This is a genomic window from Mycoplasma sp. 4013, from assembly GCF_054353875.1.
Window position 1 is genome coordinate 1 of the sequence record NZ_JBTHHK010000004.1, and the last position, 57,671, is coordinate 57,671.

At 28.4% G+C, this 57,671-nt stretch carries 48 protein-coding genes (1 of these 48 running past the window's edge); 24 read left to right on the plus strand and 24 right to left on the minus strand.

Annotation, left to right across the window (positions count from 1 at the left end; genetic code table 4):
• Positions 1-76: 76 nt before the first annotated feature.
• Positions 77-1,468, plus strand: coding sequence for a DUF2179 domain-containing protein (locus tag ACXYRO_RS01890; RefSeq protein WP_458597357.1), 1,392 nt, complete (start codon positions 77-79; stop codon positions 1,466-1,468).
• 247 nt (positions 1,469-1,715) lie between these two features.
• On the opposite strand, the gene ACXYRO_RS01895 is transcribed toward ACXYRO_RS01890, so the two are convergent.
• From ACXYRO_RS01895 to ACXYRO_RS01910, 4 genes are read right to left on the minus strand one after another with little or no spacing between them, the layout of a single operon-like run.
• Positions 1,716-2,660 carry a hypothetical protein gene (locus ACXYRO_RS01895; RefSeq protein ID WP_458597356.1) on the minus strand — a complete coding sequence of 315 codons (945 nt, stop codon included), beginning with the start codon at positions 2,658-2,660 and terminating at the stop codon, positions 1,716-1,718.
• On the minus strand, positions 2,648-2,890 hold the full coding sequence (locus tag ACXYRO_RS01900; protein WP_458614141.1) for a hypothetical protein: 243 nt from the start codon (positions 2,888-2,890) through the stop codon (positions 2,648-2,650). Before ACXYRO_RS01900 ends, ACXYRO_RS01895 begins: the two co-directional genes overlap by 13 nt.
• Positions 2,891-2,893: 3 nt before the next feature.
• Positions 2,894-3,697, minus strand: coding sequence for a hypothetical protein (locus ACXYRO_RS01905; protein WP_458614142.1), 804 nt, complete (start codon positions 3,695-3,697; stop codon positions 2,894-2,896).
• Between the two features lie 30 nt (positions 3,698-3,727).
• A complete protein-coding gene (locus ACXYRO_RS01910; RefSeq protein WP_458614143.1) occupies positions 3,728-4,516 on the minus strand; it encodes a DNA-methyltransferase in 789 nt (262 codons plus the stop codon).
• Positions 4,517-4,667: 151 nt separating this feature from the next.
• Between ACXYRO_RS01910 and ACXYRO_RS01915 the strand changes: the two genes are divergently transcribed.
• The 16 genes from ACXYRO_RS01915 (at position 4,668) to ACXYRO_RS01990 (ending at position 23,226) form a co-directional block, all read left to right on the plus strand.
• Positions 4,668-5,888, plus strand: coding sequence for a class I tRNA ligase family protein (locus ACXYRO_RS01915; protein WP_458614144.1), 1,221 nt, complete (start codon positions 4,668-4,670; stop codon positions 5,886-5,888).
• A gap of 15 nt (positions 5,889-5,903) precedes the next feature.
• Positions 5,904-6,626: a 23S rRNA (guanosine(2251)-2'-O)-methyltransferase RlmB gene (gene rlmB / locus ACXYRO_RS01920; RefSeq protein ID WP_458614145.1), complete on the plus strand. Its 723-nt coding sequence runs from the start codon at positions 5,904-5,906 to the stop codon at positions 6,624-6,626.
• Entirely contained in the window at positions 6,616-7,209 is a 594-nt protein-coding gene (locus ACXYRO_RS01925) for a hypothetical protein (RefSeq protein WP_458614146.1), read from the plus strand. The genes rlmB and ACXYRO_RS01925 overlap by 11 nt, the downstream gene beginning before the upstream one ends.
• 65 nt (positions 7,210-7,274) lie before the next feature.
• A complete protein-coding gene (locus ACXYRO_RS01930; RefSeq protein ID WP_458614147.1) occupies positions 7,275-8,396 on the plus strand; it encodes a M42 family metallopeptidase in 1,122 nt (373 codons plus the stop codon).
• A gap of 16 nt (positions 8,397-8,412) precedes the next feature.
• Positions 8,413-8,649 (plus strand): YneF family protein, encoded by a 237-nt coding sequence (locus ACXYRO_RS01935; RefSeq protein WP_458597349.1) that lies wholly within the window; start codon positions 8,413-8,415, stop codon positions 8,647-8,649.
• A gap of 15 nt (positions 8,650-8,664) precedes the next feature.
• Positions 8,665-10,452, plus strand: a complete 1,788-nt coding sequence (locus tag ACXYRO_RS01940; RefSeq protein WP_458614148.1) for a potassium transporter TrkG — start codon at positions 8,665-8,667, stop codon at positions 10,450-10,452.
• A gap of 8 nt (positions 10,453-10,460) precedes the next feature.
• The gene (locus tag ACXYRO_RS01945; protein ID WP_435130478.1) at positions 10,461-11,135 is read left to right on the plus strand and encodes a potassium channel family protein; all 675 of its coding nucleotides are present in this window, start codon (positions 10,461-10,463) and stop codon (positions 11,133-11,135) included.
• Between the two features lie 209 nt (positions 11,136-11,344).
• A complete protein-coding gene (locus ACXYRO_RS01950) occupies positions 11,345-11,770 on the plus strand; it encodes a division/cell wall cluster transcriptional repressor MraZ (RefSeq protein WP_458597347.1) in 426 nt (141 codons plus the stop codon).
• Positions 11,770-12,672, plus strand: coding sequence for a 16S rRNA (cytosine(1402)-N(4))-methyltransferase RsmH (gene rsmH, locus ACXYRO_RS01955; protein WP_458614149.1), 903 nt, complete (start codon positions 11,770-11,772; stop codon positions 12,670-12,672). The genes ACXYRO_RS01950 and rsmH overlap by 1 nt, the downstream gene beginning before the upstream one ends.
• 11 nt (positions 12,673-12,683) lie before the next feature.
• Positions 12,684-13,838 (plus strand): MAG3720 family protein, encoded by a 1,155-nt coding sequence (locus tag ACXYRO_RS01960; RefSeq protein ID WP_458614150.1) that lies wholly within the window; start codon positions 12,684-12,686, stop codon positions 13,836-13,838.
• A complete protein-coding gene (locus ACXYRO_RS01965) occupies positions 13,838-14,887 on the plus strand; it encodes an FtsZ/tubulin family protein (protein ID WP_458614151.1) in 1,050 nt (349 codons plus the stop codon). Before ACXYRO_RS01960 ends, ACXYRO_RS01965 begins: the two co-directional genes overlap by 1 nt.
• A gap of 216 nt (positions 14,888-15,103) precedes the next feature.
• A complete protein-coding gene (locus ACXYRO_RS01970; protein ID WP_458607354.1) occupies positions 15,104-15,460 on the plus strand; it encodes a PTS glucose transporter subunit IIB in 357 nt (118 codons plus the stop codon).
• A 6-nt stretch (positions 15,461-15,466) separates the two neighbouring features.
• Complete coding sequence (locus tag ACXYRO_RS01975) at positions 15,467-19,231, plus strand: DEAD/DEAH box helicase (protein ID WP_458614152.1); 3,765 nt, start codon at positions 15,467-15,469, stop codon at positions 19,229-19,231.
• The gene (locus tag ACXYRO_RS01980; protein WP_458607356.1) at positions 19,231-19,551 is read left to right on the plus strand and encodes a hypothetical protein; all 321 of its coding nucleotides are present in this window, start codon (positions 19,231-19,233) and stop codon (positions 19,549-19,551) included. Before ACXYRO_RS01975 ends, ACXYRO_RS01980 begins: the two co-directional genes overlap by 1 nt.
• The gene (locus ACXYRO_RS01985) at positions 19,551-21,299 is read left to right on the plus strand and encodes an ABC transporter ATP-binding protein (RefSeq protein ID WP_458614153.1); all 1,749 of its coding nucleotides are present in this window, start codon (positions 19,551-19,553) and stop codon (positions 21,297-21,299) included. The genes ACXYRO_RS01980 and ACXYRO_RS01985 overlap by 1 nt, the downstream gene beginning before the upstream one ends.
• Positions 21,289-23,226, plus strand: a complete 1,938-nt coding sequence (locus tag ACXYRO_RS01990; RefSeq protein ID WP_458614154.1) for an ABC transporter ATP-binding protein — start codon at positions 21,289-21,291, stop codon at positions 23,224-23,226. Before ACXYRO_RS01985 ends, ACXYRO_RS01990 begins: the two co-directional genes overlap by 11 nt.
• A gap of 59 nt (positions 23,227-23,285) precedes the next feature.
• Here ACXYRO_RS01990 and ACXYRO_RS01995 read toward each other — a convergent pair whose 3' ends face one another.
• From ACXYRO_RS01995 to ACXYRO_RS02030, 8 genes are all read right to left on the minus strand, one after another.
• Entirely contained in the window at positions 23,286-28,340 is a 5,055-nt protein-coding gene (locus tag ACXYRO_RS01995; RefSeq protein ID WP_458614155.1) for a hypothetical protein, read from the minus strand.
• Entirely contained in the window at positions 28,331-29,539 is a 1,209-nt protein-coding gene (locus ACXYRO_RS02000; RefSeq protein WP_458614156.1) for a glycoside hydrolase family 20 zincin-like fold domain-containing protein, read from the minus strand. Before ACXYRO_RS02000 ends, ACXYRO_RS01995 begins: the two co-directional genes overlap by 10 nt.
• 11 nt (positions 29,540-29,550) lie before the next feature.
• A complete protein-coding gene (locus ACXYRO_RS02005) occupies positions 29,551-36,666 on the minus strand; it encodes a beta-N-acetylglucosaminidase domain-containing protein (protein WP_458614157.1) in 7,116 nt (2,371 codons plus the stop codon).
• A 364-nt stretch (positions 36,667-37,030) separates the two neighbouring features.
• Positions 37,031-37,909 (minus strand): GTPase Era, encoded by an 879-nt coding sequence (era, locus tag ACXYRO_RS02010; RefSeq protein ID WP_458614158.1) that lies wholly within the window; start codon positions 37,907-37,909, stop codon positions 37,031-37,033.
• Positions 37,909-38,307: a cytidine deaminase gene (gene cdd, locus ACXYRO_RS02015; RefSeq protein WP_458614159.1), complete on the minus strand. Its 399-nt coding sequence runs from the start codon at positions 38,305-38,307 to the stop codon at positions 37,909-37,911. The genes era and cdd overlap by 1 nt, the downstream gene beginning before the upstream one ends.
• 1 nt (position 38,308) lies before the next feature.
• A complete protein-coding gene (gene ybeY / locus ACXYRO_RS02020; RefSeq protein ID WP_458597334.1) occupies positions 38,309-38,779 on the minus strand; it encodes an rRNA maturation RNase YbeY in 471 nt (156 codons plus the stop codon).
• A 17-nt stretch (positions 38,780-38,796) separates the two neighbouring features.
• Positions 38,797-39,195 (minus strand): MAG1140 family protein, encoded by a 399-nt coding sequence (locus ACXYRO_RS02025; protein WP_458614160.1) that lies wholly within the window; start codon positions 39,193-39,195, stop codon positions 38,797-38,799.
• Positions 39,176-41,197: an Mbov_0121 family peptidase domain-containing ABC transporter gene (locus tag ACXYRO_RS02030; protein ID WP_458614161.1), complete on the minus strand. Its 2,022-nt coding sequence runs from the start codon at positions 41,195-41,197 to the stop codon at positions 39,176-39,178. Before ACXYRO_RS02030 ends, ACXYRO_RS02025 begins: the two co-directional genes overlap by 20 nt.
• A gap of 121 nt (positions 41,198-41,318) precedes the next feature.
• Here ACXYRO_RS02030 and ACXYRO_RS02035 point away from each other — a divergent pair, with 121 nt between their 5' ends.
• Positions 41,319-41,858 (plus strand): hypothetical protein, encoded by a 540-nt coding sequence (locus ACXYRO_RS02035; RefSeq protein WP_458614162.1) that lies wholly within the window; start codon positions 41,319-41,321, stop codon positions 41,856-41,858.
• An 18-nt stretch (positions 41,859-41,876) separates the two neighbouring features.
• On the opposite strand, the gene trmB is transcribed toward ACXYRO_RS02035, so the two are convergent.
• The 4 genes from trmB to ACXYRO_RS02055 are packed head-to-tail and all read right to left on the minus strand — an operon-like array spanning position 41,877 to position 44,721.
• Positions 41,877-42,485, minus strand: a complete 609-nt coding sequence (gene trmB, locus ACXYRO_RS02040; protein ID WP_458614163.1) for a tRNA (guanosine(46)-N7)-methyltransferase TrmB — start codon at positions 42,483-42,485, stop codon at positions 41,877-41,879.
• 7 nt (positions 42,486-42,492) lie between these two features.
• Positions 42,493-43,998 carry a phospholipase D-like domain-containing protein gene (locus ACXYRO_RS02045; RefSeq protein ID WP_458597329.1) on the minus strand — a complete coding sequence of 502 codons (1,506 nt, stop codon included), beginning with the start codon at positions 43,996-43,998 and terminating at the stop codon, positions 42,493-42,495.
• A 43-nt stretch (positions 43,999-44,041) separates the two neighbouring features.
• A complete protein-coding gene (locus tag ACXYRO_RS02050; protein ID WP_458597328.1) occupies positions 44,042-44,281 on the minus strand; it encodes a DUF2188 domain-containing protein in 240 nt (79 codons plus the stop codon).
• Positions 44,281-44,721 carry an RpiB/LacA/LacB family sugar-phosphate isomerase gene (locus ACXYRO_RS02055; protein WP_458614164.1) on the minus strand — a complete coding sequence of 147 codons (441 nt, stop codon included), beginning with the start codon at positions 44,719-44,721 and terminating at the stop codon, positions 44,281-44,283. The genes ACXYRO_RS02050 and ACXYRO_RS02055 overlap by 1 nt, the downstream gene beginning before the upstream one ends.
• Before the next feature lie 154 nt (positions 44,722-44,875).
• On the opposite strand from ACXYRO_RS02055, the gene rpmG reads away from it, so the two are divergent.
• From rpmG to nusG, 3 genes are read left to right on the plus strand one after another with little or no spacing between them, the layout of a single operon-like run.
• Positions 44,876-45,028: a 50S ribosomal protein L33 gene (gene rpmG, locus ACXYRO_RS02060; RefSeq protein ID WP_435130437.1), complete on the plus strand. Its 153-nt coding sequence runs from the start codon at positions 44,876-44,878 to the stop codon at positions 45,026-45,028.
• Positions 45,029-45,244, plus strand: coding sequence for a preprotein translocase subunit SecE (gene secE, locus ACXYRO_RS02065; RefSeq protein ID WP_458597325.1), 216 nt, complete (start codon positions 45,029-45,031; stop codon positions 45,242-45,244). It begins immediately after the preceding gene.
• A gap of 7 nt (positions 45,245-45,251) precedes the next feature.
• Positions 45,252-45,851 carry a transcription termination/antitermination protein NusG gene (nusG, locus tag ACXYRO_RS02070; RefSeq protein WP_435130435.1) on the plus strand — a complete coding sequence of 200 codons (600 nt, stop codon included), beginning with the start codon at positions 45,252-45,254 and terminating at the stop codon, positions 45,849-45,851.
• Between the two features lie 41 nt (positions 45,852-45,892).
• Here the strand turns inward: nusG and ACXYRO_RS02075 are convergent, their stop codons facing one another.
• The 8 genes from ACXYRO_RS02075 to efp form a co-directional block, all read right to left on the minus strand.
• Positions 45,893-46,819 (minus strand): NAD(P)/FAD-dependent oxidoreductase, encoded by a 927-nt coding sequence (locus ACXYRO_RS02075; protein WP_435130433.1) that lies wholly within the window; start codon positions 46,817-46,819, stop codon positions 45,893-45,895.
• A 23-nt stretch (positions 46,820-46,842) separates the two neighbouring features.
• Positions 46,843-47,826 (minus strand): prolipoprotein diacylglyceryl transferase, encoded by a 984-nt coding sequence (gene lgt / locus ACXYRO_RS02080; protein WP_458614165.1) that lies wholly within the window; start codon positions 47,824-47,826, stop codon positions 46,843-46,845.
• Entirely contained in the window at positions 47,819-48,751 is a 933-nt protein-coding gene (gene hprK, locus ACXYRO_RS02085; RefSeq protein WP_435130429.1) for an HPr(Ser) kinase/phosphatase, read from the minus strand. Before hprK ends, lgt begins: the two co-directional genes overlap by 8 nt.
• 20 nt (positions 48,752-48,771) lie before the next feature.
• Positions 48,772-51,615: an excinuclease ABC subunit UvrA gene (gene uvrA / locus ACXYRO_RS02090; protein WP_458614166.1), complete on the minus strand. Its 2,844-nt coding sequence runs from the start codon at positions 51,613-51,615 to the stop codon at positions 48,772-48,774.
• Positions 51,616-51,666: 51 nt separating this feature from the next.
• Positions 51,667-52,737, minus strand: coding sequence for a nicotinate phosphoribosyltransferase (locus tag ACXYRO_RS02095; RefSeq protein ID WP_458614186.1), 1,071 nt, complete (start codon positions 52,735-52,737; stop codon positions 51,667-51,669).
• 15 nt (positions 52,738-52,752) lie between these two features.
• Positions 52,753-53,715 carry an MAGa3780 family membrane protein gene (locus ACXYRO_RS02100; protein WP_458614167.1) on the minus strand — a complete coding sequence of 321 codons (963 nt, stop codon included), beginning with the start codon at positions 53,713-53,715 and terminating at the stop codon, positions 52,753-52,755.
• 62 nt (positions 53,716-53,777) lie between these two features.
• Positions 53,778-54,089 (minus strand): MMB_0454 family protein, encoded by a 312-nt coding sequence (locus ACXYRO_RS02105; protein ID WP_458597319.1) that lies wholly within the window; start codon positions 54,087-54,089, stop codon positions 53,778-53,780.
• Positions 54,090-54,091: 2 nt separating this feature from the next.
• Entirely contained in the window at positions 54,092-54,655 is a 564-nt protein-coding gene (efp, locus tag ACXYRO_RS02110; protein WP_458607375.1) for an elongation factor P, read from the minus strand.
• A 394-nt stretch (positions 54,656-55,049) separates the two neighbouring features.
• Between efp and ACXYRO_RS02115 the strand changes: the two genes are divergently transcribed.
• The 3 genes in view from ACXYRO_RS02115 to ACXYRO_RS02125 are tightly spaced (each overlapping or abutting the next) and all read left to right on the plus strand, a layout consistent with a single transcriptional unit that may run on beyond the window.
• Positions 55,050-56,486, plus strand: a complete 1,437-nt coding sequence (locus ACXYRO_RS02115; protein ID WP_435130417.1) for an ABC transporter ATP-binding protein — start codon at positions 55,050-55,052, stop codon at positions 56,484-56,486.
• On the plus strand, positions 56,470-57,312 hold the full coding sequence (locus tag ACXYRO_RS02120) for an ABC transporter permease (RefSeq protein ID WP_435130416.1): 843 nt from the start codon (positions 56,470-56,472) through the stop codon (positions 57,310-57,312). The genes ACXYRO_RS02115 and ACXYRO_RS02120 overlap by 17 nt, the downstream gene beginning before the upstream one ends.
• Positions 57,305-57,671, plus strand: the start of a protein-coding gene (locus tag ACXYRO_RS02125; RefSeq protein ID WP_458614168.1) for an ABC transporter permease. The gene runs 425 nt beyond the window's last position; the window shows 367 of its 792 coding nt (coding positions 1-367); the start codon lies at positions 57,305-57,307; its stop codon lies beyond the right edge, outside the window. Before ACXYRO_RS02120 ends, ACXYRO_RS02125 begins: the two co-directional genes overlap by 8 nt.

Below are 57,671 nucleotides of genomic sequence, written 5' to 3' on the forward strand. Positions count from 1 at the left end.
TTAAAAAGAATATAATTATTCTAATAAAAAACTTAACAAGAATTTGTTATTTTTTTACTATGTAAAAGGAGGTTTGATGCAAGAAAACAAAAATGATTCGTTAGAAACTCAAAAAGAAAATGTAACAAATGAAACCAGCATTTGTGATCCAATTTTTGAAGAAACCAAAAAAGCCGAAAATGATAATAGTTTAATTTCAAAAATATCACGAAAAACACTTACATTAGAAATTGGAGAAATTCTAGCAGGAACCAGCGAAAGAAAAACTCGTTTAGTTAAAAAAAATACCATTTATAAAAGAACCAAAATGGCAAATTTCGGATTGAAACTAAGTTTGCTTTATTCACAAAAACCTTTTTGAAAACTTGTTTTAATTACAATTGCTGCTGCTGTCTTTTTTGGCGTTATTTCGGTTTTTTTAGTTAAAAATGTCGGAATTTATAACTTTGGATTAGCAACTTTTGGACAAGCTTTATCAAAACTTTTAATTGTTTTGCTTCCAAAAGGAAGTGTTACACTAGGAATTCGCAACTTTTTAGATCAATTTGTCTTTTGATTAGCTTATATTATCCTAAGCATACCGATATTTATTTTTGGTTATAAAAAAATAGGTAAATTATTTACGAATTTAACGGTAATTTTTTTAGTTGTTTCTTCATTAGTTTCCTTCGGATTAGGATTTATTCATAATATTGGTTCAATCTACTTAATTGGTGATTTTTCAAATGCTGAAATTAAAAAATCACTTTCTGAATGACAGCAACCATTAAGCGGGATAATCCCACTAACCTGAAAAGATGGTGGAAATATTATTGCATTATTTGTTTTTGCTATTATATACGGATTTTTACTTGCATGAATTTTTGCAATTATTCAGATAATCGGTGGAACTGCTGGAGTTACAGGGATTATTGGTGAATGATATGCAAATACTAAGCAAAAATCATTTGGTTCTATTTCAGGTAATATTAACATTATAATTGTTTTAATTGGTGTGTTAATTGGTTCATGATTGCCTGGTTCACTACTTTTGGAAGCAGCATCAAAATCAGGTAATATTTCTGGTCATGAACTTGCTCAAATAAACTCCTTAAAGTGATCATTTCAATTATATTTATCTCCGAATTTTGTTGCAACAATCTTAACAAATATTGTCTATATCATTGTTTTAAATAAGTTGTATCCAAAATTTAAGTTAGTCCGTGTTGAAATTTACTCACTCAAAAAAGCAGTAGAAATCGCTCAAATCATTAAAGTTGACCGTAAAATTGTTACAGGTGTAAGTTTGTTTAAAGCACAAGGTGGTTATTCAAATGAATTATTAGATGTTGTTACATCAATTACATTGTTTAGACAAGTAAATCGAATTATAAAAGATGTCCGAAAAATAGATAGCGATGCATTTATAGCAATATCCGATGTTACCAGCATTGATGGACACATTTTCTTACCACAAAACAAATTTTAAAAAACCAAGTTTCCTTGGTTTTTTTGTATCATCATATTATTTGCTACTAGCAAAAGGACATAAATGAATAACTTTACACAATTTGAGAATTATTTTTTACCTTGGGGGTACAAGGCTAAATAATTATAATTAAAGTATTTGAAAATATTAAATATTTACAAATAAAATTAACTTTTTTATTCTATGAATAAAATTATTTCCACATTTGTTCCATTTTTTTAATTTAAAATACTTTTAAATGTATTTCTTACTCTTTCGTTTCTACATCATTTAAAATTTGATTAAAAATATCTATTATCAATGAATGAGGTATGGCAGAAGCGGGTCCTGCTTCACATATTTGTTCATTTACCATTTTATTTTTTTGAACAGGTGTTTTATATCTTTGCACAAAATCCATTGCACCCATACCACTTTTGACTTTACGAGCCTTAATCATCCGATTCAATGAAGCCAATCCTAACATCCTACTATCCAAATCGCGTCTAAGTTTAATGTTGTGATCATCTTTTAATACATAATACTTTTCACCATTAATTTCTTGTATCGTATAAGGTGGATCGATTCTTCCTTTTTTTAAAATTAATTTTAAATTGCTATAAAAATAAGTTGCTTTAGTTGTTAGAAAACCATATTTTCCATAGCTTGCTTCATTAAAGTAATGATTTTCATTGTGAAAATCTTTACGGTTAAATTGTATATATTTTCACATCATTGATTGTTTAGGATTTTCAATATAAAAATATTTTGGTTTATAAAACTTTATTAATTCAATTGTATTATTTAAACATTTTTCACCCAGACGTTTGATAAAAAGTTGCACATCTGCCTTTAAATTTTTAGTAAAACCACCCTTTAATCTTTCAAATTCTTCTACACTTCGTTCTAAAACATAATCCTTGGTTTCATTTAGCTTTCAAAAAGGAGTTCCTCCACCTTTCATTGCTAAAACACAACTGAAACTTTGACACAATGGACTAGCAACGATAATATCAGGTCTAGGATATTTTCAAAATAATTGCACTATATTATCTGATGCTAAATCTAATTTATAATGGTTGTTTCTAGTAGGTTCAGTAATATCTCATGTATATATTTCAAATTTGTCTTTTAAATATTTATCTTCATTTATTGCATTAAATACCGAGTTTTGACCACCACCAAATAAATCCCAGACAATTAATTTCTTCATAATTCATCCGTATAAATTTCAAATAATTTTTTTATTTCTTTGATATCAGTATTTTTGATAATAAAACTATCAAAATCACTTTGTATATTTTTATTAAATAAATTGTTATAAAGCGAATTAATTATTTTAAAGCTAAGTTCTTTTTTAATAGATTCTTTCGAAGAGCCTTTATGAATCCCTGTATGACAAGCAGCACACAATGGAATTAAATTTGTGCTACTATGAATCATATTTTAATCAATTATTTCACCTTTATCCTTAAAATACTTAATAAAATATCATTTTGGAACAATATGATGAATGTCTACATAAGATAAACCGTAATTATTTAATTTATCTATATCAATGTTTTCACCAAGTGGGCATTTATAGTCATAATTTGAGTTTATCAAGGCACATTTATAATTTCAAAAACTTCTAATTTTTAAGACTTCATTTTGGTTTATTTTTGGACCTTTGTTTATAAGTGAATTTTGAATTTTCATATTTTCAGAATATGGATTAAAATTCATCTTATTAACTGTTTCTTTAAAATTATCAAAAATTTCTTCATCAAAGTCATTCGATGTTACATAGTATAAATATTTTATTTTTGATTGCTTATTTTTCTTAATTCAATAAGGCAAAATTACATCCGAATTTAATGGTAGTATCTTATTTTTTAAATCACTATATTCCATTAAAATAAATGAATTTGATACAGATACTTGTTTGTTATAACCAAAAAATGATTTACTCATAAAAACTAAGTAAACATCTTTATTTTCACGGTATCCAGCTACTAAAATAGAATCTTTTTTATTTATCACATCATCTAAAAACGAATCATTTCTTAACCTTATTTTGTTAGGCTGATAAATATTACAAAAAGATGTAAAGTGTATATAATACAATGATTTTTGATTCATATTTTTGAATTTTGATAACTGGTATCCTAAATTAGATAAATAACTAAATAACCTTGTCTTTTTAAAATCTTCTAACGGTATTTGTGATTTAGATAAATGTTTATAAATCTCTTGATAATTCTTTTGCATAAAATCCTTATAAGTTATAAATTATAACAATTATTTTTGCTGCTGCTTGTTTATATCTAGTAATTTTATGTTTATTTTCATAACATATTCTGAATCTAACTCACATCCTATGAAATTTCTATTTAATTCTTTTGCTACAAATGATGTAACACCACTACCACTAAATAAATCTAAAACAAGATCTCCCGGATTAGAACTTGCTTTTATCATTCTTTCAATCATTGTTTTCGGTTTCGGTGTTGGATGATTAGTCTTCACAACCTTGCCGTTAACTTTATTCGTATGTCTAACCGACGGAATTTCTCAAATATCAGTACATAATTTACCATTCGGATTAGGTGTTCATCGTTTCCCTTTTTTAATTATCCCTTTGTTTTTAGCATTCAAAAGTCGCTTCTTCGAAAGATATTCAGTTCTTATATCATTATAATTGAATGTATATTTATTAGATTTTGTTAGGAATGTAATTGTCTCTTGATTATTAACATATTTTTTCTTACTTGGTGAAAAACCATCTTTTTTATATCAAATAATATTATTTTTAAATAACATCCCTTTGTTAATTAAATAAACTAAAATGAAAGCAGAATTATATGAATTATTGAACAAATATATGCTTGCTGTATCTTTTAATTTCTTAACTGCTAAATCTAATCAAGAATACATAAATTCAAAATATTCCTGATTAGATTCAAATTTATCTCAACTGCTTTTATTTAAATTATAAGGTGGATCTGCAATGATTAAATCAACTGAGTTATCTTTTAAATTCTTTAAAAACTCAATAACATCCATCTGATACACTTTATTAACTTCCATATTACTCCTATAACTTTTATATTATAAATCTTAATATATGAATATCTTCACAAAACGTTTTATATATTGTTATTTTTGATGTTTTTGTTGAATAAATTCCATATTTTTTGTTCTTTAATTCTCTTCTTTTGAAAAACTATATAATAATCATATGCTAAAAATTTATGTTTGTGGGCCTACTGTATATAATGATGTGCATATCGGGAACCTTAGACCAATATTAACTATGGATCTTATTTTAAAAGCTGCCAGAGCATTAAATATCGACTTTAAATTTATACATAATATAACAGATATCGATGATAAAATCATTAATAGAGCTTTACAAGAAAATGTCAGCGAATCAGAAATAGCTACAAAGTATGCAACTTATTATTTAGATATTTTAAAAAAGTTAAAAGTTGACACAGTTTATCAATATGAATATGTTACAAAAAATTTGGATATTATTGAAGATTTTATAAAAAAAATGACAGTAAAAAATCATACATATACGTCACAAAATTCATTATATTTTAGTGTAAAAAATAACTTATCACACTATGGCGTAGTATCAAAACAAAAAATAGAGCATATGATTTTTGATGAAAATCTTAGTGAACATAAAAGATTTTATGCTGATTTTGTTTTATGAAAAACAACCGATAAAGGGATAAAATATCATTCATCTTTTGGAATTGGTAGGCCAGGTTGACATACTGAGTGTGCAGCTTTAGTTTATAAACATTTTAATAATGATGGACTCGATATCCATGGAGGCGGTATGGATTTGACATTTCCACATCATGAAAATGAAAATATCCAATATTTTGCAGTAACAGATAATGATATTACCAAGAAATGATTGCGAACTGGACAAATTAATTTAAAAGGACAAAAGATGTCTAAATCATTACAAAATTTTATTTTAGCAAAAGACTTTTTGAATAAATATACAGGTGATCACCTAAAATTATTATTTTTACTAAATTCTTTTACAGCAAATATTAACATCGATGATAATGCAATAAACAATATCGAAATTTTATTAAAGAAAATTAAGAAAATCTTCTTTTTAAAATACCTAAAAAATATTAAAAGCAACTATGATAAAGATAAATACAAAAATATTATGCGACTTTTATATCAACAAAAATTTTCTGATTTTAATAAAAAGATTAATGATTTAATTAAAAACATTAATATCAATAAAAAAAGTAATGATATTAGTTTACTTACTGAAATTTTTAGTACCTTAAGATTTGATATCTGTGATTTTGATTATCTACCTTATGTCAAAATATATCATCAATGACAAGAACATCTGCAAAATAAAGACTACCAAAATGCAGATTTACTCAGAAATACCTTAATAGAACAAAAATTGGTCTAAATATGGACAAATGTTATGAAAAATTTTAAAGAAAATATGAAAGAATTATTAGTGTGTGGGAAAAACACCTTGCTCGATGCAATTGCTGCTAAATATAAATTTAAAAAAATATATTTAGCTAAAGCAGAATACACTAAATTTTTAAAGAACACTAACAATGCAGAAATAAAGGATAATGCTTTTTTAAATAATATAACCAAGGAAAACCACCAAGGCTTTATTGGTATATTAGATGGTTTTAATTATAAAGATATAAATCTTATAATTAAAACCAAACCACAATGTATTTTAATTTTAGATCATTTACAAGATCCACATAATTTTGGTGCAATCATTAGAACTGCTAATGCAGCCGGAATCAAAGACATTATTATTCCAAAAGAAAAAAGTGTTTTAATTAATTCTACCGTGTTAAAAGTTGCATCTGGTGGTTTTGTAAATATCAATTTTTACAAAGTATCTAGTCTTTCGGCAACAATTTTAAAACTACAAAAATTTGGTTATTGATCTTATGCTACTACCTTAGATGCTAAGGCAATTCCACACACACAAATAAAATATAATAAACCAACTATTTTAGTTGTAGGAAATGAAGGAGATGGAGTTTCAAAAAGTGTTTTGTCAGTCTGCGATCAAAGTGTTTATATCAAACAATACGGAAGCATACAATCTTTAAATGTTTCGGTTGCAACTGGTATTATCCTTTTTGATTATATCAGTAAATTAAATGAGGACTAAGTTCCAGATCAAAAATCTTGATTCAGAAGTTATTGAGTTTTTAAACTTGGATGAAAACAAAAAACACATCACAAATAATCAGATTATTCAATCATTTATAAAGCAATACCAGCAAATTTTATTCGCTGTATGTCATAAAATCCAAAATGTATATTTTGATCATGTATTTAGTTTTGATGAGATATTAAATGCAGCATATTATGAATTACTGCAGATGTTAAAATCAAAACGTAATCAGCAGGACATCCCTTTTGCTAACTATTTTTGAAGTATGCTAAAGTATCGCATTATCAATTTTTTTAATGCTCATTATGGAAGTCAAAGTCGTTTTGAAAACAAGATCGGTAGACACAATATAAATTTCAATCGTTTGCAAAACAAACTTTCATGATATAAAAACTTTCAAGAAAGAAACAATAAAAACGAAGCATATGTAAAATTAATTTCAATTATGCATCTGTTAAATGAACAAGAAAGAAATTATTTGCAAAACTTATTAAATAATAATAAAATGCATTATACAAATTCAAAACAAAAAGAAATTACAACAAACATCCGAGCAAAAATTACTGATTTCTTCTAAAAAAATAGTCCAATAATTATGGGCTATTTTTTAAAATTTGGTAGAATATATTACAAAAGGAAATTATGTCAAATCAAAGCAATAAACCATCTTATAATGTTACAGAACCAAGACAAAATGAATTTAAAAATAAATTAATTTCTTATATGCAAACTGATGCAATGTCGCGTTACGAAGAACCTGTTGCAAGTTTGCTTCGTAAAAATATTAGTAATAATTTTGAAGTATCTAGAGATAAATTTGGTTCAATTATTTTTTATAAAAAAGCAAAGAATCCTAATGCTCCAAAAGTTATGATTGCTGCTCATATGGACGAAGTAGGATATTTAGTTCGTGATTTTACCAAAACTGGACAACTTCTTTTAACTCCAGTAGGCGGAATTTGAGCCTCTGTTGTTATTGGAACTAAAGCAAAATTAATCACTTCATCAAAACAAGAGTATATAGGTGTTTTCGGGCATACCAGCATCCATATTATGGAAGCATCAAAAATTTCACAAGCTCTTACAAATAATGATTTATATGCAGATTTTGGTTTTTATTCAAAAGAACAAGCAATTGCTGCAGGAGTTCAAATAGGGGATAGAGTTTATTTATCAGGTGAAACAATTTTGTTCAATGATACAAATTTAATTGGTGGAAAAGCAATGGATAATCGTGCAGGTGTAGCAGTTTTAGATGAAATTGCCTCACAGATAGCCAATTGTGATTTAGATGTAAATTTATATTTAGTAGGAACTGTACAAGAAGAAGTTGGAACCCGTGGTGCTCGAACATCAGTTTCAATTATTAACCCAGATATTGCAATTGCTCTTGATACTACATCTTCACATGATACATATGCAACTATACCAGGTAGCACCAAATTAAATGCAGGTGCTGCAATCCGTGTAAAAGATGGTGGAACTTTGATGGACCCAAAACTAATTGATGCATTTATAAAAATATCAAATAAATATCAAATTCCTACTTATAAATTTGTTGCTGCTGGTGGAGGAACTGACGCTAAGGAATTACAATTTGCTCCAGGTGGGGCATCTGTGTTAACAATTTCACTACCACAAAGATACTTACATAGTCCCATCGGGGTTTGTGCAATTTCTGATTTATTAGCTGCTAGTGATTTGATAGTTAATTTTCTTAAGGATTTTAATGATTCAGAATATCAAAAAATTAAGTATAATTAATTATTAAGGAGTAACAATGGTTGAAATGTCAACAGGAGCATTTGTTGGTATGATGATAGGTGTTATCATTTTTGTTATTTTTGCCGCTGCAGTTGTAACATTTATTGTTGCAAAAAAAATGTTTCAAAAACAACTTAAAGAAAATCCACCTATTACAGAAAAACAAATTCGAATAATGTTTAAACAAATGGGACGCACTGCTAGTGAATCACAAATTAGACAAATTATGCGTTCTATGCAATCTGATAAATAATCTCTAAGGAGTTACATGAGTTTTTGGTTTAAGGTTCGTAAATTCCTTAAGTCTTTAAAATTAGTCCAGTTATTTATAAAATTTTTAAACTGACGCAGAAATATTTCGCAATTAAAATATCTTTTAATTGTTTATTTTTTTGTAGTTTTGATTTTTAGTTTACTGCTTTGAAGTCCAATTACTCAAAAGACATATAATCATAACTGAACTTCATTTGATAATTATATCAATGCTTTATTTACAACAGCGAGTGCTTTTTCAGATACCGGATTAGTTGTCTATGATACTTTTTCACATTGAAATTATTTTGGTCAAGCGATTATTGCTATTTTAATTTTACTTGGTGGAATCGGGATATTTGCCTTAAAATTCTTTATTTTCAATTATTTATTAGGTAGACAAATCACATCAATTGGAAATGTGCAACTGCTCCAGCATGAACGCGGTAGTTCGGATGTTAATGTAACTATAAAATTAATTATATCTTCTTTGAAATTTTTATTAATTGTCATACTTATTTCAAGTATTTTAATGTCGATTTATTTTTATTACACTCCACCACAACAAACATTAGGAATTAAATCATATTTACAAACACAAGGCGAATATATAAATCCTTATAAAAACTGAGCACACTCATTTAGATTTGGTTTCTTTCACACTATTTCAGCTATCAATAATGCTGGTTTTGACATTATTTCTGGTAATTCAATCATGCCTTATTATCTTAATTTTGGATTACAAATATGATTTATCATCCTTTTTGTGATAGGTGGCTTAGGTTATCCAACAATATATGATATCCATCGCTATTTAAAACATAAAATCCGTAGATACCAAGGAAAACATCGCTTTAGTTTATTTACCAAAGTTTCAATTATTTCCTATATTTTAGTATTTTTAGTAGGTTTTATTTTAACAATTTCCTTTGAAGCAACATCTAAATCACAAAATACTATCTGAAATAAAGTTTATATCCCAGGAGCATATTATCAAGAATACAATACTTGATTATCTGCAGTTAATAATAACCAAAAACTTCCACATCTTTTAAATATCACAAATTCAAATAATCTTAGCGATTCAGAATTAAAAATATACAAATTATTAAACACAAGTAAGGATAATCTTGAAAATTTAAAACATTATATTAATCAAGGTTATATGTACGGAAACAATTTTGATAAAACTTTTGCGATAATATTCACAACTTTTTCAACACGTTCTGCTGGTTTTTCAAGTGTGAATTTACGAGATTTTAGTGCAAGTTCAATTTTAATATGAACAGCTATGATGTTTATTGGTGCTGCACCATCATCAACAGGTGGTGGAATACGAACAACTACTTTTGCTGTCTTGCTAATGACTACCATCTCTGTTTTAATGGGTCGCAAACGGGTAAGAATGTTTAAACGTGCTATTGAACAAAAAACCGTCTTTATGGCTACACAAACTTTTATTTTAGCTTTTGTCTTAGTCTTTTTTGTCACTTTAATCACATTTACTTCCTTTGATGTTTCAGGTGGACACATCAGTACATCAAATATGATGCAAACTGGTTCAAATTTATCAAAACCTTATTATGATCCAATGCATATCATTTTTGAAGTTTCTAGTGCTTTCGGAACTACCGGATTAAGCACTGGAATAACTAAAGATCTCAATGTTGCTTCAAAACTTGCATTAATATTAACAATGTTTATCGGTCAATTCGGTGTTTCATCAACCTTGTTGGTATGAAAACGTAAGAAATCAAAAGATCGCAGTTATGAATACATCGATGCTGATCTAGCAATCGGTTAGGAGAAAATATGAAATTTAAACAAAGCGATGACATCGCTGTTATCGGGTTAGGTCGCTTCGGACAGGCCGTTGTTGAAGAGTTAATTAAATTAGGTAAGCAAATTACAATTATCGATACCGACTCAGAACGGTTAAAACTTTATGAAGATGATGCACAAAGACTTATAGTAGGTGATGCTGCGGAAACAAAATTACTAAAAGCAATTGGAGTAGAAAAAATCGGAACAATCGTTGTTGCTGTCCCTGATAACATTGAAATCATTGCAGCCTTATTAGAATTAAAAGTTAAAAACATTATCGCTCGCGCTGTAAGTCGTCGTCATGCAAGGGTGCTAAGACAAATTGGTGTTAGTGCAATTTTGCGGCCTGAACAAGAAGCTGGAATCCGTGCTGCATTAATTGCATCAAATGAAAAATTTATTTTATATAGCAAGAATCTACAAGAACTCGGTGATGGTTTTGTGTTAGGAAACTCTGTAATTAAAAACAAAAGTATTTGTAATATACCAATTCGAGATCTAAATTTAAACAAATGAGAAATAACAATCGTGTTAATTAAAACCCAACAAAAGAAAATTAGACCAACTGCTGATACTGTCTTACATGAAAATGATACAGTTACTGTTATCGGTGAAATAGAAAATGTTACTGCTGCCTTTGAATGATTTAATAACCAAAACTAAAATTATTTTCCACATAGATAAAATGTGGAAAATTTTTTCACAAATTTTTTAACACCTATTTTTAAATATACATAAAAATAGGTGTTTTCTTTTGTTTTAGTCAAAACAAAATTGATTAAGAAACTAAAAAGATAAAAAATATTAAAATTTTATTTATAAGTGGTGGTAAATAGTGGTAGAATTTTATTAGATAGTGGGAGGACGTGGTAATGGTTGGACAACATACAAGAAACCTAGATGACAAAAACCGTGTTATCTTACCTCCAGTCTTTCAAGAACAGTTGGGTAATCAATTTATGGTTAGCATCGGTTTTGATGGTAATGCCGAACTACGCAGTATTGAAGAATTTGATAAATACCGTCAAAATATTGAATCAAAAAGCTTCTTTAATAAGGATGTGAGAAAGGTAACTAGATTTATTCTTGGTAATTCCTTTTTAGCCACACTAGATTCAGTGGGTCGTTTTAGCATCCCGAAAAAAATTACTACTGATCTTGCTATCAAAAAAGAAATAACATTTGTGGGTATGGGTTCGCTTGTTGAAATTTGAGCTAAGGAAAAATTTGATGCAGAAAATGCTGAAATATCACTTTCAGATATGTCGGCATTAGCAGAAAAAATTTCGCTGCTATAATGACAAACTTACATTATTCTGTACTCCTTAATGAAAGCATCGAATCCTTGCACATAGATAAAAATGGAATATATATCGATTTAACCCTTGGAATGGGTGGTCACTCAGAAGCGATATTAAAGCAACTTGAAAACGGACACTTGTATGCTTTTGATAAAGATGACTATGCTATTAAGATAGCATCTGAACGTCTTAAAAAAGTATCGAATAACTTCACGATAATCAAAAGTGATTTCAAAGATATAAAATCAAGATTATCGGATTTAGGTGTTTATTCAGTTGATGGAATTATTGCTGATTTAGGTGTTTCATCTCCACAAATCGATCAAGGTCACCGTGGATTTAGCTACAACAAAGATGCAATTTTAGATATGCGTATGAATCAAGATCAACAATTAACTGCTTATAAGGTAGTTAACGAATATAGTGAAAGTGATTTAGTACGGTTGCTATATAAATACGCTGATGTAAAACTTGCTAGTCGGGTTGCGAAAGCCATTATAGCATCGCGTCCTATTGAAACAACACTAAAATTAGTTGATGTGATAAAAAGAGCATATCCTGCTGCATTATTACGTGCTAAAAATCCTGCAAAACCTGTATTTCAAGCAATTCGCATCGAAGTAAACGATGAAATCAACTCTTTAAAAACAATGCTAAAAGATGCCATTAATTTGTTAAAAATCAATACTTCCTTAGTAATTATCACCTTTCATTCAATTGAAGATAAGGTAGTAAAAGAGCATTTTAATCAGCTTTGTAAGTCAAAACTACCAAGCAAATTACCGATTCAAGAACCAAAAGCATTTATTCAAAAGCAAATTTTGCCTACTCAAGCAGAAATTCAAATTAATCGACGCTCAAAAAGTGCAAAATTACGTAAATTAACTAAATTAATATAGAAGGAGTTAAAATGAAAATATTTTTAAATTTCAATATTCATCAAAATCATTTTTACTTTTCTTCTATTAAAAATTCAAATAACAACTTTAGCAAAATCGCCGAAGATGTTAAAATCTATTATCAAAAATCCATAATTATTTTAGATTTTATTAAAGATAAAATCAACACTTATACCAAAAAATACAAAAAAGATGATATTTTTATTAATATCAATTTAAAAGATGACTTATTTTTAGAAACTAAATACATCCTTAGTCAAAAGCAAGTTAATACAGATGTTTTAAATGAAAAACCTGAGCAAATTGAAGATTTTATTCATTTGAATACCTTTAACTACCAATATCAAACTTTTTATAATGGTGTTTATAAATACTATGATACTTTTCCAAAAGACAAAGATTATCAAAGTTTGCATCAATTTCAAAGTCAATTATTTGTTAAAACAAATAATTTACAATTAAATTCCTTTCTTGTAAAGACATATAAATACTTGACAAATTTAAACAAAAAAAATATTACATACACACTTGCAACCTTTCAACAAATTCTTGCAAGCTCACTTAATCAAGAAAATAACAACCTTTTAGTTAACATATGTGATAGTAATATTTATGTAAGTTTTATAAAAAATGGCTATATTCTCAATACTATTAACATCGCAATGGGTACAGATGTTATAGTAAATAAGTTTTTAGATCAAAATTTAAGTAAAAAAGTTATTTTTGCAAGAATCAATGAAATTTTATCTTGTGATTCTGGTCAAATTCTCGATGAAATCAACAATGATATATATTCACTTTTGATAAACTTTGTAAATATATTATGTTCAAAAATCAACCAAATTTTAAAATATAATAACAAAGAATTAAAAGTTTGAATTAATAGCAGCAATGACTTATTAACAGACTTCATAACTAAAAAACTTACAGAGCAAATAAACATTGATTCAAAACTACTGAAAGGTTTTTATCAATTAAATTCCATTACCCAAAGTGGTTTTAATTTGATACATAAACTTGATCCAATTATTAAACAGTCAATTATTTTTGCTAATTCATTTAACTATGATGATAGCGGACACTTACAAACCGTTACACGTGAAATTGATTTAACATATATTAAAAACAAAAGTTTTTGACAAAGAATCTTTGCTTTTAAACATTAATGAAAAGTATTAAAATTTTAGATATATGTGGTAGTTTTTGTGAAAACCCAATTTCTTTTCAGCAAAATGATGAAATTGAATATATTGCAATTTTTGCAAATAAACAAGAATTTAGTAAAAGTTCTTGTGAAAGCAAAATATTAATAAATGAGAATCTAAAAGATAATACCGATGACTTTAGCAGTCATATTGATGCATTAATGTTAAAAAATATACTAGCAGATGCTGAAATTGTGTTAATCAGCAGTTATATAGACAATGTGGGAACTTGGTTAACTCCTACAATAACAAAATTAGCAAAAATGCTAAACAAATTAGTTGTTTCAGTTATCAAAATACCTTTACAAAATTCATATTTACCTAATATAAAGCAATATTTAGATAAAATCATTGAATGTTCTGATGCATACACTTTTGTATCAACGCAAAAAATACATCATATGTATCCAGACTTTCCAGATCAAGAAATTAATAAAATCGCAAACTTACAATTAAGTTATTTAATTAACTTCTTAAATGAAAATGCGAATAATTCAATAAATCTTGCAAATTTAAAGAAGACGTTAGAGAATTCAGGATTAACTTATATTACTGCTGCAAAAGCATCCGGAAGCAATTTAAGTAGTAAAATAATTAAGAAGTTTTCTACATATAATTTAAATGATTCCCAAATCCAAAATGCTGCAAAAGTTTTTGTAAACATTAAAACAGATGTCAACACAAATAAAGAAATTAGCCGAATAATTTCTGAAATTGTTAAATATTTTAATTTATCTAATGATGTACAAATTATAAAAAATATAGTTTATCAACAAAAATCATTTAGTTTTATAGATGTAAATGTATTTATAAGTGGAATAAATCAAAATTTAGTAAATCGAAATAATTCTCTTGATAATAATATAAAAAATTTACATATAAATGATGTTGAATCTACTGATGCAAAATATTCGCAAGGATTGAAGCAAATAAACTCAGAAAACACAAAAATTATTTCGAATCAAAAAAACTATAATTCAATGTATGATTCATGATTCTCGAAGTCTTAGAAGATAATTATTAATCAGAATTATAGATTGCAAACTAGTAATATTTACTAGTTTTTTTATATAAATAAGCATAATAATATTTATTATATAAAAATAATTAATTATTTAAATTTTTAGTTAAATTGAATTAAAAACAACTAAAAAAAATAAGTAAATTTTGACTAAATTCATATATTCTATTTTATATTATGGTAAATGTTGTAAAATTAATAATATATGAAAAAAAGAACCTGAATTATTATTTTTTATACCATTATAACCTTTGGATTCATTTGATTAAAATGAAAAAATAAAAGTAAAAATCATCAAAAAAATACTATTTACCAAGAAAACAATTTACCATTTAAAATTCAAACATTAATTAATGCATTAAAACATGAAAATATTATCGAAATAACCAATACACACTACAGAGTTAATATCACTTTAAAAGATACTAAAATAATTGATATACAGTCAATAAAGGCTTTAAAAGGTGTTCGTGGGTTGTTTTTAAAATCTAATTCTATTTCTATCACTTTTGAACAATATACAGCAGCAGTAGCAGATGCTTTAGCAAAATATATCAAGTAGGTACTTATGCAAGAAAACAAATACCAAGTAATTTTAGATAATTTGCTCGATATCTCACAAAATGATGCATCAATTTTTACTAAACTTAGTGAAAATAATTGTGTAGATATTTATAATCTTTTACGTCTTGAAGATTTTAAAGAAGTTTTGAATAAGGAAAAATTTGAGATCAGTTTATTAGATGGAAACTTGATCGATTTTATCGATCAAGTTAAAAATACTTACGATTTTAATTCTTTAAAATCTCTTTTAGAATCAAAAGCAAACAAATATATAAGAACATCTAAGGTAGATTTTAAGGTTAATTTTGAATATGAACAAAAAAATGTGATTAATTTTTTAGAACATATACAACAAAAAGCGATTCGCAAATGAAAAATTTTAGATAATAAAGTAACATCCATTTTGGATGAAACCAATACATGACCGTTACACATCGGATTTTTGTTTGTTTCACTGCGCAAAGATGACAAAGTTATTTATGCGCCAATGTTTTTTAAAGAAGTTCAAATTAAATTTAAAAATACTATTCCTTATTTATTTTCAGATGGAGATATTAAAGTTAATGAAAAACTCATTTTCTTTTTAAACAACTCAGGATTTAACCTTAACATCGATTCTAACTTTGAGAACTTTGAAATTAATGCAATTTTTGAAAAACTAAAAACCGATTGAAACAATTTATTTACCTTACCTAATGATTTATATGATAAATTTACTCCACTTCGCAGTGATTTGATTATTAATGAAAACTTAATGTTTCATAAGGGTATGTTATTAGGGATTTTTCAACCTTGAGGTGGATATTCACGCAATCGGATGAAAGAAATTATTAATAACGATGAAATTAATGATATTTTTAAGGTTGAATTTGATAAAAACAAATATAAAAACAAAGTGATACAACTTCTTAAAAATGAAAATATTTCATTATTTAATGTTGCTAAATCCAATCTTTCACAAGATAAAGCAGTTTTATCTGCATTACAGCAAAATACCATTATCTGAGGGCCTCCTGGAACTGGAAAATCACAGACAATCGTTAATTTAATAACAAATATTTTAATTTATGGTAAAAAAGTTATTGTTGCTTCACAAAAGAAAGCTGCCTTAGATGTTATTAATGAACGTCTTGGAATTTTAAGTAAATTTTGTTTATTTTTACTTAATTATAAAGATGTTAAAAAGAAAAAGTTTTATCAACCTATTCAAGAATACCTTGATATGCTGGAAAATTTTGATTCAAAGCAACAACTACAAAAATATCCAGTAATAAGCCAACAAGAAAGCAGACATATTGTTAATGTAAATAATATCCTGAATCAAGATGGGATAAACCAACTATTTCAAGCATATTACTATTTATACAAATACAAAATGGATGTCGATTTAGAAAATGATCCACAGTTTATTAATGATTTACCAAAAGATATTATTTACCCTTCATCAACCTTACAAGAAGGAAAAGTTGCAAAAAGCATTTTAAAAGAAAATAATAGTTATTTCTTATTTTTTATGAAAAAATATTGAAAGATTCGCGATGTTGCTAAGCAGATCGAAAACAAATTAAGCAACTTTTCAGGAAGTTTATACCGATTAATAAACAATTTTCATTCTATTAAAAATGTTAGTAACTCGGTAAAATACCTAAATCGCATTATCAACGAATCTAAAAATATCAATTTCGATCAGCAAACATTAAGTGCTGAGATAGTTAAAAACATTACCTTAGAGCGCTATGTAAAGCAAATCAAAGAATTTAACCCACAATTGCAACGATTATATCGTGAATTTTCACAAAGTGTTCGCATCCAAAATCTTGAACCATATCGTTTTGTTAAAAAATATGCTGAAATGATTAAATTAATCTTCCCTGTAATTGTAGTAACACCAGATACAGATTTATCTGCTTGAAATAAAGAAGAATTTGATTATGCAATCTTAGATGAATCTAGTCAAATATTCATTGAAAAAGGTTTACCGATTTTATATTTAGCTAAAACTAAGATATTAGCAGGAGATAAACAACAAATGCGTCCAAGCAACTGATTTGGTTCACGAAACACTGATGATACCATTTTTGGTAAAGTGGATTCACTACTTGATTATGCTTTATCATTAGGAGTATATCAAATTATTTTAGATAAAAATTATCGTGCTAAAAATGCTGCATTAATGACTTTTTCATCTAAACACTTTTACCAATCATCACTTGATGTAGTTGATAATGCATCTGCTAGTGATGAAAATTCAGTTGAAGTATATCAAGTTGATGGAAACTGAGAAGATAATCACAACAAAGTTGAAGCACAAAAGGCATTACAGTTACTTAATTTAAATTTAGATAAATATAATAAAATCATTTTATTAGCATTCAACTCACGACAAAGTGATTATTTAACTAACCTAATTTATTCATACCATCCAAATTTAGAAGCAGCAATTAATCAAAAAAAACTATTAATCCGCAACATCGAAAATATCCAAGGAGATGAAGCAGACTTAGTAATTGCTACTATTTCATATGATAAATCCACTAAGTTAAATTCTACATATGTTTCACGAAGTGGTGGTTCAAATGCTTTGAATGTTGCTATATCGCGTGCTAAAGAGAAAATGATAGTGATCAAAACTATTAAAGCAGATGATATACAAATTCTGCCAAATTCATCGGATGATTTAATTATTTTTAAAAAATGATTACAGTTTTTAGAAAGGGATGCTGATTCAAAAAGAGAGCTTCTAAAAGAAACATTTGCATCTAAAAAACTTGATTCATCGGTAGAAAACCAAAGTAAAGTAACTTGATTTAAAGAACTTGTGAAGACTGAATTTGAAGATATTATTAAAGGTAAACACAATTATGAATTATTTACCAAATATAACATCGGATCTTTAGACATCGATTTAGTTATTACTAAGAATGAAAAACCTTATAAATGTGTGCTTTTTGACACTTTTGAATACGGAGAAAATGCTATAAATGGATATTTAGCCATCCGCGATAAATATCGCTTCTTAAAGGCTAAAAAATACGATGTTATTGTAATTAATCCAATCAATTGAATTACTATGCAAAATCAAATTAGTTTATGATTTGATTTTGATGAAGTAGTTTCAGAAAACCAACCAACCAATACCTACATTTTAAATAAAACTAATATTTTTGTTGCTACTGATGCTGATATTAAACTTACAAGTTCTCAAAATACCTTGCAGCAAGAGCAAAATACAGAAGTTAAAAAGGTTACCCAACAAATTAATTATCATTCAATTGAAGAAGATAAAAATGATGCTATGATTCTTACATCACTTATCCAAAATGATGATCATTTAGATGCAGAATTACATAAAATTTTTAGTCAGAGTATCCAAACTAATGAAGATATTAAAGAAGAAACAGGAAATCAAACCCTTGATGTCAAAACCGAAGATATTTCAATCCCAGATGATTCAGATGCATCAGTTGCTGTGATTGGTAAAGATGAAGAAGTTACAGCACCGGTATATTTAAACGTCAGCAAAGAAGTAGAATTTACTGAAAATGAAAGTGATTATTGAGATTCAATTGGGATAAAAGTTGATAATAAATCAACTTTTGATAATTTGACAACAGATTATTTATACGAAGATCCAAAAGATTGAATTATGAGTAATACCGATGAAATATCTGATGAGCAAACTAAAACCGTGGTAAATGATGACTTTTTAAAAGATGTTGATGAATTTACCAAAACTGTTGAAATGAAAATAGAACGAAAGGATAAATAATGAACCTTTCTGATGTTTTATCAATACTTTCAAAAAATATTAAACGAAAAATTATTTTGCACTTATTTACCTGTCACGAACAAGAATGCGATGTTTTAACACTTGCTCAAACCTTAAAAAGCAAACAAGCCAATATTTCAAAACACCTTAGCGACCTAAAGAAAAAAAACATCATTGATGCTAACAAAAAAGGTTTATTCACTTATTACTTTTTAAATAAAAAATTTAAAAAGAAATATTTTGATCTTCTTAACACTACACATACATTAAATACTGAAAATGTGGATTGCAAATGCATTAACGATGGACACATTAAATAATGAATCATAAAATTTCTTTATTTTCTATTACCTATGGAACCAGAATTTTATTTCTGGTTACTATTTTGCTAGGTGTTTCTAGCATCATTTTAGAAACATATATGCCTTTATTTGTTAAAGACATCACTGATACAGTTTCTGATGCATTCAAAAACTATGATGATAAATATCACATTGTGCTTAAAAATGCTGCATTATTAGTTTCTTTTGGTATCTTAATCGGTGGTTTCACTATGCTTAGTGCTTATTTAAATGTTATTGCTCGGTATCGTTTTGCAAAGAATTTACGTTTAAAACTTTTTTCCAAAATACAAACTTTTTCATTTGAAGATATGGATAAATTTTCAACAGGTGTGATTGTAAACCGACTTAATACCGATATTGATAACATTGTAAAGTTGTATGGTATTATGGGCCGACCATTATTTAGACTACCAATTATGTTTATCAGTTCTTTGGTTTTCGCTATTACACAATCAGGTGTGCTATCAATTATTTTTGCAGTCAGTTTACCATTATTATTTGGTTTCTTTTTAATTATGTGAAAATACGGTATCCCGATTTTTTATAAAACATTTAAAAAATCTGATCAATATAATACAAAGTTGCAAGAAAACCTTAATTCTATGAGGCTGATTAAATCATATGTAACAGAAAACCAAGAAGCACAAAACCACGATGCTGTAAACAATCAAATGCGAGATATTAACATCAAAGGTGAAAAGGTTTTTACTTGATATCATATTGTGATTATGAATACCATTTTTATGTCAGTGATTACTTTAGTTGTTATTGGAGTAAATCAAGTGCTTGCACAAAAAATAAAAATCGGTACTATTACAGCTTTTTCAACTTACATATGAATGATAACTGGTTCTTTTCTAGGGATTTTAAACATCTCAGGTGAACTGTTTCGCTCTATACCAAGTGCTAAAAGATATAATGAGCTAATTAAGCATCAAGTTTCGATTATTGAAAAAGAAACTTGCATTAATAAAGAAATTTTAGGTGAAGTTGAATTTAAAAATGTGTACTTAAAATATCATGGTAACTCTTTCAACTCATTAGAAAACATTAATTTAAAAATTAAGGTAGGTCAAAGTATCGGGATAATTGGTGCTACATCATCAGGAAAAAGCAGCATACTTTCGCTGATACCAAGGTTTTATGATGCAACCGATGGATGTGTTTTAATAGATGGAATTGATGTAAAAGATTATTCTTTTTCTTCGCTTCGCTCTGGTATTTCAGCAGTTTTTCAAGATACATCACTTTTTTCAGGAAGCATTCGTGATAACATCAAATGAGGTAATCCTGATGCCAGCGATGAGCAAATTATCGATGTGCTAAAACAAGTTTGCATCTGAGATTTTGTAGCAAGTCAAAAAGAACAATTGGATTATCAAATTTTACAGGGTGGTAAAAATTTATCAGGTGGACAAAAGCAAAGGTTATATTTAGCAAGAGCATTGATTAAAAATCCTAAAATACTACTTTTAGATGATGCAACATCAGCATTAGATGCTAAAACTGAAAAAAGTATTTTATCAGTTTTAAATAACATTAAAACTACCAAAATTATTGTTTCACAAAAAATTGCTTCACTTGCTATTTGTGATCAAATTGTTGTGATTGAAAATGGAATGATAACAAATGTAGGTACTCACAATGAACTTATAAAAACTAATTCATATTATCAGAAACTAAATATGTTGCAAGGTGCTTTAGGAGGTCTTGATGCGAAATAATTTTCATACCTCTTTTGCTAAGCAAGTTCCAAAACTAACAAATAAACAAAAAATTTCTACCTTTAAAAATATTTTAAAACTACTATGAAAAGATAATAAAATAGTTTTAATTATTTCTTTGTTTTTAATCATTATTGGCTCAGGTGGTCTGTTATATAATCAAGTTTTTATCGGAAAAATTATTATTGATGGATTTTTAAATAATTTTTCTGCTAATGCACAAAATTATGCAAAAACATTTAACTATAAATGGTTTTATATTGTTGTTGCTTTATCAGCTGTATGATTTTTTATAACAGTTTTCGCTGGTTTTATCTGAAAAAGATTATTAATTAAAGTTTCGAATCATACATTAACTAAGTTACGTAGCAACTTATATAAGCATATTCAAAGTCTACCCATTGCATTCTTTGATGCTAATTCTAAAGGCGACTTAATGGCTCGCTTTACATCCGATATTGATACATTAAGGGATTTTTTATCTAACTCGCTTCCTAAGGTTATTGATACATTTATCACTTTAAGTGTTTCAGTAGTAGTTATGTTTTCGCTGAATTGAAAACTTGCCTTAATTATGCTTGCAGTGATGTTACTGATTTTAATGTTTTCATATTTTATCGGGATGCAATCTAAAAAAGGATTTATCAAGCGTCAAAGAAGCAATGGTGCTTTATCAGGATTTACTGAAGAAGTAGTATCAAATTTAAAGACATTAAAAATCTTTGGTCAAGAGCAAAATGTTTTAAATGATTATCAAAAATATTCAAATTCTTTATACCAAGACGAACTAAAAGCCCGTGGTTATGCTGATTTGTTGTTTCCGTTTGCAATGTGGACAGGTAACATAGGATATATTATTGTAGCTGTTTTTGGAGCAATTTTATTGATCAACGGACAAAGCGAGGGTTTCGGATTAAGTGTTGGGGTATTAATAGCATTTACTCAGTTTGCTAAAAGTTTTTCTGGTCCTGTTTCTTCTATTTTAGAAATAGCCAATTCGATAATCATCGCATTAGCAGGTGGTAAACGTGTGTTTGATATTCTTAAGCAATCCCCAGAAATCAATCACGGTAACATCCAAACTGTTAAAGTTGTTTTAAAAAACAACCAATACATCGAATCTGAATCAGATGCAGCATTTTGAGCATATAAATTTACTGATGCATATGGATATTTAACAGGTTATCAAAAAGTTCAAGGAGAGATTGTTTTTGATAATGTGTCTTTTGGATATGATCAAAATATTGCTATAAAAAACATCTCATTTAAAGCAAAAGCAGGAAGTAAAATCGCACTAGTTGGGCCAACTGGCGCTGGTAAAACCACCATCACTTCCTTATTAATACGCTTTTATGAGCAAAATAGCGGGGATATTTATATCGACGGGATTAATATCAAAGAGATTGATAAAAACTCACTACGCAAGGTGATAGGTATGATTTTACAGGATGCATCATTATTTTCTGACACAGTAGCCAACAACATAACTTACGGATTCGATGCAATTGACCAGCAACAGTTACATAAATCCATTCTTGTTTCAAATTTAACAGAGCATATAAATAAATTGGATGCTAAAGAACACACCTACCTCAAAGATCGTGGTAGCAAACTCTCGCAAGGACAAAAACAACTTATTACAATTGCAAGGGTTACTTATAAAAATCCACCTATTTTAATCTTTGATGAAGCAACATCAAATATAGATACCTTAACTGAATCTCAAATACAAACATCGATGGATAAATTAATGCAAAATCGAACTACTTTTATTATCGCGCATCGATTAAGCACCATTAAAAATGCTGATTTGATATTAGTAATTAATGCTGGACAAATTATCGTGCAAGGTAGTCACCAGCAACTGCTACAAAATCAAGGTAAATACTTTCAGTTATGAAATAATTCACAAAAACAAAATATCTAACACTGCTTTGCAGTGTTTTTGAATCAAAAAAAACATCGCAGATGCGATGTTTTTAAAAATTATTGATTTGATTTTTTCTTCTTGTTTTTAAATCAAGTATATCCAAAGGTTGCAATACCTAGAACAAATGCTAATACAGCGATTACAATACCAGCAATTGCTCCACCAGTTGGTCCAGTAGATTTTTCAACAGTTTTTGATGTTTGTGCATTTTTATTATCTTGTGGATTTTGGTCTTTTGGTTTGTTTTCAGAAGTAGGTGGAGTGGTTGTTGATCCACTATTGCCTCCTTCTTGTGGTTTTGAACCATCAGTATTTGATGGGTTATTAGTGCTTCCGCCTTGCTCTGGTTTTTGAGTATCTTTATCACCATTTTCTGGTGTATCTGGCTGAGTAGGTAAGGTCGGTTTTGGACTTAATAGTTGTAACACTTTTGATTTAAAGTTTGCTAATTCATTTTCGGTTTTAGCTTCCTTAACTTCTTGCTCTAAGTCTGCTTTCAGTTTTTCGTTTGTTAGTTTATCTAATAAACGTTTGATGCTATTAGATAAAACTTCTTTATTTTTCTTGCTTTGTTGCACTTTATCATTAATTGCATTAATGATTTTAACTAATGCAGCAGTATCTTTTGCTTTTGCAAGTTGATCTTTAAATTCTTGTTGAAGATCTGAATCTAGGCCTTCGGTCAATGTGACAGCTTGTTTTTTAGCAGTTTCAAGTTTAGTTGGTGAAATTGCTAACATACTTTGTGCATCTTGAATTTGTTTTACATATTTTTGGATATCTGATGCAGTTAACATCGATGGATCATGATTGATTGTTTTAATTTGATTGATTGTATCAAGATATGCTTGGTATGAATCATTGGTATAGATTTCATCAGTATTAGCAAGTGGTGTTAATAAATTATCTAATGAAGCAACTAATTCATCTTTTTGAGTTTGTGCATCTTCATTAGCACGATTCATCCGATCTAAAGCTTTTTGTAAATCCTCTAATTTAGCATCTTTGTTGTTTAAAGTTGCCAATCATTGATCAATTTGTTTTTGTAATTGTTGTGATTGTTGTGGGAATTTTAGAGCGTTTTCAGCAATAAATGCTTTTGCTTTAGTAATTGCATCTGCAAGGTTTGTATATGTAGTTCCTAAATCATTTGGTTTTAAACTATCGATTGATTGTTTTACTAATTGGTTAACTTGATAGTAATCAGCAGGGGTTGCTGTTCCAGATTTAATTTTTGAATCAAGTTGTTTCTTTGCTTGCTGTAATTTTGCAAAAGTTTGTGGATCATAGTGACTTGCATCTAATGAATCGATTTTAGTTAAATTATAATCAGAAACTTGTTGATCGAAGCTGGTGTATTTTAAAGTAGGTTGCACTTGATCGAATCTATCCTTTAGAGCTTGATAATCAGCTTGTGAATAAAGATTTTGATTCTTTGGATCAATCATTTGTTTTGCACTAGTTAATAATAACTGATATAACGCATAGTTAGCATCTTGCACATATGAGGTATTAGGAAGTGTAGCATTAATAATATCATTTAATGTTTTAACATTATCTGCTGTTATTTTAAGATCACCTTTTTGTGCATTATCAATACTTTCTTTGATGTTATTTAAAGTATTAATAGGTAATTTTGCATTATCTGCAACTAATGCACTAACTTGTTCTTTTAATTTATTTCAACGATCTTGTGCTTCTTTAGTTCAAGCATCAAAGTTTTCTGGTGTCTTATCAACTTGTGTTTTTAATGCTGCTAAGGTTATTTGCTCGTGGCTATCATCGCTAGAAGTGGTAGGACGCCTTGATGGAGCAAGTTCATAAATAACTGGTTTTTTATCACTTCAATCTATTTGAAAGCCGATGATTTTCTTATTGCTATCTGATTGAGTTAAATCAAAGGTCATATTTGAAAATGCTAATAATCCAAGTTTTTGTGTTTCTTGTTTTTTAGTATTTTTATCATAAAGCATCACTGAAATGGTTGCGTTGGTTGCTGATCCATCAGAATATACTAATAAATCCTTATCATCATATGTATTAGGATCAACATAGAATTTTAAACTTCCATTTTGTGTATCTGGACTTCAGTAAGTGTTGTAATTTCCATCTAAGAATTTAACTGGGTAGTTGTTCTTGTTAGCAGGTAAATAATTAGTTCCATCAAATCTTGGGTCTTTTGGAACATTATCTCAATTATCATTTACTACAATTTCATTGATTTGTACTCCACGAGATAAATTATGATTATTATTATCTAAAAGTATATTAAGTGTCTTGGTAAATACTATTTTTACATATCTAACATTCTTGTTAGTTAGTTCAGAAATTTTATCAGCATCAAAATATCTATAATTTGGTCGCTGTGGATCTACTTTTACAATATTTTTAAATTGTGGATATGATAAGTTGTTAGTTTGAATATATTGTGGATCTTTAACTTCTGATAACGAAGTAGGATTAGTGCTACTTTCACCTGCTGGTGTACTGTTATAGATTTCATGTCAATCCGAATCAGTATTAGTATTTTTATCAGAAACTAAGATTTTAAAGAATCTTGGATAGTTATAAGTATCTTTATCTACATACATCTTTAATGAATTTAAGGTTACTGTATTTCCTAAATCATAAATGATGTAATCATTTTGAAGTGGATACCCATTATAAATATCATATGTTGATACATTACCATCTATAGCATTACCTGAATAACGAGTATCTTCACCTCAACCGTTAATTGTTTGCACATTTGAACCAATCATTCTTCCGTATGTTTTACTATCTACAACTTTTACATCTAAGCTAGAAAGGGTTGGTTCCTGATTATTTTCACCTGTTGTGGTTGTAGCCTTTTTAATTCTAATGTATCTTGCAAACTTGTTGTTATCATCAAAGGTTCCTGTATATGGATATCATTCGATTCCGTTTCTTGATGTTTCTAATGATACATTATTGGGAATGCTATCTTGTCCGTTTAACTTAATAGTATTAAGTTGATACATTTGCTTTAAGTCTAAGCCAACATATTTATCTGTTGTTAAGTTTACTGGTGTAGTTGATGAAGCACCATCGGAACCAGTTGTTTTACCAACAAATAATCCAAATTCATCCTTATCAACAATTTGTGTAAACAAATTAGTTGTATCACTTGATTCTTTATCAGTATATAAATATTGATTTCCAGGTCCAAATAAATGGATCGAAACTAATGATAATGGTCCAGAAAATGAAGTATCAGTAGAACGTAATCTGAAAAATTGTGCAAATGCCTTACCACGAATGATTTGGTATCTTTGTGATGGAACTAAGTTACCGAATTTAACTCAAGCACCAGTAGCAGATTCAGAACCAGATGCTTTAGCATTAGCATCTCAATATTCAATTACACCATTATTTAAATAACTAACTGATGGGTCATTTTTTCCTTGGTCGATAACTACTGATGAAACCTCTGCTGCATTAGCTAATTTAAATTGAATAAATTTATTATTAGTAAAATTATTGATTGAAACATTGTTATCAAAAATAGATTTATTTATATTTAAAACATTAACATCTGTAAAATTTAGTTTATTAGCAGAATCACTTCCGTGGATTTGGTCATCATGTTGCAAGACTAATGCAGTTGTTCCAGCCCTTGGAGCTGTATCAGTATTAACAACAAATTCATAAATACGGAATCATTTATTTCTACCTATTCCAGTTTCGGTATCAATCATACGAATGGCACGAACATTTTTTTGGTTTACTGAAATTTTAAAGGGATTTGAAGTTGAAAAACTAGATGTGATTAAAGTATAAGAGTTATCTGTTGTTGTCGAACCATCAGACGAACTATTTGATTGAGTATCAGCTTTCTTAGGCAAATCATTTCATACATCTTTGTTATCTGTATCAAGATGATATTGAATTTTAAATTTAGTGAAATACTCTTCTCCATTAGATGTATTGGTTCCAAATTTAATTTGTAAATCTTTAACATCGATTGGTTTATCAAATTTAACCCCAAAGTAGTTGTTAGGTAAGATACGATTATTATTTGTTCGATTCGCATCCAATGTATAGACGAATTGTCTTTGGTTGTTTAAAGTAAATATTGAACCAGGAATATTTTGTTGAGTATTTGGACTAGTTAAATCGGTAATAATACTCATTCCATTATTTTGTGGGTCTGCAGCAGTTGGAAGTAGTTTTTCTACCTTTGCCAATAGCTGTGGTGTTAATAACGAAGTAAGATTACGAGTAAAGTGTGATCCGATACCAATATCCCTAAATGAAGTTGAATAATAGTTACGACTTTGATATGATTGGAAATAATTTTGTGCTTTTATATAATAATCAACAATTTCTTCATCATCTGGATTAGATTTATTTGCTTCAATATAAGTTAACACAAAGTATTTTTGTGCCTGAAAATAATCTGAAGCAGCTAAAACAAATTCATGAATGGTATCGATAAATTTAGAATGTGATTTATTTTCTAATAAAATCTGTATTTGTGGAAATAAATAATTTAATTGTGTTAAATAAGTCTGCGCTTCTTTTTCATGATAAGTGCTAGTTCCCTTGCTATTATCACTATTTAAAACATCATAAAAATTAGATGCTGCAGGAGTTAATCCATCTCCGGCAAAAAGTGCTTCTGAATAAGTATCTTGAGCAATGTATGCTCCTAGTCTTCTTAAAGCAATTGATTCAGGTGTTTCAATTGCTGTATTATTAGCAATAGCACGAAACGAAGCTTGATATATAAGATCCTTTTCAATTTGTCTACCATCACCTGCTGGTAATATTTTTCAAGTAATGTTAGCTAAATCAAAGAAACCAAATTTTGAAAACTCTGCTTTTTTATTTCCGGTAGATAAAATAAATCCGATAAATTTACTTGGATCAACATTAACAGATGTATATTCTCCGTTATATCCATCTTGAGCATTTGGCCGAAGCAATTCTTCAGCAGTTCTTAAATATAATTTATTTGCATCACGAGCAAAATCATCTGGATATTCTTTAAAGAAGATCGGTTTAATTTGTTGTCCATCTTGGGTATATTTGTCTACATCGTATTCATTAATGTATTGGTGATCATTAAATTCATCATCTAAAATCAACGGTTGCACTTCTGATGGAAGCGATGCATAATATGAAATAAATCCTGGTGTTTTAGTAGAAGCACTTTTTGTAAGCGTGGAGTAATCGCAGATGAGCGACCAAAATATCCTTGGAAGATAATATTAGTATCTAAATCAGGATAGGTGCTTTTTAAACTCTTGATTCAAGCAACTAAATCAGTGAATAATTGCACCGTTTTAGGTGATTGCTCACCCATAGACATTAATCCGATTTTACGAACACCAGCCTTAATTGCTTGTAAGTATTTAGCTTTTAAAAGTGTTAAATTAGCATCATAATTTTCATTGGTAAAATCTGATAAAGCATCTAAGGCAAAAACAAATTTAACATGAGTTTCTTTTGAAACTTTGGCTAATTCTGTAAGTTCATCCAGTTGTGCTTGATTGAGTGGAACCATTCAAACTTTTTGTGTTTGTTTATCTGTATCTGAATCACCATCTTTAGTAGTTATTTGATTTTGATTATTAGCATAAGCTCCAGCTAGTGTTTTATCAGGTTCAAAGATATAAGTATTGATTTTATAGTAGCTTGAAAAGCGCATAATATCAATCATTTCATCTTTAGTCTGATTATGTTCAGCACCATCAAAAACACGGTGTGAGTCCATGAATCCACGGATTTTAACATCAGCATAATCCTTAATAGTAAAGTCTTCTATTTTATATCCATCAAGTTGTTGGAAAATATGTCATAAAGTAGTTGCACCAAAGAAAGCTGCATCTGAATCTTTTGCTAATAATGAAATGTAATTATCTTGAGTTTTAATTACATATGCATCATTTTTAGCAAAATTACTTGCTGCAAAATCATCGCTTGAATCTATTTTTTTAATATCATTATCAACTAAATTGTCACTATCTCCTTGGATACCAACAAGGATGTTGGTTTTTCCACTCACAACACTTCTTGATTCACTTGAAGTAATATGTCTAAAAGCAAGCGCTTCTTGGATACGGTTTTTAGTTGCTGAATCGATTCCGTTTTCATATACTAAGTTAACATCTTGACTAATCAAAGAAGTTTTGTTTTGATACAAAATATTATGAACCATTGGAAAAATAGCATATTCTTGGTGTGAAGCAACTTGTTCACTTTGGTTGCTGGTAGCAGCAGCTACACAAGCAGTTGCTACGGTAGAAGCGCCAAAAAATAATGCTTTAAGTTTAGTTTTATTCATTATATACTCCTTTAATTATCCATTTTCTTAGATTTTTTCTTAAATACAAATACTGATGCTGCAACTAATGCTGCTGCTAGGACTAATAACACAACGATTGCTGCAATAGCACCTTTGTTATTTGAAGTTGTAACAACTTTTGGATTTTCATCTTTAGGTTTTTGTGGAGTTGTAGGTTGCTCTGGTTTGCTTTCAGGAGCAGGTTTTTGAGCTTCTTTATCAGCTTGTTCTTGGGCATCAGTAATTTTTTTGCGTATTTGCAATAACTGTGCTTTTGTAGTTGCATCTTTTAACTCGTTCTTAAAACTTTCTTTTGATGCAGCATCTTTGATTTGATCAGCTTGCTGTGAAACTAAATTTAAAAGATAATTGAAACTTAGCTTTTGTGCAATTGTTAATTCTTTAGCTAATAAATCATTATTAGTTGCATTATTAACATCATCTAAAATACTTTGTTTAATATCTGGTGTTAAATCTTTAATTTCTTCAGAAATTGCTTTTGAAGTTTGGTTTGCATCATTTACCTTAACTTTTAGCACAGCTAAAGCATCTAAAGTAGGTTGTGCTAAGCTATCAAGCTTATCTATGCTTTGTAAACCATTTACCATCGCATCGTATTGTGCATTTAGTGCTGTCAGTGAGTTAGAATAAGTGTTTTTCAAGGCCTGTGAAGCTAATCCAGCAATTAAAGCATTGATGTCTTGGTTTAATGTGGTTACTTGGTTTTGTTTGTCTAATAATGCTGTAAGTTGGCTTGCAACTTTGTCTACATCGGTTTTGGTAAATGCTTTTGCTAAAAGATTTTCAAGAGCTGCTTTTTTAGGTTCTTGCAATAATTTTGGTAAATCTTTGTTTACTGCATTTACAGCATCGGTGTATTTACTTCATTCTTGGAATGAATATTCTTCTTGAAGATGTTCGATGATTCGAGTAAGTTCAGATGAGTTATTAGTTGCATCAACACGAGCTAAGTAGTTGGATTTATCATCTAATTTAGCAATTAATGCTTTTGCTAATGTTTTTGCATCATCTAAGTTGGTAGAATTTACAACTAATGCTTTAGCTGTTTCTTTAAGATTGGCTTCATCTTGGTTAATTTGCGCTTGTGATAATAAATCAATTTTAGAACCAGAAACATTAGAAGCAATGCGATCTAAAACAGCTTGATATTCACGATATGATGCATCGGTTCAGACATTATTATCATTAGAAATCGGATCTAATAATAATAACTTGTATTTTGCAATTGCTAAATTACGTTCATTAATAACTGATTCAGTAACAGCTTTTAATGAATCTAAGGCTTCTTGCACTTTATCAGCTGTAATATATTGTGAATATACTATATTATCATCATTTTGCACCTCAGTTAACAACTGATTTGATAAAGCAGGGAACTTTAATTGGTATTTATCATTAAATGGATATGAATGAGCATCACGATATGCTTCGTATTCTTTAATTTTTGCACCGACAGTAGATTCTTCTAATGCAGCATATTTAGTATCAAATTGTTCATTTAGTTGTTTGTAATTATCTTCAGTTGTAGAATCACTAGAAGTATTAACTTTTGAACGAATTGATTCCACATGAGTTTTAAGATCATTGAAACTTGGATATTGATATTCGATTGGATTTAATAAATCAAATTTTGCAACATTTAACTGAGCAATTTGCTTGTTAAATGTTGGTAGTTTAACTAATGCTTCTTTAGTTTTCATAAGTTGATTGATCATCGCATTTGTAACTGATGTGGTTAAATTATTTGGATTTGCTAATGCTAATTTAGCTTCATTAACAGCATCTTGATATGGCTGATATGAAGTTTTTGTATATAAAGCAGGATTTACGTAACCATTTAATAAATATTGCAGATAAGTAGCTGAGGAAACTTTAGCATATGTTGGAAAAGGAACAGGTATTTTTATAGTATATTTTTCTGCATCCACATTAGCAGTTGCTTTAATGGTTGGAAAGTATAAAGCGTCTACATATTTATCAACATAACGCTGAAGAGCTTGTCTTGTAACTCTTTGGATGTTTTCCTCTGCTTTTGCATCTTTTTGAGTATCTGTCGTATCAGTTGTGGCTGCTGCACGTTTAGCTCTTGTATTTTTTGCTGGTTCAGTAGCTTTATCCTTAGAATCAATTAATTGCTTAAGAGCATGTTCAGCGTTTACATATGCATCCTTTGATTCTTTGGTTCGATTATTAGTATCATTTTGAATTTCATAAGATGATTTTAACTTATTAATTGCTGTTTTATCTGCAACTTCCCCAGTAATTACATAAGGGTTAAATTGCACAATTTTTGGTTTTTTACCACTTCATTTAATTTTAAATCCAACTAAGTTTGCACTGTTTATACCCTGTAAATAGGCATCAGGTTTATATAAAGAAAATGTTACGATGTTGTTAAATAAGGTTCCAAGTCTTTTGTATTCATATTTACCATCTAATATATTATATGTAATTTGATAGACAACAGCATCTGATGGTTGTCCAGTCGAAACTACCATTAAGTTTTTATCTTTTCAGTTGGTATCAGCAACATTGTAATATAACTCACCAGTTTCTTCTTTTGGTTCTCAATAGGTAGTATAATCAGCATCCAGCATTGCAGCAGGTTCATGTTCTACCGAAGCAGCTTGATAATTAGTTCCAGAGAATCTAGGATCAGTTTTTGAATAATATTTTCCACCATTAACTTGGATTTCGTTGATTTCTAATAAGCGATTGACCGGATAATCTTTTTTAATTAATAATTTTACATATCTAGCTTTAGTATCAGTTAAATTATCAACACCTCATCATTTAAATCGTGGATGTTCAGTATCAATAGTTCCACTATTGGTGCGAGCTAAAATATCTTCTAAGTTATTTGGATCATTTCCGATTTCAAATAATGATTTTCATTCGGTATTTTTATCATTTGTTTGAGCTACTAATACTTCTAAGTCTCTTGGATAATTATATGAGTTGTTATTTGCATAGATTTTTAATGATGTTAAATCAATATCAGAACCTAAATCATAAACAACTTCGTTATTTGCTTTTGGAGTTGAGATAAATTTAGTTGATGTATCGAAATCACCATCAAAACCACCATAGTTATTTTCAATGTTAGAAGCTTCTAAATCACTATCTACAATGCGACCAAAACGATCAAAGTCTTTAACTGTTACTGTCATACCACTAAAGTAAATATCTTTTGATGTTGTATCAGTTTTAGTTTCGCCTAAACCAAAATCACTATTATCATATAAGTCTTTTGAGTATTGTAATCGAATGTATCTAACCGGCTTATCAGTTAGTTGTGTGCTATTATATAAATTAAATCAAATTACACCATCAGTTGATGCTTGACTAATAAGGTATTCTGGAAGCGCACTTGCAAATTTGACATCTTTTAAAGTATAAATCTTTTGTAAATCTAATCCGAAACCACTTTTATCTTTTACTTTAACTGATACTGTGTTTCCTTCTTTGGCAAATAATTTAAAGGTATCATTATTATATGATGATAATAATTTATCAGTGTTAACATTATAAGAATGATATATATAAGCAGTTGTTACCGGATTTTCAAGTGGGGTAATAAATAAATGTTTAATATCTCATGATGGTTTTGCTGTAAATCCAGTTGTAGGTTTAATACGGATACCATTATATTTTTTAGTATCAGTAATTTTAATTACATCATCACCTGTAGAATTTTGAATAGTCGATAAAGTGGTAAAAGTATCATTAACATACCCTTGCACGATATATTTATCTAAAAAGTTATCCCCTTGCACAAAGTGGATTGAACTAATCGCACTGTGACGATCAAAGTTTACATCAACATAGTCTCCAGAATAATCTACATTATTGCTATTATTATTATTAGAAACATTATTTGTTCCTGAACCACCAGATGCTGTAACTGATGTAGTAAGTTTAGTAACAGTATCTGAATCTGGATTAACAATATCATTGATTGATTGATCGGAAGTATATTTCATTACTGTAAAAGGATAATAATGCACTCCTTCAACAGCTTCATTAGGTCCATATATTTGTAAACCTGCTAGTTTTAATGGATTATCTCCTTGTGTATTGTTTGTTGCTCTAGAAACAAGTGAGATATATTGAGTTTTTGCATATCCATATGTTTCATAGTATTCTGCTTTTGCATCTTCAGAACTTTGTGCTTTAATATAACTATTATCATAACCTTTACCAAAATTCTTTCAAGTAGATGTAGCAGAATCATAATATTGAACTTGGATTAGCGGGAAACCTTTGTTAATATTGTTTATATCTTGTTGGAAAGCAACAGCAGAAACTTCTGATAATTTATCTAATTTAAAGATAATTTGATCTAAATTTTTTGCATTTTTAGTTCCAAAAGTTTCTGTGGTAGAAAAATTGTCATCAGTTAATTTTTCTAATTCAGTTTTAGTTGTATTAGTAGGATTTTTCAACTTCGAAGTATCTACCCCACTAAGATTATCGGTTGAATTATTATAAAAATTATAATTTAGTTTTTGTAAATCATTTATATCTGTTTGTGGATTTACTAAGAATTCTAAAAGTCTAAATTCATCATTATTAGTAGTGTTGCTATCATTTTTAATTCTTACCCCAATTACATCATCGATCGGTTTAGTAAGTTTAATCACCTTACGAACTGATGATTGGATGCCAGTTACAGTGGCAACGGATGCATTTTGACCATCAATACTATGTCACGAAGATTCTTTGATTGTTTTTTTTGTTAAATCAATTATATTTGTTTTTTGTCTTTTCTCTGCAGTATATGTAGTAACATCCAAATCTGATGCATAATCTACATCATCTGCATAGAGTACTTGAATTTTAGCATTATCAAAGTGATCCTTGACATTACTATTTTTATATCCTGCATATCTTAATCAAAGTTCTCTGAATTGAATTGGTTTATCAAATAATGTTCCAAAGTATTTATTTTTGTTATCGGGTGGTACTGAACCTGTTTGATTTCCATAAATTAAAACTCTTTGGTTATTTTTTTGTAAAACTCATTTTACATCAGATTTAGAATCTTTGTTTTGTAAGTTTGTGATCACTTCTTGATTTCTCGGAACATCTCCAAGACTCTTGTGTAATTCATGATTTACAACTGGGATAAGTCATTGAATAAAGGGTTTAAGAACCTTGTTTCCAGCATTTACTTCAACTGCTACACCATCGTAGTTATACTGATGTGATTCAATGGCACTCTTATATAAATTTACTCCTAATGTGAATGCATTAAGTGCATCATCATATTTATTTGCTTTAATATCAACAGCTGCATCAATTAGATGATTTGCTGCTGTTGATAAATCTTTAAGCATATTTGCTCAAGGTTTAATTTCTGAAAAGAATGCTTTGGTTTTTGTTGCTGTTGAAATTTTTAATAAATCCACTGCATCAGTTAAATTAGTTAACTCATCTTGTAATGTATATACATCATATAAATTAAATGCTTTAGTATTATATGTTTGTTTAAACTTATTAGCATGACTTTCTAAAGCAACTGAATCGGTATTAGCAACAGTGTTTGTTGCTGAATAAGGATTATCAAATAATCTTAATGCAATGGTACGTAATGCTTGTGCGTCTTTGCTCTCTAAATCTGAATCATTTAAAAGATAATTAAATGATTGTACTCAGGCATCGTTAGATGATTGTCATACCTTTCATCCATAATTTGCTGTTTCAAATAATGCGATGCGAGAAGCAAGTTTGGCTTGCATTGGTTTTACAATAATTCCATCTAATCCTTTAGTTAAAGATTGATTATTTGTAATAGATGGTAGATATGTTGATAAACCACCTAAAACCATATTTCCTTGATCTTCATATTTTTGAGTTGTCGGTCAATTTAATAATAAACTAACTCCACGATTTGCTTTATTTACAAAGTCACTTACATTTGATGCAACTTCTGCTGCCTTAGATTTAGGTAATTTTACAATCTCAATTTCTTTTGGTAATAAATTGTAATAATCTTGGTAATCAGTATTAGATACTAAAAATAAAGTTGATGCATCAAAATCTGAAAAAGCAGTAACGACTTTTTCTTTAATTCAAGATGTTAAATCATTTAAGATTTTAGTATTTAAATTCGCATCATTGCTTGCATAGAGTGCAACACGTTTAACACCAGCTGTTGCAAGTTGTCAAATTTTACTTTCTAAACTGGCTAAATCTGAATTATATGTATTTGCTGTAAAGTCACCTTGGTTAAATGGATTAATTGTATATACAAATCTTACTTTAGTAGATTCTCCAGTTGTTGCTAATTCTTTGATATTAGCAAGCTCTCCTGGTGTATATAATAATTTTCATTGACTACTATTTTTTAAATCATCGCTAGCAGCATATAAATATGTATTTAATTTATATTTAGATGCTCACGCAAAATAATCAAGACGATCTTGTTGTGATCACTGTGATTCTTTGAAATCATCTAATGTTCCACGCATTTTTATATCTGCATAGTCTTTAATGGTAAATTTTTCAATTTCATAACCATTAAGTTGTTTAAAGACTTCTGCTAAGGTAGTTGCAGCATAAAAAGCAGCATTAGTATTTTTTGCTAAAACAGAAACATATCCATCTTTTAAAGTTGAAATTCAATATGCATCAGTTTGAAGTCATAAATTATCTCCATAAGGTAGATTATTTGATAAATCTGATAATTTATTATCAACTAAAACATCTGAATCTCCATGAATCCCTACTAAAATATTTGTTTTACCTTTAACAAACCTTCTAGAAACAGAATATTTTAATCCTTTATCTTTAAAAATTGTTTCATATTTTGCTCTAGTAACAGAATCAATTCCGTTTTCAAATACTAAATTGACTTCTCTAGTAACTAAAAAAGTTCGTTTTGCACTGTTAGTTGTATCTGTTGAATATGAAATAGAATGCACATATGGAGTAATTTTATATGTGGTTGTCTGTCCTTGTTGGTCAGAAACACTTGATGTTGTTGAAGCAGTCTGACTTTGTCCTTGTGTAGGTGTTCCTGCTGAAGCAGCAGCAACACCAGCAAGTAGTCCTAAACTACCACTAGCACCAAGAAATAATTTTAATTTTCTTTTGATTTTCATTTCACCTCAATAAAGTAATAATTAGGTATAACTTTAAACTTTTATTAACATACAAATGTATGTTTTTATCTTTTTAAAGATATACAAAGAAATTATAAATGTTTTTTTTTTTTTTTTTGCTTACATAATGCTATTAATTCGTTACTACTTTTAAAATCATTGAAATATGTAAGTTAAATATTTTATGCCTATAAATAAGATAAAAAAGTTTAATACTATTTATATTTTTACTTATTTAAGTTTTAAATATACACATTATTATTAAATTTTTTGTATGTATATAAAATAAAAACCAATAAAAAACTAAAATTTATTAAAATTTTGAACAAAAAATGTTTAACACTTTTATCAAAGTGTTAAACAACTATTTATAGCCAAATTTACCTAAGAAATTTAAATCATCATTTCACTTTTTAGCAACTTTAACTTTCAATGATAAGGTTGTGGGTAATCCAAATTGATGTGCAATTTTGGTACGCGCTGATTTTCCTATTGCTTTAATTTTTTCGGCATTTTTTCCTATTAACATTCCTTTTTGTGAATCTTTTTTAACATAAATAACTGCATCAATCATTATTTTTTGAGAATTAGATTCATCAAATTCCAAGATTTCAACAGCAATTGAATGTGGTAATTCTTCATATAATAAATTAATTGCTGATTCACGAATAATTTCCTTTGCGATAAATCGCATCGATTTATCTGTGATATATTCACTATCATATTGTGGTTGTCCATCATAAGTATATGTTTTAATTAAATCTATTAATGCATTAATAGATTTATCATTATTGATGTTTGTTGAAATAATATGTTCAAAATTATACGCAAGTAATTGCTGCATTTTTTGTTGTAAAAGTTCAGGTTTACCTTGAATTTTATCAATTTTAGAAATTACAGCAATTTTGTGTTTTACATTCTGTATTTTTTCTAAAATCATTTTATCACCATTACCGAGATTCTCATCAGATGGACTTAAAAACAACAATACATCAACATCGTTAGTTGCTTCATAAGCATTTTTATTTAATGTTTGACCTAACTTATTTTCAGGTCTATGGATTCCGGGTGTATCAGTAAAAATAATTTGGTAATTATCATCGTTATATATACCTGTAATTTGATCTCGAGTAGTTTGAGCAGTATCTGTAACAATTGCAACATTGTAACCGATAATAGCATTTAATAAACTGCTTTTTCCAACATTGGGTCTTCCAATAATGCTTGCAAAACAAATTTTCATTATTTAATATTCTCCGAATGAATGGGATATGGACAAAGCTCGATCAATTTATTAATACGAACTTTGCTAGCATCATTGCTATATTGATAAATCAATGCATCATCAGGCATAAATTCTGTCATTACTTGCCTACATCCTGCACACGGGCTTACTTCTGATGTTCCTGAAGAAATAATATGTATTTCCTTGAATTTTCCAACTCTTCCACCATAAGCTACCGAACCAAACAATGCACTTCTTTCGGCACATAAACCAGATGGATATGCAGCGTTTTCAACATTAACACCTTTGTATTGATTTCCATTTTCATCGATTGCAATTGCTGCAACTGCAAATTTTGAATATGGACAATATGAATATTTTAATAATTCTTTTAATTCTTCAACATTTATTTTCATTTTATCCCCTTGTGATTTTTAATGGATTAAAAATTATATCTACAATACTATCCATTTGTTGTTTTTGACTTTCATTTGAATGATCATAACCTTGCAAATGTACCAATCCATGTGTAAATAAATAACAAAATTCACGTTTAAGTGAATGATTAAACTCTTTTGCTTGCATCTTCATTTTATGTCAACATATTACTAGCTCACCTAAAAAATAAATCGGTAGTTTGTCATATAAATTATTTTCTTGAAAACTAAATGAAAGAATATCGGTTACATAATCTTTATTACGATACTCTGAATTAAGTTGTTTAATTTTATTTTTTGAAACAAAGCTTACATCTAAAATAATTTGCTTATTTTTATCAATTTTAAAATAATTAGCAAAATTATTTAAAATATCATACATTTGATTGATAAAAATATCAGTATTTTTAGGTTGATTTGAAAGGTTAATTTGCAGGTTATATTTAAACATAACATAATTATATAAAATTAGTTAAATAAATGTATAAATCAGTTATAAATATATTTATAAATTAATTCTTTTGATTCAATTAAACGAACTGGGATAAATTCAAGGTTTTTTTGTTTTAAAAACATTGATAAATCTGAATTTTTGATAATAATTTCTTCATTTTCATTTATTGCATCAATATTAATTTGATATTGATGCAATTTATCTTCAAAATTAAAGTCAATTTGATAGTTTTTTAATGCTAATTTATCATAAGCTATATTTTTTAAAATCAACTCATTATTATTTTGTCTAATTATCACCTGCTGATATTTATTAATCGACTGATACATAATCAAATAAATAAACATCGCAAACAATGCTAATAATGAAAAAAGTAGTAAATATTCTAAAAAACTAATTTTGTACTTTTTCAAGATTAATTACTTGCGAATCAGCAAAAAGATATTTATTATTATGTGAAATTTCTACTACTTTTTTGTTTTTTAAAATATATCCAAGTGGTTTTTGAAGCATCAAGAAAATCTCTTGTGAAATTGATTCAAATGCTTCATCAAGTAAAACTACATCGTAATCTAAAATAAAAATTCTTAACAACTTAATTATTTGCATTTGTCCACTTGATAAAGAATTGATATTTATATTTTCTATATCATCCAAATTTGCTTTTTTTAAAATAGGATATAACTTAAATCTATTAATGGTATCATTGAAACCAAAAGAATCAGATATCATTAAATATTCAGATATAGACATATCTAATTTTTGATTTTTATCCCCTACATAATAAATTTTTTCACGTATTTGGTTATTGTGTAAATTCATTTTTTGATCATTTATTAAGATTTCACCATAATCAATTTGATATTTACCACTAATGATGTTGCATAATGTAGTTTTGCCACTACCATTATCGCCTTTGATGATATGTTTTTGATCAATTATGAGCCTTGGAATATTAACAACTTTGTAATTAGGATTGCTATTATATGAAAAGGATACATATGATAGATGTATTTTATCAATCGAATTGATATTCTCTAAAAGATTTGAATTTACAGGTTTACCAGTTCTAAAAATATTAAGCATAGTTTTGCTAATCTTATAATCTTTTGACATCTGAAGTGCTTGTGGAATAAATTTTAGAGGTCTGATAAACAAATTTGATGCTGTGATAAAAAATAACAGTTCATATACTTTCAAATTCTGCGATCATATTTGAAATGTTCCATAAATTAGGATGCAAAATGGATAAAAAACATCTAAAAACAATTCAAAATGATTAAAATTTTGCATCTGTAAATTAAAATTAGAATTTTCTTGTATATATGCTGCATAATCATTCAATAAATTCTTTTGATATAAATTTGCAAATGTATAATCAAAATTATCTTTTAAAATATTAATATAATTATTGATTTGTTTATCGGTTAGAATACTTTGAGCAACAATTTGATTTTTGTTTTTAAAATACCAAAACATATAAATGCTAGCAAAAACACTTGTAATTATTCCAAAAGCACCTACAATAAATAACAATTTTTTATTTATAGCAAAAATAATAATCAATGAGATGATAAAACTGATTATGTTTACAAAAACCTTAGACAAAAAAGTCTTTTTATGAATTAAGTAATTCATTAAAGAACTGATGCGATTTTTTATCTCTATTTCACCTAATTGATTAATAATTTTAATATTTTGATGACTTCAAGATTTCAATAAATTATTGAATTCTTTTGAATAACTAGTCAATACTTTATTTTCAAAGATTCTCGTGATCATTATTTGAATTAAACTAATAATTACAAATAAAATAATAAAAAATCCACTCATTAATCATAATTCCTTTTTAAGATGAAATGGAATTATATTTTCAAAAATATATTTTGTTGTTAATGGTGTAATAAGTGAAATAATTATTTGCAGCAAATACATAAAAATCAACTTTATGGAAATACTTAAACCACCGAAATAAGTATTTCTATACTTTTTTGTTATTTGTTTTTGTGCTGCTTTATCTTTACTTATTTTGACCAATATTCCTCGATATAAGTTTAAAAAAATGTTTTTATCTTGTTTTATTCTTCCTTGTTTTGGATCATAGATTAACAATTTATTTCCTTGCACTTCTTCAATTAGCACCATATGCTGCATATTTTGATTTAAGATAATTGCAGCAAGTGGATATTCATCAACATCAAGTTTTTCAAAATCTTTTGCACTACATTTAAAACTTTGTAACTGATATTGGTATTGTGATAAAGTTTGTTGAAAATGAAATAGACTAATACCTTCTTCTTCATAACTAACATTTAACTTTAATTGGTTTATATCATATTGTTCGTTATAGTATTTATTTGCTAGATGTATAAATACATATAAAGAACAATCTCTTGGATCAATTTGTTTATACATAATTTTTATATTATTTTTCAAAAAAAAGTTACTAATAAGGAACAAAAAATGTGAATATTATGTAAATAATTTAAAAATATGATAAAAATTAGTATAATTATAAAATAAACAAAGGGGTAAAATGGAAGCAAAAACTAAAAGAAAGTTATTTTGATTTTCTGCTCTTGCAACAACTGTAACTGCTGGTGCTTTTGGTTTATCAATTGCAGTTTTAAACACAGGAGCAAGTGATAGAAAGTATTATGAATATAAATATTCAACGCTTGATTCATATATAAATTCTGTTAAATTACCTGGTTTAGCAGATCAACAAGTAAAAAATTTATTACAAAAAGCAGATGTTAATTATCATAATCCTAAGCAATTTGATGATTTAGATTTTTTATATCAACAATTTCGCGAAATTTTAAAACAAGCATTAAAGCCTCGATTAGATAAATTTACTAATTATAATATTTCACTAATTGTCCAAACACAAAACACTAAACAATTAGTGGATGCTTGAAATAGCATTGATAATATTGAAGAATTTTATCAAATCTTGCCTAAAATCAAGGATATTAATAAACAAAACCAATTAGAAACAGAATTTAGAGCAAGCATTACACCAGATAATACATCGGCTGTTTTAGCAAAAGCACAAATGGAAATACAAAAATAAAATCGTCTTTTGACGATTTTATTTTGGTTTTGCTATTAAAAAATTTATATTCTTTCCTTTTTGACTTCATTTAATTTCATAACCTGTTTTAATATTTTGATTATTATATTCTGATTTATGTAAATCATCGGTTTGATAAATTATTTTTCAGTTATTTTGTATTAACGAATCAAGTGAAAATTCAAAAAGTTTGTCATTATCTGTCTTAAATCATAACTTTCCACCTTGTCCTAATAATTGCTTATATGTATCTAAAAATGTTTTATATGTTAGTCGTCTTTTAAAATGTGCATTCTTAGGTCATGGATCACTGAAGGTAAGTCAAATTTTATCACAAGTTCCTTTGAATATTTCATTTATTTTAATCGCATCAGCAGTTATAATAAATAAGTTAGTCAAATTAAGTTCTTCAATTTTTTTGAGAATTTTAACTGCAACAGTTGCATATTTTTCAAGGGCATAATATTTGATATCTGGATTTTGCTTTGCAAGGGATGTTATCATCTCTCCCTTACCTGCACCTATTTCAATAACATTAGTGTGATTTAATTGTATCGGAAATTCTTTTAGATAATAAATAGATTCATTTAATTTACCTTGTGCATTTTTATCAAATCTTAATCTCATATACTCCTTATATTAATAATTTCATTCAAGAAAAAAAGAATTTTTCAAAGATATTGTAGTCTTTATTTAACTTTGGATTATCTGTTAAATCACTGCAATATTTATCATATTCATCAAAAATATCATTAACTTGCGCAACTGCATCTCCATAAATAATATCCATTGTTTCATACTGCGAATTCATACTACGACTATCTAAATTAGCACTACCTGCTCAAGCAATTTGTGAATCAATGATACCGATTTTAGAATGCATAAAATGGTCATTATATATTTTTACCTTTAACCCGTGTTTAATAAGTTTTTTAAGTTGTCATAATCCAATTTGATGCACTATTTTCTTATCTGGTAAGCCTGGAAAGTACACAGTTATTTCTACCCCACTTTTTAAACATAATAAAAATTGTCGATACAGAGCATCGGATGCTGAAAAATATGGTGATGCAATTTTAATACTTTCTTTAGCATTAGCAAATAACTTTAATCAAGTAAATTCGGAAACAGAATGTGGAAAACTTGGTGATTCAGCAACTAAAACAGAATGATTGCGATGGTCATCATCGCAAATTGATGACAAATATTGAGTAGGTTTTAGTTCTTCTTTAGCAAAAATATGTCAAAGTTTTAAAAAAAGTAAGATATAAACATTAACATATTCACCTGTTATTTTATAATTAACATCAATTCAGTGCCCATATTTTTTTGATAATGAAGCATATTCATCAGAAATATTATTTCCGCCAGAAAACACTATTTGTGAATCTATAATAATAAATTTTTGATGGTTGCGGTTAAAACTTGCAGCATTAATAAATGGATAATAAATTTTACCAATATAAATAATTTTAATACCTAACTTAATTAATTTCTTTATTTGTTTTTTTTGAGAATGATATGCACCAAAAAAATCAATTAATCATCTTATTTCGATACCTTGTGAGTGTTTTTGTTTAATAAGATCTAAAAACTCTTTTGAAATTTCGCTTTTTTTGATTATATATGAAATAATAAATACTGATTTTTGAGCATTTTTTATTGCTTCAAATAATGTTTTATAAAACCGATAACCTTCGTTATAAAAATGGTATTGGGAACTTTTGGTCTTGGTATCATTAATGCGAGCAACAGCCTTTAAATTTGCATCATAACATTCATGTGTGCTAGTTAATCCGAGCGATTCGTATGTATTAATTTTATATCTAGGATCATTTTTTAGTTTGATTTCACTTCTGTTTCGTGAAATTCAACCAAAACCAAAGAAAAGAGCATGTCCTACAACCGGGAATAAAATTAAGATATATAATCAACCTAATTTTGCTTCAAAATTGCGACGTTGTAAACCAATAAAAAACACAAAAAGAGTATTAACAAAATAAGCTATTGTTAAAAATAAGTAAATATAGTTAGTATTAATCAAAAATAACAGACTTGCTATCCCTGCTAATAAAGCAAAAAGAAAAATAAATTGAGCTATAAAGATAAAAAATCTTTTACTAAAAATCCCTGTTTTCATAATTTAATGAAATACGCAATATTGGTTGATATTGCGTATATTTTTATTCTGGTTTATAACCTTTTCCAGCACGGATTTTTCCGTTTTCTCCGTGTATATAGTATGTTCCGTTATGTTTTTTAGCTAAATTACGAGCATATGGAATCGCTTCTTTTTGAGTATCAAATGTAATAGTTGCGCGTTCTGAACCTTCACGCGATACTCTTCATTTACCTTTTTCTTTATCTAATGTGATATGTCAGGTAGGTTTTAAGTCTTTTTTCTCAACTAACTTGTCTGCCATTATTTATCTAACTCCTCTATTCTTGATTGGTGTCTACCACCTTCATAATTTGTTTTTAAATACTCATCAACCATTTTTTTAGCATTTTCTGGAGCAATTTGACGTCCTCCGAATGCTAAAACATTGGCATTATTGTGTAATTTTGCTAAATGAACATCTTCTAACGAAGTAACTCTAGCAGCTCGAATGTGTTTATGACGATTTAGTGCATATGAAATTCCTAAACCTGTACCACATACCCCGATACCAAATGCAGGATCTTCTTTATCTATATATTCAGCTAATTTATGTCCTTGAGTCGCATATGAACTTGGAACTGCATCAGTGTTTGGTCCTAAATCAACTACTTGATAACCTAAAGATTCAACATAATTTTTAAGTTCTTCCTTAAGTTTATAACCGGCATGATCGCTTGCAAAAGCAACAATTTTTTTATCCATTTTATTCCTTTTTTGTGTATTTTTTTGTATTATACTAAATTCTTATAGTATTATAAAGAAAAATGAAATTTTACATAAGAATTATAAAAATCTTAAATTGTTTTGTTTGCTTGATTTATAGCAAATTTTAAATAATATGGTAGAATTAATAAATATGAAGACTAATCATAAAGTAGCAATGTCTTGTAGTGAATGTCGTCGTAAAAATTACACAACTAATAAGAGTTTAGGTAAAACTGAACGCTTAACTGTTAAAAAACATTGTATCCATTGTCACAAACATACAATACATAAAGAAGAGGTTTAAATGTCACAAGAAAACGAACATATCGTTAAATCGAAGCGAAAAAAACGTTTTTGGATGCGCAAGCTAGTTAAAGAGGTTAGACGTGTTAGATGACCCGATGCAAAAACAAATTCAATTAACTTTGTAAAAATTTTAATTTTTACTGTAATATTCACTATTTTTGTAACAGCCTTATCATTTGGCTTTACACATTTATTCAAATTATGAAACATTTAGGAGGCTTATGAGTAATTTGAAATGATATATGATTTCTACCGTTAGAGGTAAAGAACAACAAGTTATCGAATCATTAAATAACCGAATAGTTGCTGAAGATTTATTACATGATTTTGATTTAACCGCAACACCACAAGGAGCATTTAAAATCTTTCAACGTCCAACACTAACTTCTAAAGAACATCAAAAGAAATTAGAAGGTAATGAATTTAAGGTTAAATATGTAAATTTATATCCAGGTTATATTTTTGCTCATATGCATATGTCTGATAAAGCTTGATTCTTGGTGCGTAACACTCAATATGTTACTGGATTGGTTGGTTCTTCTGGTAAGGGAGCAAAACCTACTCCAGTATCTAATCTTGAAATTACTAAAATGCATAAAAAAGAAAAAGAAGCACAACAGCGTTTTGATTCAGGTGAATACAATTTCGGTTTAGAAGAACATAATTTTGTTGAAGTTATTGAAGGTCCATATACTGGTTATGTTGCAGAAGTAATAGCGATTGATCATAAAAATAAAGAAGTGACTTTGTTGATTGAAAGTTATGGTAAAAAATCTGAAGTAACAGTTGATTTAGATTCGGTTCGCTTAGCAGATAAATAATTGATCAAAATAAAGGATGCAATTAGCATCCTTTTATTTTCTTACTTAAAATTAATATAATCAGATATTTTTTTAGCAGCAATTGCTCCATCTGAGGCAGCTGTGATAATTTGACGAATATCTTTAGTTCGGATGTCACCTGCAGCAAAAATTCCTTTAATTCTAGTTTGCATAAATTCATCGGTTTCTATAAACCCGTTTTTATCTAAAATATTGAGGTTTTTAGCAAAGGTTGTGGTAGGAACCATTCCAATGTAAGGGAAAAATGATCCAATTGAAATAGTTGTTTCATTTCCGTTTTTATCTACAATAACAGCAGATTCTAACGAATCATGTCCTTGTAATTCTTTAATTTGTGATTCACGATAAACAGTAACATTTGGCTTAGCAAGTAATTCATCAACTAATCTTTTTTCTGCTGTGAAATCTGCATCTTTGATTACAATATGTACATGTGAAGCAATATTGGTTAAATATGTTCCTTCTTCAACTGCTGAATTACCTGCACCAAGCACCAATGATGGAAATCCTTTATAAAGTGGACCATCACAAATTGCACAATAACTAACTCCGCGGTTTAAAAATTCTTGAAAGTTTTTAATAAAGTTTGGTTCGCGGTTTTTCATTCCGGTTGCTATCAATACAGTGCGACCAAATACTGATTTCCCGTTTGTTAATTTAACTTCTTTTTCATAATCCGAATGGTTAATCAGTTCTTCAACTTCACCATATTGATATTTTGCACCAAATTTTTTAGCATGTTCTAAAAAATGTGTTGCAAGTTGTCACCCTTCAGTCATTTCGGTTCCAAGTCAATTTTCCACCTTATTTGTTACCACTAATTTTCCACCAGGTGCTCCTTTTTCAATAAAAATTGTTTTTAATTCTGCACGTGAAGCATATAATGCTGCATTTAAACCAGCAGGTCCTGCTCCAATAATAACTAAATCATAAATTTCTTTTTCCATAATAACTCCTTATTTAATTCAACTTATTTAAATCATATATAAGAATATGCTTTTTTAAACATATGTGTTATTGATGTAGCATCAACATATTGAAAGTAAGCATTTTGATCTTGATATTGATAGAATTTAAACACTTTATGTCTGTATTCTACTTTATATTTAACTTTAGCTCACATTTGATAGTAAATAAATACTAATACACCGACAACAACAAATGCAATCGCAACATATTGATATAATCCATATGCTTCTTCACGCAGTGGTTCCATCGCCATACGTAGCAGTCCGTATCAAATTAAGTATAAACCAATGCTGCTTCCAGGTTTAAAGATACCAAAGAAGTTTATCACTCATACAATTAAAATATATCCAACTAAGTTTGCTAATCCTTCATATAAGAATAATGGATAACGATATGCTCCGTTTAATCCCATTGAATTAGTTAAAGCATCAGAGATATACATATTTTGTGCAAAGGTTTTACCAAAGATTAATGAACTTTGTCCGCTTCAATCGATTTTTCCATAAACTTCATGGTTTGCATAGTTACCCCAACGACCAATAAATTGACCTATTAAGATGGTAGGAATAATTATTGATGCAGCTTTTCGAATATCTAAGTGTTTGCGTTGTGTATAAACATAAAATAAATCTACTAAAATCGTTACTACAAGTCCACCTTGAATACTTAATCCACCCTCTCAGATTTTATACCAAGCTGAACCTTTAAATGGTTCATCTTGATAAATAAGTTGCTCGATTATATATCCAAGACGTGAACCTAAAATCCCAAGTGGGATGGTAATAATGATTAACACAAAGAGTTTATCCATATTTAACTTCTCTCGTTTTCAAAAATAAATGATTGTTAAAATGGATGCTAAATAACCGAGCATAATCATTAATGAATATACCTGCACGCTAAATGAACCAATACTAAATAAAGGTGCATCTGGTATCCCTTCATGCTTTGCTGTTTCAGGTACTCATATCGGAATACTAGTCATCTAGTTCTAACCTCCTTTTTTCTATTTCTTTCAAGATATCAAGTCCATCGTGACGCGATAAATAGGCACTGACAGCAGCTTCAATTAATGAAGCAGCTGAACCCCCTTCTTTGATTGGAACTTGTATTTTCTTAATGCTACGACCTAAAATTGGGTATTTAAGAAAATCGACTCCAATGCGATCTAACTCATTTTGTTTTTCAGTACGAACCAATTCAACAACTAAATTGATAATCGATGATGGTGCTACAGCTCGAATTCCGTATGTATATTTTACATCAATTATACCAATTCCACGTACTTCTAACATATTTTGAGTTATTTTTGGTGATTTACCGATAAATAAATTTCCATTATCTTTGATTAAAACAGAATCATCACTAATTAAAACATGACCTTTTTGCACTAACTCTAAGGCTGCTTCGGATTTTCCTATCCCTGATACACCTGTTATCAAAACACCAGTACCACCTACTAAAACTAAACAACCATGTACTAATTTTTCATCTGCAAAATGGTTGTTTAAATAAGACCCGATATTGGTTGCTATATAAGATGAAGACATCGGAGTCAAGCAAACTGGTACACCATATTTATCAGCCATTAATTGAATTCAACTTAAAGCAGGTTTAGAAATACGTCTTGAAAGCAGCACCAATGGTGGATTACCTAAAAACACATGTTCAATTGCTCGCAATGCTGCTACTCGCCCGATGCTTTGAAATCATATAGATTCGGTAGTTCCTCATGAAATTATATTTCCTGATAAATCACTATTTCCGATATGTTCGGTTAATTCCAGACCAACTTGTTTTATTGCAGGCCGATACACACATCCTCAATTAACTTTATTTAAATCATTATTTAAAAGTTTTAAATTAAATAAGTTCACAATATGTCTAACACTGATATTTTTACGATTCATATTAATTAATTATAAAGAAATTATAAAATTTTGGATAAAAATTCAGCTGTGTATCCAACATGTCATTTAGCAACTTCTTCAGGACTTCCAGATGCAACTATTCTACCACCTTTAACTCCGCCGTCAGGACCTAAATCAATTAAATAATCACAGTTTTTAATCACATCTAAATTATGCTCAATCACAATTACTGAATCACCTTTATCAACAATGCGATCTAAAATTTCAATTAATTTCTTAACATCATGAATGTGTAATCCAGTTGTGGGTTCATCTAAAACATATAATGTTTTACCTGTAGGTTTGCGCTGTAAATAGGTTGCTAATTTAACTCTTTGTGCTTCTCCACCTGATAAAGTTGTAGACATTTGCCCAAGTTTGATATAACCTAATCCAACATCTAATAAAAATTGAAGTTTTTCGCTGATTTTTTTATGATTTTTGAAAAATTCGAAAGCTGCTTCCACACTCATTTCTAAAATATCATTAATATTTTTATCACGGTATTTGATTTCAAGTGTTTCACGGTTGTAGCGTTTGGCATCACATTGGTCACAAGGGATGTAAACATCTGGTAAAAAATGCATTTCTATTTTCAAATAACCATCACCAGAACATTTTTCGCAGCGACCCCCATTGGTATTGAAACTAAAAGTTCCTTTATTATAACCTCTAGCACGAGCTTCTGCAACATTAGCAAATACATCTCGGATGTCATCAAAAACACCTGTGTATGTAGCAGGATTAGATCTAGGAGTTCGTCCAATCGGGCTTTGTGAAATAGGTACAACTTTATCAATATTAATAAGTCCTTTAATGGTATCAAACTTAGCTTTTCGTTGCACACTTCCTTCGGTTAAACCTCGCATATGTTGAATTCCTGCAACTAAAATATCATTAACTAATGTACTTTTCCCGCTGCCTGATACACCTGTTATTCCTACTAGCATCCCAAGTGGGATTTTAACATCAATATTTTTTAGATTGTTCTCACGAGCACCTTTTATTTCAATAAAATTTTGATTACCAGATCGACGCTTTTTAGGTATCTTGATTTGATATTCACCTGATAAATATTTACCAGTAATTGATTCAGGTGAATTAATAATATTCTCTAAATCACCAAAAGCTACTATTTTTCCACCATGTTCACCGGCTTGCGGGCCAATATCAACTATATAATCAGCAGCAAAGATGGTTTCTTCATCGTGTTCAACAACTATTAAAGTGTTACCTAAATCAACCATATTTTTCAATGTTTGAATTAGTTTTTGATTATCTTTTTGGTGCAATCCTATTGAAGGTTCATCTAAAACATATAAAACTCCTGATAAATTTGATCCGATTTGGGTAGCTAAACGAATCCGTTGTGCTTCACCTCCTGACAAACTTTCTGCGCTACGGTCAAGGGTTAAATATTCTAAACCTACATTCTTTAAAAATGATAATCGATCGATAATTTCTTTAAAAATTAGATTCGAAATTGAAAGTTGATGCTCACTAAGTTTTAATTGTACTTCTTCGATTTTTTCAAGCAATTTTTCAATTGACATTTTTATATAATCAAAAATATTCAACTTATCTATTTTTACTGCTAATGCATGCTGATTTAAACGGGCTCCTTTACATAATGAACAAGCAAAGGTTCCCATATATTTTTTTAAATAATCACGACGATTTTCAGAAGTTGTATTGTAATAATGATTTTCAATTAAGGTTATAATTCCTGCAATTTTATCGCGACGGCGATATTTATTCCCTGATGATGAAATCAATACATAATCTATTTCATCATTTTGCGAACCGTATAAAATTCGCTTCATTTGCTCATCGTTCATCTCATCAATTGGTAAATTTTTAGGAATATGATAATATTCTAACATTGCATCATATTCTTGTCATTCAAGATTTTGAGTATTTACAGTATTAGCAAAATATTTAATTGCCCCTTGTTCGATTGTTCTTCATTGCTCAGAGATTAACACATCGATATCTGCTTTAAATTCTAAACCTAATCCCTTACAATTTTCACACATCCCATATGGAGCATTGAACGAAAACATTCTTGGTTCTATTTTTGGAACTGAAAAATCCTTATAAATACATGCATATAACTTTGAATAAATATTTACTTGTTTAGTAGTTAAATTCTCTATTCTAACTATCCCACCTGATTTTTCAGTAGCAATATTAATTGCTTCTGAAATTTCATTATACTTTTGCTCACTTACTTCAATTGCTCTGGTAATAACTAAATCAATGTTATGTTTATTGTTCTTATTTAGTTTAATTTCATCTTCAAGTAAATACATATCTCCATCAATTTTTACCCGTGTGTAACCATCATTTTTAAGTTTTTCAAGTAGGTTTTGATGACTTCCTTTTTCACTTTCAACCAATGGAGCATATATTGCAATTTTTTGATCTTGATTATTTAAAAAAATTTGATCAAGAATATCTTTTGAAGTTTGTGAACTTATTTCAATGTTATGATTTGGACAAAAAACCTTACCAATCCTTGCAAAAAGTAATCTAAAGTAATCATATAACTCAGTTACAGTCCCAACAGTTGAACGTGGATTATTATGAACAGTTTTTTGTTCAATTGAAATAGCAGGACTAAGTCCTTCGATTTTATCCACATCAGGTTTTTTTGTTCCACCTAAAAACATTCTAGAATATGAACTTAGCGAATCAACATATCGTCTGCGACCTTCTTCGTAGATGGTATTAAAAGCAAGAGAACTTTTTCCACTTCCACTGAGACCTGTAAAAACTATTAACTTGTTTTTTGGGATTGTTAAATCAATATTTTTTAAATTATTTTCGCGAGCTCCTTTAATCACTAATACATCATCTTTCATATCACCTCTGTAAATATAAATGTTTATAACTATATACCAGTAATAAACATTTTATGCTTTATTATTATTTGATTTAGGTATATAATCAATTAGGTTTGGATTATAGCGATATCCGCGGCCTTCTTTAGCTTGTTTTTTACCATTTAATAAGGTTGCATCAGCAGAAAATGAATTATTTAATTTAAATATACTTTGTCCCACTCCATAAAAATCTACAGGTGCATTTGAAGCTTCAAAATATGCTATTTTAGATGCATTAAATCCAGATGAAACAACAATTTTATAATTGTTAGCACCTACATCATCCAATGCCACACGCAATCTTTTTACTTGTTCAACATTAACACCATAAAAATCTGGGTTATCAGGTTCATTATCAAACATATGATCCTTCATATTCTTAGATGTATCAATCCGAACACCTCAAACCTTATCACCTAATGCATTCCATACTGCTAACGAATCTTTAACAACATCATTATTGTAATCTACTAAAGCGATAATTTTATCGTTTGGAAAACTATGATGAAATGCAAGTGTGGCTGCAACTACATCACCATCAAAATTTTGTATTAAAGCATGAGGCATACTTCCGAAAACACTTTCTTGATTGTTTTTTTGAGCAAATTTCTGCATCGGCGTTGATACAATGTGAATACCTGCAATACCAACTGCATATCCATCGATTGTTTGATTGATAAAATGATCAGCACGATCACCCATAAAAATTATTTCTTTGTTATTAGCAACTTTCTTAATGTTATATGCATTGGTGGCAATCGAAGTATAGCGAGCCAAAATCCCGTCTATCATACCTTCTCAAATTCCAAAATCTTGATAATGTCCTGTAAGTTCTAATACAATCTCTAAATTATTGATTTTGCTACCATCAGGTAAATATTTAATTTTATATTTAGAAGTGTCAGTTTGTTCTTCAAGTAATCTTAAAACTTCTTGCATTCCTGCTAAAATACTATCATCTCGACGCTGAAAAAACTGTAGTGTAATAATATTTTTTGGATTATGCTGCTTAATAACCTCTTGGGTTTTATTAAAATAGCTTGCAACATAATCGGTTGCTTTATCATCCTTTTTATTTTTCATTTTTTTCTTCCTGCATAACTGCTTTACGTTGCTCTATTGCTCAATTCTTTCTTTAGTTTTAATAAAGTAAACTGGAGGTAAGGCTTTTTGTCCTGGTTGTAAGATTCTCAATACTTTTCTAAGGATAAAACCAACAGCAGGCGCTGAAAAGAAAGATAGAGAAATCATTATTAATATTAAAATAGATTTTAAATATAAATTATCTCCACTATAACCTAGTGGATGTCAGAAACTGATAACTGAATAAATTGCTATCCCACGATCTAATTCGGTATTGTATATCTTTGGAATAATATAATTTTCTTCATTAGTTTGTGCTACTATACTAGGTAAAAAGTCATGTTGACTAAGATTTTTAAATTTATAACCAAATGTATATATAAAAATAACAAAAATCAAATATGTAACTGGGTAAATCGAAAAACTTCATATAACACGAGTACTTACACGAATTCTTTTTCTTTCTCAAAAAAGAGTAATTATACCAAAGAACGGGGCAATCGCATGTCATACTAAAGTTCGATAAAAATCATTATCTGTATCATTTCCACCGATGCTAGAATCCACTATATAACCAAACCAAAAAGCTGATACAACTATGATAATATAAACTATTCCAGAAAAATAAAATTTTTGCATTTTACGGGATTTTTTAAAAAACGGAAAGATTAAAATCGTAATCGCCATTAAAACATTTGACATAAAAGTAAATCAATAAGTTGTTCCTCCTCACAATAATAGCACTGCATTAGGAAGCAAACTACGATATACTTCACGTTGCATATTTGGATTTGAATCTGCTATTTCTTTGATTTTCCTAAGTAAATCTGGATTTTGATTATATACTTTTCAAGTTTCATAACTTTTATCTGCTCAGTTTCATAAAATAATTCAAATATATAAAAGAATAAGATCGACTCCTATAATAAAGGTTGCTCAATCTTCGGAATCGAAATGTTTATAAGTATAATAAAACTTTCTAAAACCTTTTTCCATATATTTCCTTTTATGTAACTGATGATATATAAGATAAACTTTTAATATTATTTTATGTAAAACTAATAAAATCCCCTTAAAATTAATTGAATATTTTTGGGTTTAATATCAATTAAAGATTTTATAGCAATTTTTAACTGGTTACTGATATTTTTAAATAATGTATTTAATGATTTTCGCGATGTTTCCTTTACCTTTACTTCAAGGAATATCATTAGATTTGTATGATTTTCTTCAAATACTAAATTAGGTTTACCAACAACTTTAATTTCTTTAAAATCTGACATTGTAAGTTTTATAATATCTAAAAAAGCACCCTCTTTAACAACATAAATTTGATCTGAATTAAAGGGAACATTAATATAATTTGACATAATTACTCTTTTGATTTACCAGAATATTTACCTGTTTCAGTTGAGATAATAATAATATCACCTTCTTTAATAAACATCGGTGTTTCTAGTTCATAACCTGTTTCAACAATCACTTTTTTTTGTGGATTTGTAGTGGTATTACCTTTCACAGCATCTGGTGCTGATGTAACTTGTAAAGTTACATTAACAGGTAGTTCGATATCTAAAACCTCGTTTTCAAACATACGAATTTGAACTTCCTTTCCTTCTTTTAAAAAGTTCATTTCTCAAGTAACTTTATCAAGTGAAATTTCAATTTGCTCATATGTTTCTTTGTCCATTAAAATAATATTTTCACCATCTGAATAAAGATAATCCATTTTTCTTTTATCGATGTGAGCCGGTTTTACCTTGTCTCCACCTGTATAAGATTTTACGGTGGTTGAACCTGTTCTTAGATTTTTTACTTTTGCTTTAACATTTGCTTGTCCACGTCCTTGTTTAGAATGTTGAGCTTCTAAAACAACAAAAATTTCTCCATCATCTTGAAATGTTATTCCAGGCTTAAATTCATTTACATTTATCATATTTCCTCGTTTCTGACTTTTTTTATGTTTTATAAATTATAACTGAAAAAATTTAAATATGCATCCTTTTTATCTCATAACAAATAAAATCATATTTGTTATTTTGAAGAATTTATATATAGTCTTATCATACGAAAACATATTAACCATTTACTTCTATAAATAACATTACAAAAAAATTAAGAATTTATTATGATTTTTTTTGCTCTTATATAAAATATAAAAATATGAAAAGCAAAAATATTTTAATTCAAAAATTAGCTATTAAAAACATCTTAAGCAATTTTTGTGATTTAGAATATCCGTCTTTATCTTACAGTATCGAAGAATACTGTGAGAATCTTTTCGATACCGTCTCCCTGCTGCTTATTTAAATCAATAAGAAAGGAGATACATGTATATTAATTCAGATAATAATCAATCAAAACAAATTGAAACAACTCGTGAAATTAGTTTGAAAAAAACTAAAAAAGCAAATATGCCAATTATCGAACTTAAAGAAGTTGTTAAAGAGTTCGGTGACAAAACTGTCTTACATAAGATAGATTTACAAATCAAGCGTGGTGAATTTGTTACTATGCTTGGTCCATCTGGTTCAGGAAAAACTACCATCTTAAGACTTATAGGTGGTTTTGAATGAGCAACTCGTGGTGAAATTTTATTTAACGGTTATGATATTAAAGACCTTTCTCCACATAAACGTAATGTTTCAACCATTTTTCAAGATTATGCATTGTTTCCACATTTAAATGTGCAAGGAAACATTGCATATGGTTTGAAATTAAAACGTATTAAAAAAGAAGAAATCAATCAAAAACACATCGATTTACTTAAACATAAAATTGAAGAATGAACCAAAAAAGCTGATGCAAAAATGGATAAAATTGATACACAGCAAGATAAATATATCGAAGCTTTAAAAAAGATACCAGCAGATACATCGCAATATAATCGCATCCAAAATTGGTTGGATGATTTAGATTTTAAATATTCTTATTGAGAGAATTATGTTGCTCAAAAGAAGGAAGCATTTGAAAATAGATATTTCAAACGTAAGATGACTGCTAGTGAAATGGATGAAAAAATTGAAAAAATCATCGAATTAGTTGGTTTAAAAGGTAATGAAACTAAAGCAATTTCTGAGTTATCAGGTGGAATGAAGCAACGTGTTGCTCTAGCTCGTAGTTTAGTTATTGAACCTGAAATTTTGCTGCTTGATGAACCTTTATCTGCTCTGGATGCTAAAATCCGTAAAAAGATGCAGGAGTTACTAAGAAGTGTACAACAAGAATTAGGACTCACTTTCATCTTTGTAACCCATGACCAATCTGAAGCACTTGAACTTTCTGATCGCATTGCTGTAATGCGCGATGGAATAATCGAACAATATGATACACCTAAAAACATATATGACTACCCTGTAAATATATGAGTTGCTAGATTTGTTGGAGATTCAAATATTTTTGATGCTAAATTTTTACCTAACGGGAATGTAAAATTGTTAGGTAGAGAATTCAAAACTATCCATGATATCGAAGAATTCGGAAGTGAAAACACCCTCGATGCATTAATTAGACCTGAAGATATAGATATAACAAGTAATCCAACATCGATGAGCGGAAAAATACCAAGTTATGTAAAAGATATTTCCTACCGAGGAAGTTATTATTATTTAACAGTTGAAACAGAAGATGAAGATATTTTATATGTTGAAACAGCCAAAAAATTCGACATTGATGAAAAAGTATATTTAAGTTGAACAATTGATACCATTCATTTGATGAAAAAAGATCCAAAGTGAGATTATACAACTAATGTTTTCAAAAATTAAACAAACATTCACTTTTGACAAAAAAGCCTGGTTATTCTTACCTTACTTATTAATTGCAATTTTCTTAATTGTATTACCTGTATTAATGATTGTTATCAGTGCTTTTTCAGCAACCAATAATGAATCTTTTGATGCAGCAGTGTTGCTTAAAGATCTTAACACTTGAAACATTATTGGTCGTTCATTATGAATAGGAATTGTTTCTGCCTTCTTATGCTTAATCATCGGTTTTCCATATGCTTATTTTATTTCAACATCTAAATCAAAAATCTTTAAACTTTTTGCATTAAGTTTAATGATTAGTCCGATGGCAATTTTTACCATTGCTCGAATTTACTCAATTAAAGGTTTAGCATTAGCTATTTTTCATACAAATCCTAAAACACTCAATAGTGAACTTTTTATAATCTTTGGTCTTACCTATTTAAACCTACCTCTAATGGTTTTACCTTTATATACAGTATTTAAAGATATGCCAAAAAATATTATTGAAGCAAGTAATGATTTAGGATACAATAATATTCAAACAATGTTTAAAGTTATCGTTCCATATGGAACTAAAGCTATATTAAGTGGTTTAGCAATTATTTTCTTGGCTAGTGCAACAACCTTTGTAATTAGTGCAAAATTACTTCCAGATGGTTCACAACACCAACTTATCGGAGATTTAATCAACTCAAAACTAAATCCTGGTAATAAATATGATCTAAGTAGTGGTTCTGCACTTGTTATAGTGGTTTCCGCTATCTTCATCGGTGTATATTCGTTATTTATATTTATACCAAAACTCATTTTTAAATTTAAAAAAGGAGCACACTATGAATAAATTTACTGAATTTTTAAGACGTAGTTATATTTATATTATTTTAGCAATTATTTATGTTCCTTTAATAACAGGTGTAGTATTTAGTTTTAATCAAAAAACACCAAAAGGTGAGTTTAATCCAACTTGAACTAAAGGTGTTTTTGAAAACTGGGTAACCTTATTTGATAACGGACGTGGGCTTGCTTTATTAAACACAATTTTATTAGCAATTATTGTTTCAACATTAGTTGTTATTATAAGTTTAATTACCGTTTATGCTCTCTATCGACAAAAAAATCGTTTAATGCGTTCTACTTTGACAGCAACATCAAATATCCCACTTATCAATCCTGATAACATTACTGCATTAGGTCTTGTGT